This window comes from Kitasatospora cinereorecta, from assembly GCF_024172095.1.
Lineage (GTDB): Bacteria > Actinomycetota > Actinomycetes > Streptomycetales > Streptomycetaceae > Kitasatospora > Kitasatospora cinereorecta.
Genome location: NZ_JAMZDX010000003.1, coordinates 336,757 through 394,427 on the forward strand (window position 1 = coordinate 336,757; position 57,671 = coordinate 394,427).

The window sequence follows — 57,671 nt, forward strand, 5'->3', positions numbered from 1 at the left end:
AGAAGGCCCGCGGCTTCCACGCGACCTTCGAGGTGACCGGATTCGTGCTGTCCCGGTTCGGGCCGGACGAGGTCTGGCGCCCCTGGCGCGGCTACCCCTTCGGCGCCTGAGCGCTCCCTCCGGCCCAGCGGAAAGCCCCCTCGGACGATCTCCCGATCGTCCGAGGGGGCTTTTTTCCGAGCTACTCCTGCTCGCCCAGCATCGCGTCGACCACCCGGCCGGAGGCCTGGCCGTCGTCCAGGTCGCAGTACACCTCGCGGAACGCCGCGTACGTGTCGGCGTACCGCTCGGTGAAGTCCTCGACCCGGCCGAGCGCGTCGACCAGCTCGGCCGACGTGGCCAGCAGCGGGCCGGGCGCCTGCGCCTCGAAGTCGAAGGTGAACCCGCGCAGGTTGTCCCGGTAGTGCTCCAGGTCGTACGTGAAGAACAGCATCGGGCGGCCGGTGTTCGCGAAGTCGAACATCGCCGAGTTGTAGTCGGTGACCAGGACGTCGGCGACCAGCAGCAGGTCGGCCATGTCCGGGTAGCTGGTGACGTCCCAGACGTAGCCGTCGCCGGCCTCGACCACCTGGGCGCAGACCAGCTCGTGGCCGCGGATCAGCAGCACCTGGTCCTCGCCGAGGGCGGCCTTCGCGGCCTCCAGATCGATCCGCAGGTCCAGCTGGTAGCCGTCCTGCGGGCGGCGGCGGTCCTCCCGGAAGGTCGGCGCGTAGAGCACCACCTTCTTGCCCTCGGGCAGGCCGAGCCGCTCGCGCACCTGCTCGGCGGTCTTCTCCCGGTCCGCGGCGAACAGCACGTCGTTGCGCGGGTAGCCGGTCTCCAGGATCTCGCCCTCGAACTTGAAGGCGCGGCGCAGCACCGGGGTGGACACCCGGTTCGGCGAGACCAGCAGCGACCAGTGCGGGACCTCCTGGACCAGGTGCTCCAGGTACTCCGAGTCGGTGAACCAGACCTTCTCGAAGTCGTGGCCGATCTGCTTCAGCGGGGTGCCGTGCCAGGTCTGCACCACCACCTGGCCCGGACGCCGGGTGAAGAACGGCGGCAGGTGGGTGCTGGTCACCACGTACTTGGCGGTGGCCAGGGCCTCGTACCACTCCGGCGACCAGCGGCGGACCGCCTCGGCGGTCTGCGGCAGGTCGGCCTGCAGGTCGTCGCTGGCCCACAGGTGGCGCAGCGGGGCGCCGCGGCGCACCAGCTCCTCGTGGACGGCGCGCGGCGAGCCCGCGTACCGGCTGCGCTTGCCGGTGTAGTACAGCACCGCGTCGGCCAGCGGACGGCGCTGGGTCTGCGGGAAGGCCGTGCGCTGCTGGCGCTGGCGGAAACCGCTGCGCTCCTCCGGCGGCAGCACGTCGTGCGACTCCAGCGACAGCAGGTCGTACTTGCGGCGCTCCAGGGCGATCCGCTTGCCGCGGGCCACCACCTCGACCGGCAGGGTGCCGTGGCAGGACGGGCCGAGCAGGGCCTGCGGCCACAGCGACTCGGGGTCGGCGCCGACCGGGCGGAAGAACACCTCCCAGGTGCCCTTGTACAGCGGCACCTGGCCGGCGTAGCTGGCGGTCGGCACGGCCGGCAGCGCGGTCTGGAAGCGGCCGTCGGCGATCTCCACCGGGTAGCGGTGCTCCTCCTCGCGCCAGGCGTGCCGGATCACCAGCTCGTAGCGGTGCGCGCCGGACAGCGGGAAGGTGCCGCTGAGCACGAAGCCGTCGCCGTCGCGGGCGGCCGAGATCTCCTCGATGACCGGCTGCAGCACCTGGTCGGTCAGCTGCAGGTAGCCGCTCGGGGAGGGCTTGGAGTAGAGCGCCCGGGGGCCGGCGCCGGGCTCGGCGAGCGGGTCGACCAGCGGGACGTCCAGGTGGCTGGGCGCGGCGCGCTCGTCCACCACTATCGGCAGGGTGGTGCCGTCGGTGAGCTTCAGCGCGCTGTCCCAGCGGTCGCGCAGGCGCTCCTCGGCCGCCGGGTCGAGCGCGTCCCAGGCCCTGCGGACGGCGGTCAGCTCGGCGATCGGCACCTCGGCGGTGAACGGGACGTGGCGGCCCACCGGCACGCCCAGCTCCAGCGGGAAGGCCAGGTGGCGGTCGGACTCCACGTGGCTCATCCGCAGCTCGGCGCCGGCCAGGTCGGCGCCGGAGACCACCAGGCCCTCGATCCGCACCGTGCCGCGCTCGGCCGAGACCTTCACGGCCCGCGCCCGCACCTGCTCCACCCGCAGGTGGACGTAGTTGTCGTTGGACAGCCAGGAGACGATCCGGACGTCCTCGTCGACCCAGTGCACCGGCGGGTACTCGGCGGTGTCGCTCCAGCCGCCGGAGACCCGGCCCTTGTAGACGCCGCCCTTGCCCATGCCGGCCACCAGCATGCGCCAGGAGCCGTCCTTCCACTGGCCGCGGTGCTTGAGCCGCTCCGGGTCGATCACCGCGGAGAAGCCGGCCCAGTCGCAGCTGTACAGGTCGTGCGGCGAGCTGGCGGTGGCCTCCGGGCTGTACATGGTCTTCGTCTGCACCATGACCACGCGGCGGCCCCGGGCCTCGCGCAGCACCAGCACCTTGACCATGTCGTTCTTGTTCTCGGCGCCCAGGTGCTCCGGGAAGGCGTGCCCGGTCAGGTGCAGCTTCCCGTCCTCCCAGCCGGCCTGGTACAGCCGGCTGCGCATCACCAGCGCGTTGTTCAGCCGCAGCAGCTCGGCCGGCACGCTCCTGCGGCCGCCGCGCAGGAACGGGTAGTCCGCGTACGGGCGCAGCAGGCCGCGGGCCGGGGCGGCGCCGTTGCTGTCCTTCTCGAAGCGCAGCTGCTCGATCAGCTCGTCCATCCGGCCCTGCAGGGTCAGGTGGTACTTCAGCCGCAGCGGGGCGCGCAGCTTGCGCACCTGCTCCGGACCGATCGCGCGCAGCAGCCGGGTGACCGACTCCTGGTACCCGGCGTTGTAGGCGGGGTCGCCCTCCAGCACCGAGTTGAAGAACATCGGGATCTCCTCGACGAGGTTGTTCTCGTCGTAGGAGCGCAGGTACTTGCGGAACTTCGGGTCGGTCTGCTCCAGCATCCAGGCGCGGACCAGCTCCATCGACTTCACCCGGTCGATGACGCCCTTGGGGTTGGTCTTCATCTGGGTGATCGACATCTCGCCGACCTCGCGCTCGCGCCAGTGGTAGATCGGCTCGGAGAGCACGTCCACCCGACGGGCGAGGTAGTGGTGCGGGACGCTCACCGGGGCGTCCTCGTACAGGATGCCCTCGGGGTACAGGACGCCGGCGCGGTCGAAGAACTCGCGGCGGTAGACCTTGTTCCAGGCGGTGCGGTCGGTCACCAGCGCGGGGATCTCGGTGATGTGCGTCCGCAGTCGGGTCTCCTTGAACGGCTTCTTGTGGCCGCCCGAGGGGTAGTAGCCGACCGCGCGGAACCGCAGCACGTTGCCGGTGCAGAAGTCGGAGCCGGTCTTGTCGAGGGTGCCGATCATCAGCTCGTACGCGCTGGGCGGCAGGGTGTCGTCGGAGTCGACGAACGCCAGGAACTCGGTGCCCTCGGCGATGTGCCGCCACCCGGTGTTGCGGGCGGCGCCGAGGCCCTGGTTCTCCTGCTTCACCAGGCGGAAGCGGGAGTCCTTGGCGGCGTACGCCTCCGCGATGGCGGCGCTGGAGTCCTTCGAGCCGTCGTCGACCATGACGCACTCGAAGTCGTCGAAGGTCTGCGCGGCGAGGGAGTCCAGGCATTCCTCGAGGTAGCGCTCGACGTTGTAGATCGGGACGACGATGGAGAGGCGGGGGGCCATCGGCTGCGCAGGACCTTTCATCAGCGGGCGCGAGCGGCTTGCCCGGTTTGCGAGGAACCGGCCGGATACCAGCCGCGATCCTACCTCCCGAGTCTTGCTAGTCTGCGCGGGCCAGGCCAGGTCAGGAGAGTGACGAATGCCCCGCTTCAGCGTGATCGTGCCGGTGTACCAGGTGGAGGAGTACCTCCAGCAGTGCCTCGACTCGGTACTGTCCGAGCCGTACACCGACTACGAACTGATCGCGGTGGACGACCGCTCGCCCGACGGGAGCGGGGTGATCCTGGACAAGGCCGCCGCCGCCGACCCGCGGGTCACCGTGCTCCACCTGGAGAACAACGTCGGCCTCGGCCGGGCCCGCAACGCCGGCCTCGAGGTCGCCACCGGCGAGTACGTGCTCTTCCTGGACAGCGACGACACCCTCACCCCGGGCCTGCTCGCCGACCTCGACGCCCGGCTGCGCGCCACCGGCGACCCGGACATCGCGATCTACGACTACGCCCGCACCTACTGGGACGGCCGGGTCGTCCGCTCCGCCTCCGCCGGCATCTTCGGCCGGCCCGGACCGGACGCCTTCGCCCTGGACGAGCGCCCCGAGGTGCTCGACATCCTCATGGTGGTGTGGAACAAGGCCTACAAGCGCGAGTTCGTCGACGCCCAGGGACTGGTCTTCCCGGCCGGCTACTACGAGGACACCCCCTGGACCTTCCCGGCGCTGCTCGCCGCCGACCGGATCACCCTGCTCGACCAGGTCGGACTCCACTACCGCCAGCGCCGCGAGGGCGGCAACATCCTCGCCACCCCCAGCCGCAAGCACTTCGACATCTTCGACCAGTACGACCTGGTCTTCGCCTTCCTCGACCGGCGCCCCGACCTCGACCGCTGGCGCCCCGAGATCTACGGCCGGATGCTGCGCCACCTGCTCACCATCGTCACCAAGCCCGACCGGGTGCCGCCCGCCGACCGCCGCGAGTTCTTCCGCCGCGCCGCCGCGCACTGCGCCCGGCTGCGGCCCGCCGACTACCGCGCACCCGGCGGATCCATCGGCCTGCGCACCGAACTCCTCAGCCGCGGCCACTGGTTCGCCTTCCAGGGAGCCCGCGCCGCAGCCCGCGCCCGGCGGATGATCAAGCGCTGACCCGCCCGCCCCGGCCGCGCGCCGCCCCGGCCGGGCGGGCGCGGCACGGTATACACCGACCGTGGAGTTCCTCACCAAACTGCCGGTGATCGGCCCCCTGGCCGCCCGCGTGCTGCGCAGCCGCCCGTACCGCACCTACGTCCACTTCACCGACGTCAAGGGCAACCGGCTGGCCGGCGCGGTCACCTTCTTCGGCTTCCTCGCCCTCTTCCCGCTGCTCACCGTCGCCCTGGCGATCGCGGTGGCGGTGCTCAGCGACTCCCGGGTCGCCGAGCTGCAGAAGAAGATCTCCGAGCAGGTGCCGGGCCTGTCCGACCGGCTCGACCTGCCCGGCCTGGTCGCCAACGCCGGCACCGTCGGCCTGGTCAGCGGCGTGCTGCTGCTGCTCTCCGGCCTCGGCTGGGTGGACACCCTGCGCGGCTCGGTGCGCGACGTGTGGCGCCTGCCCGACGAGGGCGGCAACCCGGTCCTGGTGAAGGGCAAGGACTGCCTGGTCCTGCTCGGCCTCGGCGTGGTCTGCCTGTTCTCGCTCGCCCTGTCCGCCACCGCCACCACCCTGGCCCACCGGGTCGCCGACGCGATCGGCCTGCACGGCGGCGCCGGCCGCTGGCTGCTGTCCGCGATCGGCTTCCTCATCGCCGTCGGCGCCGACCTGCTGCTCTTCGCCTACCTGCTGGCCCCCTTCCCGCGGATCACCGACCAGCGCCGCCGCGACCTGGCCCAGGGGGCGCTGATCGGCGCCGTCGGCTTCGAGCTGCTCAAGGTGCTGCTCTCCTCGTACCTCGGCTCGGTTGCCGGCCGGAGCCTGTACGGCGCCTTCGGCGTCCCGGTCGCACTGCTCCTCTGGATGAACTTCGTCACCCGTTTGCTGCTCTTCTGCGCCTCCTGGACAGCCCTCGCCGATCCGGCCGCCGCCCGTCTGCGCGCCGCCGAGCAGGCCGACCGGGCCCGCGCCGCGGCCACCGAGGACATCGGCTGATCCACTGTCGGTCGCCGGAACCAGTGGCTATGATCCCCGTCACAGTGACCCTGGAGGCCGTACCGTGTCCGACTCCGCACCTTCTGCACCGGTAACGCCCGACGACGTGCCCGGGTGGTTCTTCCCGGTCGACCAGGCGGCCTTCGCCTGGTTCCTCAGTCGGCAGACCGACGCCGGTACCACCGGCGATCTGCTCGAACTGGGCGCCTACCTCGGGCGCAGCGCCATCCTGCTCGGCGACCACCTTCAGCCGGGCGAGAGCTTCACCGTCTGCGACCTCTTCGACTCCGAGGCGCCGGACTCCGAGAACTCCGCCGAGATGGCGATGTCCTACCGGGACTCCCTGACCCGCCGGGCGTTCGAGGCCAACTACCTGGCCTTCCACCCGCAGCTGCCCACCGTGATCCAGGCCCCCACCTCGGTCCTGGCCGACGGCCGGATCCGCACCGGCAGCTGCCGCTTCGTCCACGTGGACGCGTCGCACCTGTACGAGCACGTGGCGGGCGACATCCAGGTCGCCCGGGACGCGCTCGCCAAGGAGGGCCTGGTGGCCCTCGACGACTACCGCTCCCCGCACACCCCCGGCGTCTCCGCCGCGGTCTGGGAGGCCGTCTTCGACCACGGCCTCAAGCCGGTGCTGCTGACCCCGGAGAAGTTCTACGGCACCTGGGGCGACGCGGACGCGCTCACCCGGGTGCTGCTGGAGCGGGACTGGCGCGGCGAGGGCTTCCGGATGGACGAGGAGCTGATCGCCGGGCAGGTCTGCCACCGGCTGGCCAAGGACCCGGCGCCGGCCCCCGGCCCGGCGCCGCGGTCCGCCGCCCCGCAGCGCTCGGCCGCCCGCCGGCTCGCCCTGGACGTCCTGCCCCCGTTCGCCACCCGGGCCACCCGCCGCGCGCTGCGGGCCGCCCGCGCCCGCCGCAGCCACTGAGCGCCCCCCGGCGTCCGCCGCCGCGCTCAGCGGCGGCGGATCGCCGTGGCGCCCGGCAGGTGCGGTCCCATCACGGCCGCACCGGCCAGCAGGGCGCGGGCCCTGCGCCGGCGTCGGCGGATCGCCCGCAGCCGCAGCGCCACCACCGCGGCGAACAGCGAGCCGAGGGCGGCCAGCGTCCAGGTGAGCACCCCCACCCAGGCCGTGGCGGCGGTGGCGCCGGTCGGTACGGCCTGCGGCACTCCGGGCAGCCTGGCCGCTGCGGGGGCAGCGGCCGCGGGCGGGGCGAGGTCCTCGGCCAGCGTGCCGACCGGGGCGACCTTCCCGGCGGCGGCGAAGCCCCAGTCGAGCAGCGCCGCGGTCTCGTCGTAGACCCCCGGGCTGGTCTCGGTGTGCATCACGGTCACCAGCAGGGTCCGGCCGCCGCGCTCGGCCGCGCCGGTGAAGGTCGCGCCGGCGTTGGTGGTGTAGCCGTTCTTCACCCCGATCAGCCCCGGGTACTTGCCGAGCAGCCGGTCGGTGTTGGCGATGCCGAAGCTGCCGCGCTGCCCGGTGGTCTTGTCGACCGCGCCCGGGAACTGCGCGGTGCGGGTGGCGCAGTAGGCGCGGAAGTCCGGGTTCTTCAGCCCGGCCCGGGCGAACAGTGTGAGGTCGTACGCCGAGGAGAGCTGCCCGTCCTCGTCGTAGCCGTCCGGGGTGACCACGTGGGTGTCGTCGGCCTGCAACTGCTCGGCGCGGGTCTGCATGTCGGCGACGGTGCGGTCCACGCCGCCGTTCATGTGGGCGAGCACGTGCACCGCGTCGTTCCCCGAGCTGAGGAAGACCCCGCGCCACAGGTCCTCGACCCGGTAGTCCTGGTCCTCTTTGATGCCGACTAGGCTGGAGCCCGCGCCCATGCCGGCCAGCTCGGCGGTGGTGACGTGGTGGACCGTGCTCTTGTCGAGCCGCGGCAGCACGGTGTCGGCGAACAGCATCTTGAGGGTGGAGGCGGGCGGCAGCCGGTCGTGCGCGTTGAACGCCGCCAGCACCTCGCCGGTACCGGCGTCGGCCACCAGCCAGGAGCGGCCGGTGAGATTGCCCGGCAGGGCGGGCGCGCCCGACCGCGGGGAGACCTGGACACCCGCCGCGGAGAGCCGCGCCCCGCCGATCGTGGTGCGGCCCGGTGGGGGAGCGTCCTGCGGCCGCGCGGCGGCGGGGCCCGCGGCGAGCAGGCCGACGGTGAGGGCGATCGAGCTGTACCCGATCCGACGGATTATCTGCATTTTCGGACGGTACCCGCACCATCGCGTCAGGCACGGCAGGGCCGGAGGTGTCCTTCGACCGTGTACCCGCCGCTGGTCCGTCCGGCCCAGTCGGCATACTGGGGGCCATGAAGCTCAGCCGCACCCTGTCCTGGTTCCTCACCGCGTTCGGCGTCTGGTCGCTGTTCATCTGGACGACCTTCGTGAAGAACCTCTGGAAGGACTCCGGCGGCCAGGCCTTCGTGGGCGGCGACCACTCCCAGCCCACCGCCTTCTTCTGGGTCCACCTGCTGCTGGCGATCACCTCGCTCGCGCTCGGCGTCGCCATCGGCGCCATCGGCGTCCGCGGCCTGCGGGCGCTGAAGCGCGCCTGACACCCGTCCGTGAACGGCCGTGAACGGCCGTGAGGCCGGTCTCCCGAGTGTTCGGGAGACCGGCCTCACGGTTGTGCCGCGGTGGGATCAGACCGCCGGGTTCAGGTTCCAGACCTGAGCCCCGCTGCCGTTGCAGTCCCACAGCTGGAGCCGGGTGCCGTTGGTGGTCGTGGCACCGGGCAGGTCCACGCAGCGGCCGGAGACCGGGTTGAAGATCGACCCGTCCGCCCGGGGGATGAACTGCTGGGCGCCGTTGGTCGGCGTCCCCCAGCAGGTGTTCCACTGCAGCTGCGTGCCGTTGCCGGTGCCGGCGTTGACCGCGTCGAGGCAGCCGCCGAACGGCAGCTTGACGGTGCCGTCCGCCTGGAACGTCCACTGCTGGGCGGCGCTGCTGTTGCAGTCCCAGATCTGGACCGCGGTGCCCGGGGTGGCCACGCCACCGCTCTCGTCCATGCACTTGGCGGTGTTGGCCGCCAGGGCCACGGGGCCGCCGTTGCCGCCCGGGGCGGTCGCGTACGGGTAGACCGCGACGTCCGCGATGGCGCCCTTGAACGGGTTCTTGGCGGTGCCGCCGTTCCAGTACCGGCCGATGGCCAGCTTGCCCGTCGGGGCGGTGGTGCCGGTGTGCTTGCCGGTGGCGGCGAGCGCGCCGTTCACCCACAGGGACAGCTGGCCGGTGGTCGAGTCGTAGCTCGCGACCAGCTTGGTCCAGGCGCCCTGCTGCACCCGGGCCGCGGCGTTCTGCTTGGCGTCGGCGCCGCTCACCGCGGGCGAGGTGGCGTCGTAGCTCCACCCGGAGTCGGCCTTCGAGAGGCCGAAGCTCCAGGTCGGGGCGCCCGGCGTCCAGCTGCCCGGCCACAGCATGAAGTTGCTGGACTGGGCACCGTCCTGGCCGACCACCACGCCGTCGGCGTTGAGGTCGTCGACCCGCGCCCAGGCGCTGACGGTGAACGACTTCGTGGTGTCGACCTGGAGGTCCGAGGTCACCTGGCCCATGGCGCCGTTGTTGGCGTTGAAGACCGCGGCCTTGGTGGGCGCACCGCCCAGGTTGGCGTCGGTGAAGGTGACGTCGCCCGCGATCGTGCCGGTGTTCTTACCGGTCAGGTCGGCGGTGTGGGTGGTGTCGGTGGTGCTGACCGGACCGTTCAGCGGGTACCGGGCGAGCGGGCCGCGCGGGTCGCCGATGGTGGTGGAGCCACCGAGGCCGGTCACCACGCCCGGACGGTTGGTCGGGTCGCCGATGACGCCCTTGGCCAGGACGAGCTTGCCGCCCGAGTTCTGGGCGTACAGGTCCGCCACGCCGTCGCCGTCGAAGTCGCCCACCGAGCCGACGGTCGGGTAGGTGAGCGTGTCGAAGCCGGAACCGATGAGGGTGCCCTTGGTCGGGTCGGCCAGGGCGGTGTAGTCGGTGACACCGGCGGCGTTCTTGGTGATCGGGTAGGAGAAGATCTGCCCGGTCTTGCGGTCACGCGCCCACAGGGTGGCCTGCTTGGCGGTGTAGTTGGTCGAGCCGACCGTCCAGGCGCTGGTGCCGTTGGCCGGGCCGGGGCCGATCAGGTCGTACCCGTCACCGCCGACGGCGGCGTCCCACGGCAGGTTCGAGACCTGGGTCTCGGTCTTCTTCAGCAGCACGACGTTGTTCCCGCCCGGCGGGATCATCCAGAGCGCGCCCTTGATGACCACGGCCAGCGAGGTCCGGCTGAGCGGCGCGGAGGTGGTCTCACCGTCGGGGGTGCCGATGGCGAGGACCTGGCTCACCTGCGACCAGTCCATGCCGACGCCGGACGGGCAGTTGCCCGGGTTGCCCGGGGCCACCGGCGCACCGGCGGTGTCGACGCAGTTCGCCTGGCTCGGGGTCGCGCTCCCGCTCGGGTAGAACGGGGTCCGCTGGGTGTACGTGCCGTGGCCGTCGTTGATGTAGAGCAGCATCTGGGCCGCACCCGGCTGGTGCACGATCAGGTCGTCGACCGGGGTGCCGCCGCGCAGCGAGGCGCGGTGGGTGATCTGCAGGCCGTTCCAGTTGCTGATCGGCGAGGTCGCCGACGGGTCCGCGATGGCGCCCGCGTTCACCGGGTCGCTGATGTTCTGGACCACGCGCAGGTTGCCGGCCGGGTCCGGAACGGTGATGTCGGGCTTGCCGTCACCGGTCACGTCGCCGAAGACCGGGGAGCTGGCCGGGTTCCACGGCGCGTAGAAGCTGTAGGCGTACGGCTGGCTGTAGTTGCCGGCCTGGTCCTGGGCCTGGACGTACAGGATGTTGGTGCCCCAGGTGCCCGGGGTGTACTTGTACGTGGCGTTGCCCGAGCCGTCGGGGAGCACCACGCCGGCGTCGTTGCAGTGCCAGCCGGTGACCGGGGTCGAGCTGGTGCTGACCCGGAAGCAGGCGAGGCCCGAGGCGTTCAGACCGGGGCTCGGCGCCGGGTCGGTGCCGCCGAGGGTGAAGGTGCCCTCCTGGTTGGCGTACACCACCGGGTTGGCGGCGGCGGAGCCGGACGGCGGGAACTGCGCCGAGCTGACGCTCACGGTCGGCGGCGTGCGGTCGACCCGGAAGTAGCACCAGGTCGAGTCGGGCGAGCCGAGGCCGTTCCAGTACGGGTCGGCGTCGTACGCGTTGGACGTCCAGCCGAACTGGTGGCCGTCCTTCAGCGTGGCGAAGGGCACGTCCACCGTCGAGGCGGCGTTGTACGAGCCCTGCCACCCGGTCCGACCCGACCAGCCGTTGTTGCTGTCGTTGTCGTCCCACATCCGGAAGTTGGTCCACAGGCCCAGGCCTGCCGGGGACCAGCTGCTCGACGTCAGCGAGACGCTCTGGTTCGCACCGATCCACGCCGGGTTGTCCCACGGGTGCTGACCACCGGTGTTGCAGTCGTAGCCGGCCGGCTTGCCCTTGCCGTCGGAGTTGGCGAAGCCCGAACCCGGGCTGGTCCGCGGCCACCAGATGCTCGGCTGCAGGTCGTAGTTGGTGGTGATGTGCGGGTTGTTGGTGATGTGCTTGCGGTAGTACATGTTGTTCTCGTCGTCGGGCGCGATGCCGACGGTCCAGTTGGCCCACTTCCCCGACGCGGCCTGCTGCATCTGCGAGGTCACGTCGAAGCTGATCGGGCCGGTACCGGTGATCCAGGTGGAGCCGCCCACCTTGCCGCAGCCACCGAAGGTGCCACCGCCGTTGCACGGCTGGTTGTTCCAGGTGACGCCCGGACCGATGCCGCCGGTCCAGTACAGGCCGAGCGGCGTGCTGGTGCCGGGGCTGGAGGCGCCGTCCACGTTGGCGTACAGCGTGGAGCCGTACACGGTCGGCGCGGACGGGGCGCCGCCCGGCTGGGTGTAGATCGCCGGGTTGATGTTGATCGAGAAGTACGCCCGCTCACGGCCGTGGCCGGTGCAGTCGCTGTAGCCGCAGTAGCCGACGCCCAGCGAGGTCACCGAGTCGTAGTACGAGGTGCCCGCGTGGTACTCCTGCACCTGCGCCGAGTGCGCGGTGCCGCTGTCGGCGCTGATGCTCGGGTCGAGGTACCAGGGGCCGTCGCCCTTGCCGAAGGTGGCCGCGTCGGGCGTCAGGTCGATGCCCTGGTTGTCGGCCTTGATCCCGATGGGGGCCTCGTGCGCCCCGACACCGGCGCGCTCGGTGGTGGAGGCCTCCACCTCCGGACCGGCGTCGGCGGCGCTCGGCGCGGCAGCCGCCAGCGACTTGGCCTTCGGCGCGGCCGCCTTGGCCGGCTTCGAGGAGTCCCACTGCAGCGGGGTCGGCGCGTGCAGCCGGACCTTGCCGCTCTTGTCCTTGAGGGTGACGTTGCCGTCCGCGTCGGTCGCGACGTCCAGACCCTGGGTCTTCACCGGGAAGTGAAGGCTCTTCAGCTTCGGGTCGGCGGCCGCCGCGGCGGTCTTCACCACGATGACGTCCCGCCAGCCGCCGGTGGACAGCGCGGTGACCTGGAGGTCGACGTCGGGCAGGACGTTCGGGTAGGTCGCGGTGGCGCCGTTCATGGTCGGCGCGGGAAGCGCGAACGGGGCGGAGACGGCGAGCTTCTTGCCGTCCTCCGTGGTCAGCGTCGCCATCGGACCGGTGCCGCCGCCGGAGAGCGACAGACCCATCGAACCGACCGCCGGGCTGAGCGTGCCGTCCGCGTTCTTGCGCAGCGTGGCGTCGAGGTCGGCCCAGCCCTTGTCGCGCTTGGTGCGCACCGGGTGGGCGTTGTCGGTGGTGCTGGCCGTCCCGTCCGGGTTGATCAGGGTCAGCGAGGTCTCGGTGGTCATCGCGTCGACCACCACCGGCTTGCCGGTGGACTTGGCCTTGGCGCGCGCGTCCACAATACCCTGCTGAACGGCGGTCAGAGCCGGCTTGGCGCCGGCGGGAGAGCCGGCCGGAGTGCCCGAGGGGCCCGGTGCGGCGTAGGCAAAGGGAACGCTCAGCATTCCCAGGCCGAGAGCGCCGGTGACGGCGACGGCGACCAGACGGGCGTTACGCCCTCCCCCTCTGGCCGTTCGCCGACTATCGGCTGATACGGGTCTGAAGTTGGACATAGAAGTGCTTTCGATCCTCCCCGAAGTGTCCGCCAGATCGCGCGGACGTTCGAGGGAACGATGTAGGTCATTGACCTGGTAGTCAAGCCGGATTCGAACTGGCGAGGTTTGTCCCGACTTGCACACTGACGGATGGTCAAGACTTGGCAATAAAGGGCCGGTCGCCGTTCTCGTGATCATTCACTGCTCGGCCTGTCGCTAGGGTCTCTCCGGCGGCGACCCGATTCGTTCGCTGCACATCGACAAATCTCTGGGGAGACTTTGATGGGGGATTGGCGCATACGGCCGCCGGTCGGCCGGTTGCTTTGGGCCAGAAGGAGGCGATGGATGGGGCTCATTGGCCTTCTGTCGCTGGTGATGACGCTGCCTTCGGCCCCCTCGGCCGAGGCGCTCGCGGCCCGAAGGCCGCACGGAAAGGTTTGGACGCCGTCAAATTCTCCGACGGGCAGTCAGAAATCCGTCAAGGGAAAGAACTTGACGTCGGCCAAGCCGGTTTCTCCGGTCTATCCGGTACCGGCCGATTGGAAGCCGGCACCGGTATCGGAGCTCCCGACCGGTGAGGCGACCGTCGCGCTGGCGGACGGGAAGCCGGTGCAGGCCGGCAAGCTTCCCGTGAAGGTCGCCAAGGGCGAGCGCAGTCAGCTGAGTTCGGTCAAGGTCGAGGTGGCGGGCGGCGATCGGGGAAAGGCCGCGGGTGTGGCGGGTCCCGTGATCGCGCTGAGTGACGCGGATGCTGCGGCCGAAGGCCGTAGCGTCAGGGTCGCGCTCGATCTGAAGGCCCTTCAGGGGATCGGCTGGACCGACCGGACCCGGCTGGTGGAGCTGCCCTCGTGTGCCCTGACCACCCCCGAGCGTGGCGAGTGCCAGAAGCAGACCCCGGTTGCGTCGAGCGTCGACCCCAGGACCGGGGTACTGACGGCTGAGGTCGGTCTCGCGGGTAGCGACCGCACTGGTGCGGTCAAGGCGTCGGCATCGGACCGCGCCGGCGTCGTCCGTGCGTCGTTCGTGGAGACGGCGGTCCAGCCGGCCGCGACGGTGCTGGCCGCGACCACCTCTGCAGGTGGCGCCATGGGCGGTTACGCCGCTTCGCCGTTGTCGCCGTCCATGGCGTGGGGTGCCGGCTCGAACATCGGCAACTTCACGTACTCGTACCCGATCGAGACCCCGGCGTCGATCGCCGGAGCCGGCCCGGTCGTGTCCCTCCTCTATGATTCGTCGCTGGTGGACGGCAAGACGTCGGCGCAGAACGCGCAGGCGTCGTCGGTGGGTGAGGGCTGGGGCTACCAGCCGGGCTTCATCGAGCGGTCGTACCGTTCCTGCGACAAGGACGGCATCGCGGGCTCGGGCGACCAGTGCTGGGCCGGGCAGAACGCCAGCCTGAACCTGGGAGGCCACTCGGGCTCGCTGGTGCGGGACGACGGTACGGGCGTATGGCATCTCCAGAACGACGACGGTTCGAAGGTCGAGCAGCTCACGGGGGCCGCCAACGAGGCCAGGAACGGCGAGTACTGGCGGGTCACGACCTCGGACGGCGTGCAGTACTACTTCGGCCTGAACCACCTGCCGGGCGGCAGCCACGGCGACCCGGCGGCCAACTCGGTCGAGTACACGCCGGTCTACTCCCCCAACAGCGGAGACGACTGCTACGACTCGGCCAAGGGGAAGGCGTCGTTCTGCCAGGAGGGCTGGCGCTGGAACCTCGACTACGTCGTGGACCCGCACCAGAACCTGGTCACCTACAGCTACCAGCAGGAGACCAACTACTACAGCCGCGGCGGTGGCCAGAACGGCGGCAGCGGCACGCTGACCGCCTACGTCCGCGCGGCTGACGTCACGCAGATCGCCTACGGCCAGCGTCTCCCCGAGCAGGTCGCCGCGAACGGTGGCGTGAAGCCGGCGGCCAAGGTCGTGTTCACCACCGGTGAGCGCTGCGTCGCGTCCGGTCCGGTCACGTGCACCACCGCCCAGCGGACCACCGCCAACCAGGCGAACTGGCCGGACAGCCCGCTGGACCAGAACTGCGCCCAGTCCGGGACGTGCGCCAACTACGGGCCTTCGTTCTGGTCGCCGCTGATGCTGTCGAAGATCGAGACCCAGGTCCTGGTCGACGGCGCTTACCGCGGCGTGGACTCCTGGGAGTTCAAGCACACCTTCCCGGACCCGGGTGACGGCACCAAGCCCTCGTTGTGGCTGTCGTCGATCCTCCGGACCTCCACCAACGGCCAGTCGGCGGTCACGCTGCCCGCAGTGTCGTTCACCGCACGCGAGCTGGCGAACCGCGTGGACGGTCTGACCCCGGCGCAACCGGCGTTCTACCGCCCCCGGATCCAGCAGATCACCACCGAGACCGGCGGCCGGATCAATGTGGCCTACGCCGACCCCGAGTGCTCCCGCGTCAGTGGTCACATGCCGTCCTCCGAGGACAACAACTCGATGGCCTGCATGCCGGTCCACTGGTACCTGCCTGGGCAGTCCTCGCCCGACCCGGTCAACGACTGGTTCAACAAGTACCTGGTCAAGGCCGTGACCGAGCAGGACGCCGTCACCGGCACCACGCTGACCAAGTCCAGCGACTACTCCTACGGCGGCGGCGCGGCCTGGCACCGCAACGACAACGAGTTCACCGACCCCAAGGTCCGCACCTGGGACGACTTCCGCGGTTATCAGACCGTCACCACGACCACCGGAACGGGCAACTCCGGCGAGGCGCCGAAGACCCAGCAGACGACGACCTACCTCCGCGGAATGAACGGCGACCTCAAGTCCGACGGTTCCGCCCGTGCTGCCTCCGTGGCCTTCACTCCCTATCCGGGGGCGACCGCACAGACGCACGTCGACGACGGGTGGCTCGACGGCAAGGTCATGGGCAGCCAGCAGTTCGACCGGGCCGGTGGTGCGGTCGTCACAGCCACGTCGACCGTCACCGACGGCGCGGTGGTGACCGCCACCCACAAGCAGACGAACGGCATGCCCGACCTCGTCGCCCGATACGGCAGCACCAGCGCCACCAGCTCCGGTTGGGGCCACCTTGCCGACGGTTCCTGGCGGACCAGCTCCAGCGTTGCCACCTCGGACCCGAGCCACGCGAACCGGCCGCTGCGAGTCGACGACAAGGGCGACGGCACTGTGCCGGAGGTCTGCACGACCACGAGTTACGCGGCGGGCAGCAATCCGATGATGCTGCTGAAGATATCGGCCCAGCAGGCTGTGGCAGGCCCGTGCGGAACCTCGCCCGATGCCTCCAACACGGTCGAGGATGCCCGGACCTACTACGACGGCTCGGCGTTCGGTGTCGCCGGCGCGACCGGTGACCCGACCAGCACGCAGGTCCTCAACTCGTACGACGGGTCGGGCCATGCGCAGTACGCGACGATGACCACCTCGTCCTACGACACCTACGGTCGGGTCACCTCGGCAACGGGGCCCGATGGCGCCGCGACCTCGACGGCGTACAGCCCGTCCTCCGGTGCCATTCCGACGAAGATCACGCTCACCGGTCCGATGGGCGCGTCCTGGGCCACCAGCCAGACCTACGACCCGGGTCGCGGCCTGCCGCTCGTGGCCACGGACGCGAACGGACGGTCCAGCAGCCGGCAGTACGACGGGCTCGGCCGTCTGACCGCGGTGTGGCCCGCGGACCGCACGGGAACCCAGTCGCCGGCCTACAAGTTCTCCTACGCGATGAGTGGCACGTCGGCGGCGCCGACGGTCACCAGCCAGTGGCTCAACGAGGACGGCACCTACTCGACCAAGGTAGAGCTGTACGACGGCCTCGGCCGGCTGCGGCAGGTGCAGAGCACCCCGGCAACGGGAGGCTCCGGCCGGCTGGTGTCCGACACGGTGTACGACTCGCACGGCTGGGTTGTCAGGACGTCCTCGCCGTACTACGACGGTGCGAACCAGCCGGGCGGGACGGTCTTCGCCCCGCAGGACTCCCAGGTCCCCGGGCAGAGCTGGACCACCTACGACGGCATGGGACACGGGGTCGCGAGCACCTTCGTGTCCTACGGACAGCAGCAGTGGACGGCTACGGCCGCCTACCCCGGCGTGGACCGCGTGGATGCGGTTCCGGCCCAGGGCGGTACCCCGACCAGTACGTTCACGGACGCCCGTGGCCGCACTGTCCAGCTGTGGCAGTACCACACCGCCACGGCCACGGGGAATGCCGCTGATGCCGACGTCACCACATACGGGTACAACCTTGACGGCCTGCCGTCGAGCCGAACCGATTCCGCGGGCAACCGCTGGTCGTACGGCTATGACGTGAGGGGGCGCCAGGTGTCGGTCACCGATCCCGACACCGGCACCACCTCGACGTCCTACGACGTGAACTCCCGGGTCGCCGCGACCACCGATGCCAAGGGCGACACCCTCGCGTACGCCTACGACGTCCTCGGTCGCAAGACCGGCCTGTACAAGGGCAGCGTGGCGCCGGGCAATCAGCTGGCGGGCTGGGCCTACGACACCCTGCCGAACGGGAAGGGGCAGCCGACCTCTTCGACGCGCTACATCGGCGGTGCCTCGGGTGCGGCCTACACGCAGGCGGTCACCGGATACGACGACGCCTATCGGCCGCTCGGCATGACCGTGACGATTCCCGCCACGGAGGGCGCGCTCGCCGGAACCTACACGACGAGCAGCTCCTACACGCCGGTCCTCGGGTCCCTCGACCACGTCAACCTGCCTGCGATGGGCGGTCTGCCGGCCGAGGAGGTCGACTACCTCTATTCCAACACCGGTCTGTTGATCGCCTCCGGCGGCAACTCCACGCTCGTCACCGATGCCCAGTACGACGCGCTCGGTCGGCCGACGCGGACGACGGTGGGTGACTGGGGCACGCAGGTCGTCTCGACCCAGCAGTACGACTGGGCGACGGGACGACTGACCGGGTCGTTCCTGGACCGTCAGACAGGCTCCACCTCGCTCGACCAGATGAGCTACACCTACAACCCGGCCGGTCAGATCACCTCGGTGAAGGACGTGCAGAACGCCTCGTCGACCGATCAGCAGTGCTTCGGCTACGACTACCTGGGCCGGCTGACCCAGGCCTGGAGCGACACCGGAACCACGACTGCCAAGCCCGCGCCCTCCGTCCCGGGCGTCGGCACGTGTGCCAACGCGAACGGCCCCGCCACCGTCAACGGCAGGCCGAGCGTGGGAGGGCCGGCACCCTACTGGCAGAGCTACACGTACGACCTCACCGGTAACCGGACCTCCCTGGTGCAGCACGACACCACCGGTGACACCTCGAAGGACATCACCACGACCCAGGTCTTCGGCACGCCGAAGACGGCGAACACGGGCGACGGCAAGGGAGGCCCGCACGCCCTCCAGTCGACGTCGACGAAGTCCGCGAGCGGGACTGTCCTGACGACGTACCAGTACGACGCGATGGGCAACACCACGCGGGTCACCGACCCGAGTGGCAGCACCGGTCTGGCGTGGAACGGTGAGGACAAGCTCGACTCGCTGACCAAGCCGGGCCAGAACCCAGGCACGACGTACCTGTACGACGCGGACGGCAACCAGCTGATCCGCCGAGACCAGGGCAGGACGACGCTCAACCTGGGCATCGACGAGCTGACCCTCGACACGGCGTCCGGATCGTTGACCGATGTGCGCACCTACGGGGCGCCGGGTGGCATCAGCATCTCCCGTGTCACCACCGCCACGGGTGGGGGGAAGCTGGTCTACCAGGCGTCCGACCCGCACGCGACGAACAGCGTTCAGATCGACACCGACGCGGCCCAGACCGTCACCCGGCGCCCCACCGATCCGTTCGGCAACCCGCGCGGCACTCAGCCGGCTGGGGGGAGCTGGGCCGGTGACAAGGGCTTCGTCGGCGGCACCCTGGACGACTCAACCGGTCTCACCAATCTCGGAGCGCGGGAGTACGACCCGGTGCACGGGCGGTTCCTCAACCCGGACCCGATTCTCAACGCCGATCTGCCTCAGCAGTGGAACGGATATTCCTACAGCAACAACAACCCCGTGAATCTCAGCGATGCGAACGGCCTGCACCCGCTGGGGAAGTGCGACGGAACGTGTCAGGACGGAAGTCAGGACTTCTGGGAGGGAGGCCCCGACCACTGGCAGTACACCAATGTCGGAAAGGCCGACAGTGACGGAGTGAGCACGGTCCAGCACGTGGACTTCACGGAGCCCGACAATTCCTACGTTGTCCGCGTGAAGCGCATCAAGCCGGCTCCGCAGCACAAGCCGTCGACCCTGGAGAAGGCGAAGGAGAAGACGAAGTGGGGACTTCGCTTCACCGGTGCGCTCCTCAGTGACCCCAAGGCCTGGCTGTCGGGTGCCGAGACCGTCCTGGGCGCGGCCCTCACGCAGGCCGGTGGTGACGCCATTGCCGGTGGCGGCCTCATCTGCCTCTCGGGTGTGGGTTGCGTCGCCGGTGGCCCGGCGATGGCCGTGGGCGGTGTGGCCGTCGTGGGCGGCGCAGTCGTCACCGGCAAGGGTCTGAACGATTTCAACGACGCGGTCGGCACTGCCCTTCGGAAGGCCGACTCGGACTCGGGCGGCAGCGCTCCCAAGCTCGGCAACCGCGTCCGTCCGCCCCAGGAGGGCGACGTCGACTACATCGTTGATAACCCCGCGGACTGGTCCGACACCATCACCGACATCGACCGGATCAATGGCGGACGGCTCTGGGAGGAGAAGACCGCCACCGGCGAGAACCCGAACATGAAAATCCAGAAGTGGGTGGACAAGCACGTCACCACGAAGCTGGACTCCTACGTCCGGGCCCGCCAGTACATGAAGGGCTACGAACAGGCCCCGATCGGACTGGACTTCCAGGCTTCCGGTTCGACACCGGAATTCCGGGCTGCGGTCGAGAAGACCGTCGAGGGATGGCGCGGCAGCAACCCGAACGTCGACGTGGTGGTACGGTGGGCCGAGTGAGTTGTTACTTCCAGACAGGCGATCTGGATCTCTGGAATCCGTCGAACTCGGTTGCCCGGCTCTTTCTGGCCCAGGCGGGTGTGCTGGCGGAATTCGTCGGACTTCCGTCGGGACTCGCCGGGATCGTCGACGACGAGTGCGAGGTCGATCCGGAGGTCTTCGAACCTTTCGTTCGTGAACTGATCGACCGGCATGACGGATCGGTCCATCCGGTCCTTCGGGGCATGCTGGAGGGATTCATCATCCCGGCAGCGGTCATGGTCGAACGTGGAGGCGGGCGGATCCCCGTCTCCTGGTCCGACCGGACGGAGCGAGCCTCGGGGTCGATGACCCGGGGCTGACCAGGTGTCACGAGCAACGAGGAGCCCGCAGCACTCATGTGCTGCGGGCTTCTCCGCGTTCCGGAGCGGGAGGTGTGGACAGGTGTCCGAGCGCTGCTGCTAGCCTGCGCGCACACCCGGGCGACGGGTCACGGACAACCCCTCGCCGGGTCGGGGGAGCCAGGGAGACCTCGCGATGAGTACCGACACCAGGCCCAGACGTATCCCGGAGGCCGTCGAGACCGGCCGGGCCGCCCTGCGCCGGCACCGGGCGCCCTCCCGGCTGCGGGTGCCGCTGATCGTGGCCGCGATCTGCCAGCTGGTCTGGACGCTCTGGTGGCTGGCCGCGTACCCGGCGTTCCTCGGCCCCGACTCGGTGGCCGCGGTGGAGCGGGTGACCGGCGCCGGGACGTGGACGGCCGACCACGCCGCGGGCTACGACGCGCTCGTCCTGGTCGCGCTCCGGCTCACCGGCGGCGTGGCCGCGGTGACGCTGCTGCAGACGGTCGCCATGTCGGTGGCCCTGGCGTACGCGGTCTCCGCGCTCGCCCGGCTCGGCGCCCGGGCCCGCTGGACGGTGCCCGCGGCGGTCGCCCTGGCCGTGCTGCCGCCGACCGGGACGTTCGTGGTGTTCCTGTGGCGCGAAGTCCCGTTCGCCGTCTGCGCGGTGCTGCTGTTCGCCGCCTCGGCGCGGCTGCTGGCCCGCCGGGCCGAGGGCACCCTGGCGTCCGAGGGGCGGGGCCGGCGGATCGACCTGGTGGTGCTGTTCGTGGCGCTGGTCGGCCTGGGCGTGTTCCGGGTCGGCGGCTACGGCGTGGCGGCGGTGACCGCGCTGCTGCTGCTGTTCCTGCTGCCCGGGGTGCGGGGCCGGATCGTCCTGCTCACGGCCGCCGCGCTGGCCGTGCCGCTGCTGCTCAACCCGTGGGGCTACCAGGCGCTGCTGGGCCTTCCCCGGCCCGGCGCCGGCACCTCGGCCCACACCCTGGAGTACGCGGACGTGGCGGTCGCCTACCACCGCGACCCTGGCCTGTTCTCCGAGCGGGACCGCGCCGTCCTGGCCGAGGTCGCCCCGCTGAGCACCTGGGACACCGCGGGCGACCACTGCTTCTCCGCCGCCGCGCTGACCGGCGCGGGCACCGGCTGGGACGCGGACCGGGCCGGCGACCGCGGCGACGACCTGCTGGCGCTGTGGAAGCGGGTCGCGCTCCGGCAGCCGGACTCCCTGGTCGGTGCCCGGATCTGCCGCGGCCACCTCGCCTGGTCGGCGTTCTCCGGACCGGCCGCCCGCGACGGCGCCACCGTGGTGCCCGGTCCCGAGGCCTCCGCCGACCTGTTCGGCGCCACCGCGCCCGGCGGCGACCTGGAGGGCAGCCGCTGGGCCGCCGCGCTGCGGTCGCATCCGGTGGTGCACCAGCTGCGGACCGCGGCGGTCTGGCTCCACACCGCCTTCCGCGCCCCGCAGCTGGACTGGTTGTTCTGGCGCGGCGCCACCTGGTGCTACCTCGGCTACGGCGCTCTGCTGGTGTACGCCCGGCGGCGCCGGCTGCCGGCCGCCGTCCCGGTGCTCGGCGCGGTGCCGCTCGGCCTGCAGCTCACCGTGCTGGCGGCCGGCTCCGGCCCGGACTTCCGCGCCATGGCCGCCGCGCTGCTCATCGGGCCGCTGCTGCTCACGCTGGTCGGCGCGGGCCGCGCCCGTACCTGAACCCGCAGAACGCCCGAGGGCCCGTCCGGATCACTCCGGACGGGCCCTCGGGGAAACCGCAGGAACCGCAGGACTAGAAGCGACGCGTGACGAGCGCGCGCTTCACCTCCTGGATCGCCTTGGTGACCTCGATGCCGCGCGGGCAGGCCTCCGAGCAGTTGAAGGTGGTGCGGCAGCGCCACACGCCCTCACGGTCGTTGAGGATCTCCAGGCGCTGCTCGGCACCCTCGTCGCGCGAGTCGAAGATGAAGCGGTGCGCGTTGACGATCGCGGCCGGGCCGAAGTACTGGCCGTCGTTCCAGAACACCGGGCAGGACGACGTGCACGCGGCGCACAGGATGCACTTGGTGGTGTCGTCGAACCGCTCGCGGTCCTCCTGGGACTGCAGGCGCTCACGGGTCGGCTCGTTCCCCTTGGTGATGAGGAACGGCATGACGTCCTTGTACGCCTGGAAGAACGGGTCCATGTCCACGATCAGGTCCTTGAGGACCGCGAGACCCTTGATGGCCTCGATCGTGATCGGCTTCTCCGGGTTGACGTCCTTGACCAGGGTCTTGCACGCCAGCCGGTTGCGGCCGTTGATCCGCATGGCGTCCGAGCCGCAGATGCCGTGGGCGCACGAGCGGCGGTACGTCAGGGTGCCGTCCTGCTCCCACTTGATCTTGTTGAGCGCGTCCAGGACGCGCTCCTTCGGGTCCATCAGCAGCTGGTAGTCCACCCACACCGGCTCCGGGTGCTCCTCCGGGTTGAACCGGCGGATCCGGAAGGTGACGTTGATCAGCTCGGTGGAGCCCGACTCGGCAGCGTCCAGGGCGGCCGAGTGCTCGACAGTCGGGGTGCTCATCAGTACTTACGCTCCATCGGCTGGTAGCGGGTCTGCACGACCGGCTTGTAGTCGAGGCGGATGGAGGTGGAGCCGTCGGCCGCGACCTCCTGGTACGCCATGGTGTGCTGCATGAACTTCACGTCGTCGCGGGTCGGGAAGTCCTCGCGGTAGTGACCGCCGCGGGACTCCTCACGGGCCAGCGCGGAGACGACCAGCACCTCGGCCAGGTCGAGCAGGTTGCCCAGCTCGATGGCCTCCAGCAGGTCCGTGTTGTAGCGCATGCCCTTGTCCTGGATCGCCACGTTCTGGTAGCGCTCCTTGAGGGCCTGCACGTCGGCGACGGCCTGCTCCAGGGTCTTGCCGGTACGGTACACGGACGCGTTGGTGTCCATGGACTCCTGCAGCTCCTTGCGGATCTGCGCGACCGACTCGGTGCCGGTCGACTCGCGGAGCAGGTCCACCATCGCCTGCACCTTGGCGCCCGGGTCGGCCGGGAGCTCGACGAACTCGGCCGTGTCGGCGTACGCGGCGGCGGCGATGCCCGCGCGGCGGCCGAACACGTTGATGTCCAGCAGCGAGTTGGTGCCCAGGCGGTTGGCGCCGTGCACCGACACGCACGCGACCTCGCCGGCGGCGTACAGGCCGGGGACGATGTCGGTGTTGTTCTTCAGGACCTCACCCTCGACGTTGGTCGGGATGCCGCCCATCGCGTAGTGCGCGGTGGGCTGGATCGGGATCGGGTCCGTGTAGGGCTCGATGCCGAGGTAGGTCCGGGCGAACTCGGTGATGTCCGGGAGCTTGGCGTCCAGCTGCTCCGGCGGCAGGTGGGTCAGGTCCAGGTAGACGTGGTCGCCCTCGGGGCCGCAGCCGCGGCCGGCCCGGATCTCCGAGTAGATCGCGCGCGAGCAGACGTCACGGGACGCGAGGTCCTTCATGACGGGGGCGTAGCGCTCCATGAAGCGCTCGCCGTCCTTGTTGCGCAGGATGCCGCCCTCACCGCGGGCGCCCTCGGTGAGCAGGATGCCCATGCGCCAGATGCCCGTCGGGTGGAACTGGAAGAACTCCATGTCCTCCAGCGGCAGGCCGCGGCGCAGCGCCACCGCCTGGCCGTCACCGGTCAGGGTGTGGGCGTTCGAGGTGACCTTGAACATCTTGCCGGTGCCGCCGGAGGCGAACACGACGGCCTTGGCCTGGAAGACGTGGATCTCGCCGGTGGCCAGCTCGTACGCGACCACACCGGCGGTCTTGCCGTCGTTGATCAGCAGGTCGAGGACGTAGAACTCGTTGAAGAACTCGACGCCGTGCTTGACGCAGTTCTGGAACAGCGTCTGGAGGATCATGTGGCCGGTGCGGTCCGCCGCGTAGCAGGACCGGCGGACCGGCGCCTCACCGTGGTTGCGGGAGTGGCCGCCGAAGCGGCGCTGGTCGATCCGGCCCTGGTCGGTCCGGGAGAAGGGGAGACCCATCTTCTCCAGGTCGAGGACGGCGTCGATGGCCTCCTTGCACATGATCTCGGCGGCGTCCTGGTCGACCAGGTAGTCACCACCCTTGACCGTGTCGAAGGTGTGCCACTCCCAGTTGTCCTCCTCGACGTTGGCGAGGGCGGCGCACATGCCGCCCTGGGCCGCGCCGGTGTGGGACCGGGTGGGGTAGAGCTTGGTCAGCACCGCGGTGCGGCTGCGCTGCGTCGACTCGATGGCCGCGCGCATGCCGGCGCCGCCGGCGCCGACGATGACGGTGTCGTACTGGTGAATCTGCATGGTGGTCAGTCGCCTCTGGCTCGTCAGATGTTCGGGTCGAAGGTGAAGATCACCAGGGTGCCGAGCAGGACCGTGAAGACGGTCGCGACAGCCAGGAGGCCCTTCAGCCACAGACGAGTGGAGTCCTTCTCCGCGTAGTCGGTGATGACCGTACGCATGCCGTTGGCGCCGTGCAGCATCGCCAGCCACAGCATCAGCAGGTCCCAGACCTGCCAGAACGGGGACGCCCAGCGGCCGGCGACGAAGGCGAAGCTCACCTTGGACACGCCGCCGTCGAGCATCAGGTTGATCAGCAGGTGGCCGAGGACGAGCACCACCAGGACGACACCCGACAGGCGCATGAACAGCCAGGCGAGCATCTCGAAGTTGGTACGGGTGCGGCGCGGGGTCTTCACGGACCGCGAGCGGGCCGGCTCGACCACGAAGGCGTCGGCCGGGTTGCCGGTGCCGAGGCCCTGGCCGGTGTGCGCCTGGAGGGAGGGGACCACCAGGTCCTTGATCTCACTGGACATGCGGATCAGCCCCCGAACCAGGTGCGAAGGGTGTGCTGCAGAACCGGGTAGAAGGCGCCGGCCATCAGGACGACCCAGACGCCGACGACGCTCCAGAGCATCTGCTTCTGGTACTTCGGGCCCTTGGACCAGAAGTCGACGGCCACGACCCGCAGGCCGTTCAGCGCGTGGAACAGGATGGCGGCGGTGAGGCCGTACTCCATCACGTTCACGAGCGGCGTCTTGTACGTCGCAATGACGGAGTCGTACGCCTCGGGCGACACCCGCACCAGCGCGGTGTCGAGGACATGTGCGAACAGGAAGAAGAAGATGAGGACGCCGGTGACTCGGTGAGCCACCCAGCTCCACATGCCTTCCCGGCCGCGGTACAGCGTTCCAGCCGGCACGGAAAACCCTCCGGAAGCGGATTGGGGGCTCGGCCGGCTTCGGTGTCGGTCAGCCCGGCCGGGTACGGTCCACCGGCCGCGAGCATCCTATCGACGCCGCGTCGGCAACCGCCTCCGGGGGCCCCAGGTGTGATCAATCAGGCACGCACGGCCTAACGGATCCGGGAACCGTCACGCTTCGTGACGAGACGATTGCGTTAGGGTGCGCGCACCCCCTGGTGATTGGACGGTGTGCCGTGACCTTCTCCCGTGCCCTGCTCGGCTGCGCCCTGCTCGCGCTGCTCACCGGCTGCGCCGGCGCCGGACCCGCGGGCGGCAGCTCGGGCGACACCGCCGCTCCGGGCCGTGAGCTGGACGCCGACGGGCTGCGCGCGGCCGCTCTCACCGACGCGGACCTCGGCCCCGGCTGGGCCGTCACCCTGATGAACCCGGGCCGCAACGACACCACCCCGGTGCGCGAGCTCGCCGACACCCCGGCCTGCCAGCCGGTGCTGGACGCGGTCGCGCCGGGGGCCAGCAGCGCCGGTCCGCTCGCCGAGGCGGACCTGGACGTGGCCCGGGCCGACGACGGCCGGCGCAGCGTCTACGCGGGGCTGCTGGCCTTCCGGCCGGGGCGGGCCGAGCAGATCCAGGGGGAGCTGGAGAAGCTGATCGCCACCTGCGCCACCTTCACCTCGGGCCCGCCGAAAGGGGTGAGGACCACGCACCGGCTGGCCCGGGTCGACACGCCCACTCCCGGGGGAGCGGATGCGGCCACCGCGTTCACCCTGACGAATGAATCGGGCGGGACGGTGCTGGTCCAGCGGGCGCTGATGGCCCGCGCCGGCACGGTGCTCGCCGTGTTCACCACGGTGGGTTCGGACCGGGATCCGGCACCCGAGCCGGACGCCCAGGTGGTGAGGGCCCAGCTCGGCAAGCTCGCCGGGAAGTGAGCCGGAAGTCGAGAAGGGAACGCGGCCGGGAAGTCGGCCGGGCCGCGGCCGTCCGGGCGGATCAGCGCCCGGCGGCCGCGGCGTGGGTCGCCACCAGGTGCTCCAGCCGGGTCAGCGCGATCCGGCGGAGCTCCTCGGCGGCGATCAGCCGCTCCTCGTCCCGGTCGTTGGCCAGCCGGGTGCGGATCGAGCTGAGCACCGTGTCGAGCATCTCCTCCGGGTCCACGCCCTCCAGGCACACCACGAAGACGTGGCCGAACCGGGCCTCGTACGCGGCGTGGGCGGCGCGCAGCGCGGTGTGCGCCGCCTGGCTGCCGGGTGCGCGCATGCCGAGCAGCGGCTGAGGCATCCAGCTCTCGTCCGCCAGCGCCTCGGCGAGGTCGGCCGGGCGCAGGTCGTAGGAGGCCTCGCTGGCCGCGGCGAGCAGGGACTCTATGTCGGGGTAGGGGCGGTGGGCGGTGAGCCGCAGGGCCCACCGGTGGCTACCGCAGCAGGCGAGCAGGGCCTCCTCGGCGGCGCCGGAGTCGGCCTCGTTGAAGCGGTGAAGCCCGAGCAGGGACGGATCCGTCCGCGCGTCCGGACGCTGCGGCGGGATGTCGCTGGCCAGCGGGTCCTCCTCGTGAGGGCGGGAAGGGGGGATGCTCCAGAGACGAAAGTAGGTGCTGAGCGGTTGCGCGACGTACCGAGGCGCGGGCACCCGTCCAGGGCTGCCCGGGCAGCGGCACCACGGTAGTTGAGGGCTCATCAGTTGGGGAGGAGGCAGGCGGAATTCACCCGTACGAGCTATCAAGTTGTGACCCGCCGCCTCCCGCCGTTCACACGGAGCGGCTCACTGCTCGCGGTGCACCTTGTGGTTGGCGGCCTGCGCGCGCGGGCGGACCACCAGCAGGTCGATGTTGACGTGGGACGGCCGGGTGACCGCCCAGGAGACGGTGTCGGCGATGTCCTCGGAGGTCAGCGGCTCGGCCACGCCCGCGTACACCGCCGCCGCCTTGTCCTCGTCGCCGCGGAACCGGGTCACCGCGAAGCCCTCCGACTTCACCATGCCCGGGGCGATCTCGATCACCCGGATCGGATCCCCGCACAGCTCCAGGCGCAGCGTCGCCGCGATGGTGTGCGCCGCGTGCTTGGCCGCCACGTAGCCGCCGCCGCCCTCGTACGCCGCCAGCGCCGCGGTGGAGGACATCACCAGCACCGTGCCGTCCCCGGTGGCCCGCAGCGCCGGCAGCAGCGCCTGGGTCACGTGCAGCACGCCGAGCACGTTCACCTCGTACATGGTGCGCCAGTCCGCCGGGTCGCCGGCCTCCACGCTCTCCGCGCCGATCGCGCCGCCGGCGTTGTTGACCAGCACGTCGACCCGGCCGACCTGCGCGGCGAAGGCGTCCACCGCGGCCCGGTCGGTCACGTCCAGGGTGTACGCCCGGCCGCCGATCTCCTTGGCCAGCGCCTCGATCCGCTCGGTCCGGCGGGCGGTCACCACCACCTCGAAGCCGTCCGCCGCCAGCCGCCGCGCGGTCGCCGCGCCGATGCCGCTGCTGGCGCCGGTGACCACCGCCACCTTCTGCTCGCTCATGTGCACATCCCTCGATATCCGGTCGATGGCACCGATCATCTCAATCGTGCCCATCCGCCAAGAGCCAGGGAGGACCCCGATGGAAGCCGAGCGCCGCCGCAGCGAGTCGGGCCTGTCGATCGAGCCGGTCTACGGACCCGACACCCTCGCCGACTGGGACCCCGCGACCAGGCTGGGCGAGCCCGGCCGCTACCCCTACACCCGCGGCGTCCACCCGACCATGTACACCGGCCGCCCGTGGACCATGCGCCAGTACGCCGGCTTCGGCACCGCCACCGAGTCCAACCGGCGCTACCGGCAGCTGATCGCCAACGGCACCACCGGCCTCTCGGTCGCCTTCGACCTGCCCACCCAGATGGGCTACGACTCGGACGCCCCGCTCGCCCACGGCGAGGTCGGCAAGGTCGGTGTGGCGATCGACAGCGTCGAGGACATGCGGGTGCTCTTCGACGGGATCCCGCTCGGCGAGGTCTCCACCTCGATGACCATCAACGCGCCCGGCGCCCTGCTGCTCCTGCTCTACCGGCTGGTCGGCGAGGCCCAGGGGGTGGCGGCCGACCGGCTCACCGGCACCATCCAGAACGACGTGCTCAAGGAGTACATCGCCCGCGGCACCTACATCTTCCCGCCGCGGCCCAGCCTGCGGCTGACCGCCGACGTGTTCCGCTACTGCCGGGCCGAGATCCCCCGCTGGAACACCATCTCGATCTCCGGCTACCACATGGCCGAGGCCGGGGCCGACCCCGCGCAGGAGGTCGCCTTCACCCTCGCCAACGGCATCGCCTACGTGCGCGCCGCCCTCGCCGCCGGCATGGACGTGGACGACTTCGCCCCCCGGCTCTCCTTCTTCTTCGTCGCCCGCACCACCCTGCTGGAGGAGGTGGCCAAGTTCCGGGCCGCGCGGCGGATCTGGGCCCGGGTGATGAAGGAGGAGTTCGGCGCGGCGAACCCGCGCTCGCAGATGCTCCGCTTCCACACCCAGACCGCGGGCGTGCAGCTCACCGCCCAGCAGCCCGAGGTCAACCTGGTGCGGGTCTCCGTCCAGGCGCTGGCCGCGGTCCTCGGCGGCACCCAGTCGCTGCACACCAACAGCTTCGACGAGGCGATCGCCCTGCCCACCGAGAAGGCCGCCCGCCTCGCGCTGCGCACCCAGCAGGTGCTGGCGTACGAGAGCGACGTGACCGCCACCGTCGACCCGTTCGCCGGCTCGTACGTGGTCGAGGCGATGACCGACGGCCTGGAGGCGACCGTGCTGGAGCTGATGGCCCGGATCGAGGACCTGGGCGGCGCCGTCGCCGCCATCGAGCAGGGCTGGCAGAAGTCCGAGATCGAGCGCACCGCCTACCGCGTCCAGCGCGAGCAGGACGCCGGCGAGCGGGTGGTGGTCGGGGTCAACCGGTTCCAGCTGGCCGAGGAGGAGCCGTACGAGCCGCTGCGGGTGGACCCGGCGATCGAGGCGCGGCAGACCGAGCGGCTGGCCGCGCTGCGGGCGGACCGGGACGGCTCGGCGGTCCGGCGGGCGCTCGGCGCGCTGCGCCGGGCGGCGGAGGGCACCGACAACGTGCTGCCGCCGATGAAGGAGGCGCTGGCGGCGCGGGCCACCGTCGGCGAGGTCTGCGACGCGCTGCGCGAGGTCTGGGGGACGTACACCCCGACCGAGCGGTTCTGAGCCCGGACGCACCGAGGGGGTGCGCCCGGCCCGACGGCCGGACGCACCCCCTCGGGGTGGATCAGTGGTGCCGGCGGAAGGAGTTGAAGAAGCCCTTGCCGGGGGTGCCGACACCGGTGGCGGTGTCGTAGCCCTTGGCGGCCGACAGACCGTAGTCGGACGCGATCTTGTAGAGGCGGACCTTCAGCACGCCGTTGACCATGCCGAGGTCGACCACGTTGCCGAACTTGTTGTGCACGGCCGAGTCGTTCACGTCGTGGAACGCGTTGCTGTTCGCCCGGTCGTAGATGGCCGGGTTGGCGAAGCCGATGGCACGGCCGCCACGGGCGTCGATCGCGTTGGCCAGCATGGCCGCGTACTCCGGCGCCGACACCGAGGTGCCGCCGTAGCCGCCCTCGCTGTAGGTGCCGTTGTCGGTGAAGCCGACCAGGGTGGCGGCGACCAGGTCACCGCTCATCGCGACGTCCGGGGTGGCGCGCAGCGGGGTCGCGGACTTGGTGCCGTCGGCCGCGGTCTTGGAGATCGCGTCCGGGACCACGCCCTGCTGGTACCACGGCTGGGCGAAGTCCTTGGAGACACCGCCGCCGCCGCCGAAGTAGAAGAAGCCGGGCATCGGCGTCCAGGACTTCTGGTCGGGGGAGAGCACCGAGCGCTGGTCGCCCATCGACACCTCGTGGCCGTAGCGGCCGCTCTTGTCGCCGAGCTCCAGGGCGGTGCCGCCGACCGAGGTGACCCACGGCGAGGCGGACGGCCAGTCGGCCTGCGCCTGGTTGGTGTCGGCCTGGCAGTTGACGCCGGTGGCCGCGGCACCCGGGGAGCTGTCGCCGCAGTCGCCCGAGGAGAAGGTGAAGCCGATGCCGGTCACCGCGCCGAGCTGGAAGAGCTGGTTGTCGGCGGAGACCACGGCGGGGTCGATGTCGCCGCTCTTGCCGTGCATGATCTCGCCCCAGGAGTTGGAGACCACGTCGGCCAGGTGCCCGTCGACGACGGTCGCCATCGCGTCGTAGAGGTCCTGGTCGTAGCAGGAGTTGCCGCCGACGTAGACCACCTGGGCGTCCGGCGCGAGGCCGTGCGCCATCTCGACGTCCAGCGCCTCCTCGCCGGCCCAGCCGGCCGGGCCGCCGCAGTCGTCCTGGTGGGTCCACTTGTCCGGAGTGACGACCTCCTTGTACTGCCCCGCCGCGAACGGCTGGTCGCCGTGCAGGGAGGAGAAGTGGTTGGCGTCCTGCTCCATGGTGGACAGACCGTAGGCGTCGATGATGGCGATCCGGGCCCCCTTGCCGGACACCTTGGCATCGGTCACGCCGTAGGCCTTGCGCAGCTGGCTCGGGATGTACGAGCAGGGCGCGAAGGGCTCGTTCTTCTCGTAGCCGTCGGGCGCGCCCTTGGCGGTCTTCGAGCCGTAGCCGTCCTCGGAGCAGGTCGGCACGGTCGGCAGGGTCGCCGGGGCCTTCTTGTCCGGGTTCGCCAGGCGGGCCTGCGCCTGGGCGCGGGCCTCGGCCTCGCGCACCGAGACGGCGTGCGAGGTGTTCTGGTGGATGGCGTCGCTCAGACCGCCGACCGCCAGCACCGCGCCGGCCACCGAGGCCGGGACGACGGCGTTCGCGGACGGCGCCTTGTGCAGGCCCTCCGCGGTGCGGTAGTTGCGGAAGTCCGTGCCGAAGGCCTTGGCGAGCGCGCCGGTGGCGCCGGAGACCTGCACGTAGTGCGCGGAGGTCGAGTCGACCTTGAGGCCGGCGCCGGTCACCCAGTCGGTGACGGCCTTGACCTGCTCGGCGGTGGCGCCGAAGCGGGCCTTGGCCTGGGCGTCGGAGAGGAAGGTGCCGTACGACGGCGAGTTCGGGTCGGAGACCGCCTTGGCGAGGGCGGCGAGCCCGGCCTGGTCCTGACCGGCCAGGTAGATCCGGGCGCTGCCCGGGGTGGAGTCGGGAACGGCGCCCGCGTCGGCCTGGGCGGTGGCCCATTCCGGGTGGGAACCGGGGAGCGCCTTGGCGGCCTGCTCACCGGTCGGGGCCGCGGCGCCGGCCGGGGCGGCCACCGCGATGGTTCCGAGGATCAGCGCGGCGGTTATCGGCGCGGCGACCCTGGAGAGCCGGTTGCGTGCTATCGGCACGTATGGTCCCCCACTTCGTGTGTTGACGGAGCATCAGGCACGTCTGTTCGACTGTGCGAGAGCTGTCTATTGGGCCTGATGTGCCCGGCTCAAGAGCGCGGACGAAAGCTTTGCCAGGCCATGACCACCGGGAGAGGGAACGTTTGGTCGCGGCGGGGTACGCGCGCCGTGACCAGGCGCCTCCGGGTTCGTTGCACAGGGCAGTGATCGTCCGGGAAGGCGCGGGAAGGCGGCCGAATCGAGATGTCATACCCATCCCCGCGGCCGGTATGCACCCATCCGGTGACCTCTTCTGCGGAAGTCGGGCCAAAATCCCGCCACCGGCCTACGATGGTTGAGGTGAACGCTCCTCAGCCCGCCGCTCCGGCCGCCCCAGCCTCCGCCGTTCGCCCCGCCGCCGACCTGCGCGCACGGGTACGGGCCTACGAGACGGAGCTGATCGCCTTCCGCCGTGACCTGCACCGGCACCCGGAGCTCGGCCGGCAGGAGTACCGCACCACCCGACTGCTGCGCGAGCGCCTGCTCGCCGCCGGACTGAACCCGCGGGTGCTGCCCGGCGGCACCGGCCTGCTGGTGGACATCGTCCCGGCCGGCACCCGGCCCGGCACCCCGCTGCTCGCCTTCCGCGCCGACATCGACGCCCTGCCGATCGACGACGCCAAGACCGACAGCCCGTACCGCTCCACCCTGCCCGGCCGGGCCCACGCCTGCGGGCACGACGTGCACACCGCGGTGGTGCTCGGCACCGCCCTGGTGCTGGCCCAGGCGGCGGCCACCGGGGAGCTGCGGCAGCCGGTCCGGATGATCTTCCAGCCCGCCGAGGAGGTCATGCCCGGCGGCGCGCTCGACGTGATCAAGGCCGGCGGCATGGAGGGCGTCGGCCGGATCTTCGCCGTCCACTGCGACCCGAAGGTGCAGGTCGGCCGGATCGGTCTCCGGGTCGGCGCGATCACCTCCGCCTGCGACCGGGTCGTCCTGGAACTGGACGGTCCCGGCGGCCACACCGCCCGCCCGCACCTCACCACCGACCTGGTCACCGCCGTCTCCCGGCTCGCCGCCGACCTGCCCGCCGCCTTCTCCCGCCGGATGGACCCGCGCTGGGGCGTCTCCCTGGTCTGGGGCCGGATCGCCGCCGGCTCGGCCGCCAACGTCATCCCGCAGCACGCCGAGCTCGAGGGCACCGTCCGCTGCCTGGAACTGGCCGGCTGGCGCGAGGCCCCCGAGGTGATGGACGAACTGGTCGCCCGGCTCGCCGAGACGTACCGCGCCAAGTGGTCCATCGACTACCACCGCGGCGTCCCGCCGGTGGTCAACGAGCAGACCTCGATCGCCCAGCTGGAAGCCGCGATGACCGCCCGCTTCGGCGACGGCCGCGGCCCGGTGGTCGAGGACACCGAGCAGAGCCTCGGCGGCGAGGACTTCAGCTGGTACCTGGAGCACGCCCCCGGCGCGCTGGCCCGGCTCGGCGTCCGCGGCCCGCACGAGAAGGGCGTCCGCGACCTGCACCAGGGCAACTTCGACGTGGACGAGCGCGCCATCGCCGTCGGCGTCGAACTGTTCGCCGCCCTCGCCCTGGAGCACGGCCGGGTCTGACCCCGGCTGCGACGTTCGCCGTGATGTGCTGCGGTTGGCCGGGTACGTCCCGCGCCGCGGCAACGGCCGCGTGACCATCTGCCTGCGCAGTTCATCACGTCGCGGGTGCGGCTGCGCCTTCCCGAACTGGTCCACGGTCACGGCGGGGGCTGGATCGACTCGCTCGACGTCATCGAGGTCTGCCTGCTGCGCCGCGGCCTGGCGCTACCTCGCCATGGCATGGCTGTACGAGAACCGGGACAGACGCGGGTGATCGTTACCGCCGGCGCGACGCTCAGCCGTAGCCGCGTGTGGGCCCCGCCGGACGGCGTCCGGCGGGGCTCCGTCGTTCACGGAGCGATAACGACTCGGTGAAAGCTGGGGTGAGGGATTGTCAGAGGTGGCGTACGCGAACTGACGCCCCGTAGGGTCGCCATGATCGCGACAGGAGTGTGCGCGGGTCGGGTTTTTCGCGCGGGGCGGGGCTCCGCGCGCGTCACGGGGGGTGGGGCTTTGTCTTCTCTGCTGCGCGGAAACGGTCGGGGCGGGGGGAGGTGGTCCGCCCTCGTCGCGATGTCCGGGTTGGTGCTCGGGTTGGTCGCGGCGCCCTCCACCGAGGCGTGGGCGGCGGCGCGGCCGCACGGGAAGGTGTGGACTCCGCCGAAGACTCCCGGGGTTTCGCCCGGGAAGCCGGTCAAGGGGAAGAACCAGTCGCCGGGGAAGCTGCCGGCGCCGAAGTACCCGGTGCCGGCGGACTGGAAGGCCGAGGCCGTGCCGGTGGTGACCGGTTCGGCGACGGTGACGCTGGGCGACGACAAGGTCCAGCAGGCCGGGAAGCTGCCGGTGAAGGTGGCCCGCGGCGGAGGCAGCTCCGCGCACGCGGTGAAGGTGGAGGTCGCCGGCGGCGACAAGGGCAAGGCAGCCGGTACGGCGGGCCCGGTGGTCGCGCTGACCGGCACGGACGCCGGGGACGCGGGCAAGAGCGTGAAGGTGGCGCTCGACCTGAAGGCGCTGCAGGGCTCCGGCTGGTCGGACCGCTCGCAGCTGGTCGCCCTGCCCGCCTGCGCGCTGACCGACCCGCAGGCCGCCGAGTGCCGGACGCAGACCTCGGTGGCGTCGGCGGTCGACGCAGGCGGCGTACTGACCGCCGAGGTGACCCTGCCGTCGGCGGAGCCGGCCAGGAGCGCACCCGGCGCGGTGAAGGCGTCGCTGGTGCAGGGCACTTCGGCCGCGGCCGCGCCGATGGTGCTGGCCGCGACCACCGGTGCCTCCGGCGCGGGCGGCAGCTACACCGCGACCTCGCTCAACCCGTCGGCCAACTGGGGCGCGGGCACCAACACCGGCGGCTTCGGCTACGGGTACGCGATCCAGGTGCCGGCGGCGCTCGGCGGCGGCGCGCCGACCGTGTCCCTCTCGTACGACAGCTCCTCGGTGGACGGGAAGAACTCGGCGCAGAACGCCCAGTCGTCGTGGATCGGTGAGGGCTGGGACTACCAGCCGGGGTTCATCGAGCGCAGCTACAAGAACTGCGACAAGGACGGCATCACCGGCTCCGGCGACCTCTGCTGGGGCGGCCAGAACGCGACGCTGAGCCTGGGCGCCCACTCGGGCACCCTGGTGCGCGACGACTCCACCGGTGTGTGGCACCTCCAGGGCGACGACGGCTCGAAGATCGAGCAGCTGACCGGCGCTCCCAACGGCCTGAACAACGGCGAGTACTGGAAGGTCACCACCACCGACGGCACGCAGTACTGGTTCGGCCAGAACCACCTGCCCGGCGGCGACGGCACCGACCCGGCGGCGGGCTCCGCCTGGGGTGAACCGGTGTACGCGCCGAACAGCGGCGACCCGTGCTACAACTCCGGTACCGGCAAGGCGTCCTGGTGCACCATGGGCTGGCGGTGGAACCTCGACTACGTGGTCGACACCCACCAGAACCTGACCACCTACGCCTACGCCACCGAGTCCAACTCCTACAGCCGGGGCGGCGGCCAGAACAACGGCAGCGGCACGCTGACCTCGTACGTCCGCGCCGGCTACCCGACGGGCATCGCGTACGGCCAGCGCCTCCCGGAGCAGATCGCCGCGAAGGGCGCCGCGAAGCCCGCCGCCAAGGTGCAGTTCTCGGTCTCCGAGCGCTGCCTGCCGAACGGGACGATCACCTGCTCGGACGCCCAGCGGACCACCGCCAACCAGGCGTCCTGGCCCGATGTGCCGCTCGACCTGGTGTGCGCCGCGAGCGGCACCTGCACCAACTACAGCCCGTCCTTCTTCTCCACCAAGCGGCTCACCGGCGTCTCCACCCAGGTGCTGGTCGACGGCGCCTACCGGACCGTCGACAGCTGGGAGTTGAAGCACTCCTTCCCGACGCCGGGCGACGGCACCAAGCCGGCGCTGTGGCTGGCCTCCGTCCAGCACACCGGCAGCAACGGGCAGAGCGGCGTGGCGCTGCCGGCGGTGTCGTTCACCGCGCGGGAGCTGCCGAACCGGGTGGACGGCCTGACCCCGGCGCAGCCGGCGTTCAACCGCCCGCGGATCCAGCAGATCACCACCGAGACCGGCGGCCAGATCAACGTGGTCTACGCCGACCCGGAGTGCTCCCGGGTGGCCGGCCGCATGCCGTCCGCCGAGGACGCCAACACCATGGCCTGCATGCCGGTCCACTGGTACCTGCCCGGACAGTCGGCCACCGACCCGGTGAAGGACTGGTTCAACAAGTACCTGGTCACCTCGGTCACCGAGCAGGACGCCGTGACCGGCACCGCGCTCACCAAGAGCACCGACTACAGCTACGGCGGCGGCGCGGCCTGGCACCGCAACGACAACGAGTTCACCGACCCCAAGCTGCGCACCTGGGACGGCTTCCGCGGCTACCGGACGGTCACCACGACCACCGGCAGCGGCAACAGCGGCGAGGCGCCCAGGACCCAGCAGGTCGTCACCTACCTGCGCGGCATGGACGGCGACTACAAGGCCGACGGCTCCCGCCGCGCGGTCACCGACACGACCCCGCTCGGGGCGACGGTGACCGACTCCGACTGGCTGGCGGGCGCGCTCACCGGCACCGAGTCGTACGACCGGGCCGGCGGCAAGGTCGTCGCCGTCCAGGGCGCCTCCTCGGGGAACCAGCAGGTCACCGCCACGCACAAGCAGTCCGGCGGGATGCCCGACCTGGTCGCCCGCTACGCCGCGGCGACCGGCACCAACACCGGCAAGCAGCTGCTGGCCGACGGCTCGTGGCGGACGGTCACCTCCTCCGGGACCAGCGACCCGGCCAACGGCAACCGGCAGACGCAGGTCGCCGACCAGGGCGACGGCACCGCCGCGACCCCGCCGGTCTGCACCACCACCAGCTACGCGAGCGCCACCAACCCGATGCTGCTCGCGCTGGTCAGTGAGAAGAAGGTGGTCGCCGGTCCGTGCGGTACCGCCGCGACCGCGGCCACCACGCTCTCCGACGTCCGCACCCTCTACGACGGCAAGCCCTTCGGCCAGGCCGGCGACGTCGGGGAGCCGACCGGCTGGCAGACCCTGGACCACTTCGACGCGGCGGGTGCGCCGGTCTACGTGAGCACCGGCCGGGTGACCTCCTCGGACGTGTACGGCCGCACGCTGGCGACCGCCGACTCCGACGGCTCCACCTACGACGCGGCCGGCAACCAGCTGTCCGGGGCCACCCTGACCGCCACCACCGCGACCACCGCGTACACTCCGGCGACCGGGGCGCTGGCGACCAAGGTCACCCAGTACGGCGCGATGGGCCCGTCCTGGTCGACCACGGTCACCCAGGACCCGGGCCGCGGCCTGCCGCTGACCACCTCGGACATCAACGGCCACACCACCACCCAGCAGTACGACGCGCTGGGCCGGCTCACCGCCGTCTGGCGCTCCAGCCGCGCCACCTCGCTCAGCCCCTCGCTGAAGTTCGGCTACGCGATCAACGGCGTCAGCGCGCCGTCGGTGGTCACCACCGAGTCGCTGCTGGAGGACAACACCTACGCGAGGAAGACCGAGCTGTACGACGGTCTGGGCCGGCTGCGGCAGACCCAGACCTCGCCGGCCACCGGCGGCGCCGGACGGCTGATCACCGACGCGGTGGTGGACTCGCACGGCTGGACGGTCAAGTCCTCCGCCGCGTACTACGAGGCCACCACCCAGCCGAACGGGACGGTCTTCGCCCCGCAGGACTCGCAGGTCCCGGCGCAGACCTGGACCACCTACGACGGCCTGGGCCGGCCGGTGACCAGCGCGTTCGTCTCGTACGGGCAGCAGCAGTGGGCCACCACCACCGCGTACCCGGGCGCCGACCGGACCGACGTCACCCCGCCGCAGGGCGCCACGCCCACCAGCACCGTGACCGACGCCCGCGGCCGGACCGTCCAGCTGTGGCAGTACCACGGTGCGACCGCCACCGGCCGGCCGGCCGACGCGGACGTCACCTCGTACGCGTTCACCGCAGCCGGACAGCCCGCCTCGCGGACCGACGCCGCGGGCAACACCTGGTCGTCGGCCTACGACGTCCGCGGCCGGCTCACCAGCAGCCAGGACCCGGACAGCGGGCTCACCTCGTACACCTACGACGCGGAGTCCCGTCCGGCGAGCATCACCGGGGCGAAGGGCGACACGCTGCTCTTCACCTACGACCTGCTCGGCCGCCGGACCGGCAGCTACAGCGGGAGCATCGCCCCGGCGAACCAGCTGGCCGCCTGGAGCTACGACACGGTGGCCAAGGGCCAGCCGGCCTCCTCGACCCGTTACACGGGCGGCGCCGCCGGCTCCGCGTACACCCAGACGGTGACGGGCTACGACGCGGAGTACCGGCCGCTCGGGGTGAGCGTGACGATCCCGGCCGCCGAGGGCGCGCTGGCTGGCACGTACACCACCGCCAACCAGTACTCGCCGATCCTCGGCTCGCTGACCCACACCGACCTGCCCGCAGTGGGCGGCCTGCCCGCCGAGGGCGTCGACTACCTGTACTCCAACACCGGTCTGATGATCGCCTCCGGCGGCAACTCGACCCTGGTCACCGACGTGCAGTACGACGCGCTCGGCCGGCCGACCCGCACCACCGTGGGCGACTGGGGCAACCAGGTGGTCTCGACCCAGCAATACGACTGGGCGACCGCGCGGGTGGTGAACTCCTTCCTCGACCGGCAGACCGGCACCACCTCGCTGGACCAGGTCGGCTACACCTACAACCCGGCCGGCCGGATCACCTCGATCAGCGACCGGCAGGACGGCGGCGCCACCGACACCCAGTGCTTCACCGCCGACCACCTCGGGCGGCTGACCAACGCCTGGACCGACACCGCGGGCACCGGCACCGCCGCGGCCCCGTCCGTCCCCGGCATCGGCGGCTGCCGTAACGCCGGCGGCCCGGCGGCCGGCTCGGTCGGCGGCCCGTCCCCGTACTGGCAGAGCTACGGCTACGACCTCACCGGCAACCGGACCTCCCTGGTCCAGCACGACCTCGGCGGCAACAGCGCCAAGGACGTGACCACCACCCAGACCTTCGGTGCGCCGAAGTCGGTCAACACGCCGACCACCGCCCCGAACACCGGCGGTGGCACGGGCGGTCCGCACGCCCTGCTCGGCACCTCCACCACCGGGCCCGCCGGCACCACCGCCACGGCCTACCAGTACGACGCCGCGGGCAACACCACGGCGATCACCGACACCACCGGCACCACCAACCTGACCTGGGGCGTCGACGGCCAGCTGGCCTCGCTCGCCCGGACCGGCCAGGCCGGCGGCACCTCGTACCTGTACGACGCCGACGGCGCGCAGCTGATCCGCCGCGACCCGGGCACCACCACGCTCGACCTGGGCGTCGACGAGCTGACGCTGGACACCGCCTCCGGGTCGCTCTCCGACCTGCGGACCTACCCGGCGCCGGGGGGTCTGAGCGTCAGCCGGGTCACCGCGGCCACCGGCGGCGGCAAGCTGGTCTACCAGGCGGCGGACCAGCACGGCACCAACGGCGTGCAGATCGACACCGACGCCGCGCAGACGGTCACCCGTCGGCCGACCGACCCGTTCGGCAACCCGCGCGGCACCCAGCCCGCGGCCGGCAGCTGGTCCGGTGACAAGGGCTTCGTCGGCGGCACCAAGGACGACGCCACCGGGCTGACCAACCTCGGCGCGCGCGAGTACGACCCGGTGCACGGGCGGTTCCTCAACCCGGATCCGATCGTCAACCCGTCCGAGCCGCAGCAGTGGAACGCCTACGCGTACAGCAACAACAACCCGATCGACTACAGCGACCCGTCCGGCCTCAGCTGGAAGAGCTGGCTGCACAAGGCCGGCAACGCCATCGGCGCCACCGCGAGCGGCTACTACCACGCCGCCGTCGACGAGGTCTCCCAGATGGCCGAGGGCTGGGACCGGCTGACCGGCGACACCGAGGGGGCGGACCGGCTGAAGTACGAGCGGGAGAACCCGCACAGCTTCATGAACGGCACCACCATGCTGAAGAACCTCGGTGGTGACATCGACGGCCCGCAGACCAAGAGCCGCTGGTACAAGCTCGGCGGCTGGCTGGAGTCGGTCTTCGGGCCGGTCCCGATGCCGAGCCCCGCGAGCGTGGAGACCGGCGCGGTCCGCACCGCCGAGAAGGTGCTGATCAAGGGCGCCACGAAGGGGGCCACCAAGAAGCTGACCGGCGCGCTGACCCGGCTGGCCGAGAAGGTCACCGGCAAGTGCCTGCACAGCTTCCCGGCCGACACCCGGGTGCTGATGGCCGACGGCAGCGCCAAGCCGATCGGCGCGGTTCGCATCGGCGACGAGGTCGCCACCGCAGGACCGGTGACCGGCGAGCACACCGCCCGCCCGGTGACCGACACCATCACCACGCCGGACGACCGTCAGTTCACCCGACTCACCGTCAGCACCGGTACGGGCGAGCGGTCCACGCTGACCGTGACCGCGCACCACCCGTTCTGGGACGCCACCACCGGGCGCTGGACCGACGCCGCCGACCTGCGGGCCGGCGACCACCTCGCCACCCCCGACGGCTCGGACGTCACGGTGACCGCGGTCGACAACTACACCACCGCGCCGACCGAGGCCCACGACCTCACCGTCGCCGACCTGCACACCTACTACGTGCTGGCCGGCGGGACGCCGGTGCTCGTGCACAACTGCGAGATCACCAACCTGGCGGCCCACGGCGAGCAGCCGAAGTGCACCATCAGCTCGGTCTGCGAGCACATCGTCCTGGGCATCAAGGACCGCGACAACAACATCGGGGACTTCGCCACGGGCAAGGGTGCCCACACCTTCAACGGCGACCCCTGGGGCGGCCACGACGTCTCGTACAACGGGCCGATGTGGATGGCGGGCGTGGAACAGACGGTCAGCAACCCCGGGACCAGGATCTCCATCGTGCTGGACGGGATGGAGGGGAGCACCGCCATCGAGAAGTTCGTCAACGCCTACAAGCGCGGAATGATCGGCGGCAAGGCGGCCGCGCCACAGAGCGGCAGCGGCACCAACTGGGAGATGTCGGTGGTCGGCCGCGCGGTCCGGATGGGTGACCGCGACTGGTTGCAGAACATGGACTTCTACCTCAACGGAGCGAAGGTGAACGGCGAGATGAAGGAACCGGACTGGGCGACCATCACCCCCGGACTGAAGGGCTACAAGGGATGACCGCGAGCTGGCCGGACCGCGATTTCCAGCTGTGGTGGGTGGGGTCGCACAGCACCCTGCGGCTGCAGAGCAACCCCGTACCCGACTCCGATCCGCCGGTGACCACCCGGATCGAGATCGAGTTCGGGCACGTCCGGGCGCTGTTCATCCGGCCGGTGGCGGCGGGGCTGACCGTCTCGCACGCCACCGCCGCCGAGGGCGCCGAGCTGTGCGGGCGGTACGGGCTGGATCCGGACTGGGCGGGCTCGGTGTACCTGCTGCGCTCGGCGGACTGGGAGGGCTTCGTGGTGTCCTCGACGCCGACCTGGCGCGAGGCGGAGCGGAAGTACTACGAGCCCTCGCTGTTCACTCCGGGTGAGGAGGGGCCGCCGCCGGCGGACCTCGTGACCGGGTCGGTCTGACCGGTCGGCAAAGGACGGGAGCCGCGTTCGGACACAGGTCCGGCGCGGCTCCTCGTCGTTGCGGAAAGGGTCGGCGTAGGGTGGTGATCCGATACCACTGGGTAGTGACATCGGGTTGAACAAGTGTGACGCTATGTCCGGGTTTGACCCGGTGCCCGACCACATTTTGGTAACAACCCGGATGGCTCCGCAGGCCGTAATACAACCGTGTTCTACGCGCGTTACGGTGGCGCTCGACCACGCCAAACGGGTGTGTGAGAAGGAGAAACTCCCTTGCGCCGTTCAATGAAGCTCGCCGCGGTGGTGCTCTCGAGCTCCCTGGGCATCGCCTCGCTCGCCGCTTGCGGCGCGAAGAGCACTGACAACACCTCCAGCTCCGCGTCCGCCGGCGCCTCGGGCTCCAGCCTGAAGGTCGGCATGGCGTACGACATCGGTGGCCGTGGCGACCAGTCGTTCAACGACTCCGCCGCCCGCGGTCTCGACAAGGCCAAGTCCGAGCTCGGTGCCTCCGTGTTCGAGGCCGAGGCCAAGACCGGTGAGGCCGAGACCGACAAGGAGCAGCGTCTGAAGGACCTGGTCTCCTCCGGTTACAACCCGGTCGTCGCCGTCGGCTTCGTCTACCAGGACGCGGTCAACAAGGTCGCCAAGGACAACCCGAACGTCAAGTTCGCGATCATCGACTCGGCCTCGCCCGACCAGCCGAACAACGTCACCTCGCTGACCTTCTCGGAGCAGGAGGGCTCGTACCTGGCCGGCGTCGCCGCCGCCAACAAGAGCACCGCCAAGCACGTCGGCTTCATCGGCGGTGTGCAGTCCGAGCTGATCAAGAAGTTCGAGGCCGGTTACACCGCGGGTGTCCACTCGGTCGACCCGAACATCAAGGTCGAGGTCACCTACCTCACCACCCCGCCGGACTTCAGCGGCTTCACCGACCCGGGCAAGGGCAAGCAGGCCGCCCAGGGCCAGCTCGACAAGGGCGCGGACGTCATCTACTCCGCCGCCGGCTCCTCCGGCAACGGCTCCATCGAGGCCGTCGCCACCGCCGGCAAGTGGGCCATCGGTGTCGACTCCGACCAGGCCGCCCAGCCGGCCCTGGCGAAGTACAAGGACCACATCCTCACCTCGATGGTGAAGAACGTCGACGTCGCGGTGTTCAAGTACATCGAGGCGTACAAGAACGGCAACCCGATCACCGGTGTGAAGAACTTCGACCTGAAGGAGGGCGGCGTCTCGCTGGCCACCACGGGCGGTCACATCGACGACATCAAGGCGCAGCTGGACAAGGCCACCCAGGCGATCACCTCGGGTGCCACCAAGATCCCGACCGCGCCGCAGGGCTGATCCAGCCCCGTGACCGCCGCCTCCTGCCGGGCGGCGGGAACGACTGACGAGAGTCGGGGAGGGGCCCGGACGGGTGCGCACCACGCGCACCCCCCGGGCCCCATCCCGTTCCCGTCCACCTGACCCCGAGCTTGGTCCCTCCCGCGCTGACCTCCCCCCGCAGCGCATCCTCCAGCGCAACGATGCGCCCGACGACCACGAGGAGATCGCCATCACCGGCTCCGACCCCGCCCACAGCCCGGGCGGACTCCCCAGCGCGGGGACGGCGACAGCGGCCGTCGAACTGCGCGGCATCACCAAGCGCTTCCCCGGCGTGGTGGCCAACCACGACATCGACATCACCGTCGAGCGCGGTACCGTGCACGCCCTGATGGGCGAGAACGGCGCCGGCAAGTCGACGCTGATGAAGATCCTCTACGGCATGCAGAAGCCGGACGAGGGCACCATCGCGATCAACGGCGAGCTGGTCGAGTTCTCCACCCCGGCCGACGCGATCGCCCGCGGCATCGGCATGGTGCACCAGCACTTCATGCTGGCCGACAACCTCACCGTGACCGAGAACGTGGTGCTCGGCGGCGAGCAGCTCTACGGCATCGGCGCCAAGGCCAAGGCGAAGATCAAGGAGATCTCCGACCAGTACGGCCTCGGGGTGCGCCCCGACGTCCTGGTCGAGGACCTCGGTGTCGCCGACCGCCAGCGCGTGGAGATCCTCAAGGTCCTCTACCGCGGCGCCAAGATCCTGATCCTGGACGAGCCGACCGCCGTCCTGGTCCCGCAGGAGGTCGACGCGCTCTTCGACAACCTCCGCGACCTCAAGGCCGAGGGCGTCACCGTCATCTTCATCTCGCACAAGCTGCACGAGGTGCTGTCGGTCGCCGACGCGATCAGCGTGATCCGCCGCGGCACCACGGTCGGCGACGCCGACCCGCACACGGTCACCGCCCGCCAGCTGGCCGAGATGATGGTCGGCGCCGAGCTGCCCTCGCCGGAGACCCGCGAGTCCACCGTGACCGCCGACGAGATGCTGCGCGTCGAGGGCCTGCGGATCGCCAAGCCGGACGCCGAGGGCATCGAGCGCGTCGTCCTCGACGACATCTCGCTGACCATCCACAAGGGCGAGATCCTCGGCATCGCCGGTGTCGAGGGCAACGGCCAGGCCGAGCTGGTCGAGGCCATCATGGGCATGCTGCCGCTGGACGCCGGCGCGGTCACCCTGGACGGCGAGGACCTCACCCCGAAGCTGACCCGCGCCCGCCGCGAGGCCGGCATCGGCTACATCCCCGAGGACCGCCACCGGCACGGCCTGCTGCTGGAGGCCCCGCTCTGGGAGAACCGGATCCTCGGCCACGTCTCCGAGTCCCCGAACTCCAAGGGCTTCCTGCTCGACCCGGCCGGTGCGCGCCGGGACACCCAGCGGATCGTCGAGGAGTACGACGTCCGCACCCCCGGCATCGAGGTCACCGCGGCCTCCCTCTCCGGCGGCAACCAGCAGAAGCTGATCATCGGCCGCGAGATGAGCCACGACCCCAAGCTGCTGATCGCCGCCCACCCGACCCGCGGTGTGGACGTCGGCGCGCAGGCGCAGATCTGGGAGCAGATCCGCTCCGCGCAGCGCGAGGGCCTCGCGGTGCTGCTGATCTCGGCCGACCTGGACGAGCTGATCGGCCTGTCCGACACCATCCGGGTGATCTACCGCGGCCGCCTGGTCGCCGACGCCGACCCGGCCACCGTCACCGCCGAGGACCTGGGCACCGCGATGACCGGTGCGGCCCGCGGCCACATCGAGTCCGACGCCGACGCCCTCGCCGAGGCGCAGGCCATCGCGGCGGAGGGCACCGAGGCCGCGGGCGACGCGGGCGACGGGCCCACCGCGGCCGCGAGCGACGAGCCCACCGACACCGCCGACGACCCGCAGGCGGGGGAGTAACCAGATGACCAGTCCCAACCCCGCCGCCAAGCGTTCGCTGCGCGAGCGCTTCGACGGCGAGCGCATCCTGCTCGGCCTCGCCGCCCCGGTGCTGGCCGTGCTGCTGTCCGCGGTGATCTGCGGCGTCCTGCTGGCGATCTCGGGCAAGAACCCGTTCGACGCCTTCCAGGTGATGTGGGATTACGGCACCGCCTCCGACGGCCAGGTGCTGACCCTCAACCGCACCACCACGTACTACATCGCCGGTTGCGCCGCCGCGTTCGGCTTCCGGATGAACCTGTTCAACATCGGCGTCGACGGCCAGTACAAGCTGGGTGCGCTGTTCGCCGCGTACGTCGGCAGCCAGGTCGACCTGCCGGCCGTGCTGCAGATCCCGCTGCTGCTGGTCACCGCGATGCTGATCGGCGGCATGTGGGCCTCGATCGCCGGTCTGCTGAAGGTCTACCGCGGCGTCAGCGAGGTCATCTCGACCATCATGCTGAACGCCATCGCCACCGCGGTGGTCGGCCTGCTGCTGGTCCCGGGCATCTTCGCCCCGGGCAACGGCGGCGGCAGCAGCAACGCGATCCAGACCGCGCCGATCTCGCAGTCGAGCCACTTCTTCGCGATCCCGACCGCGGGCGGCGACCTCTACGGGTTCCTCTTCATCGCGATCGTCATCGGCGTGGCGTTCCAGTTCACCCTGAGCCGCACCAAGTTCGGCTTCGACCTGCGCGCCACCGGCCGCTCGGAGACCGCCGCCAAGGCGTCCGGCGTCAACGTCAAGCGCATGGTGATCACCAGCATGGTGGTCTCCGGCGCGATCGCCGGTCTGATCGGCCTGCCCGAACTGATGCAGCACTCGTACTACTTCGGCCAGAGCATCCAGCCCGGCCTCGGCTTCATCGGCATCTCGGTCGCCCTGCTCGGCCGCAACACGCCGATCGGCATTGCCTTCTCCGCCCTGCTGTTCGCCTTCCTCGACGTCGCCGGCACCCGCCTGCCGCTGAGGGGTGACTTCCCGCAGGAGATCGTCGCCGTCATGCAGGGAACCATCGTCATCTGCGTCGTCGTCGCCTACGAGCTGGTGCGCCGCTACGGCCTGAAGCGCCAGCAGCAGAAGGTCGGCGCCGAACTCGCCGCCCAGGCCGCCGCGGCCGCCAAGAAGGAGGTCTCGGCGTGAGTACCGCCACTGCTGTGAAGTCCAAGACGGGTGGCGCCCCCGCCAAGCGGCGCAAGCTCACCTGGCCGGTCGTCCTGCTGCTGATCGCGGGCGCGCTGGTGCTGTTCTCCGCCGTCGGCGCGATCACCGGCAACCACGGTCTGACCGCCTCCGGCCAGATCGCGGCCGCGCTCAGCTCCGCCGTGCCGATCGCCATGGCCGGTCTCGGCGGTCTGTGGTCCGAGCGGGCCGGCGTGGTCAACATCGGCCTCGAAGGCATGATGGTCGCCGGCACCTTCTTCGGCGCCTGGGGCGGCTACCTGGTCAGCCCCTGGTTCGGCCTGGTGGCCGGCATGATCGGTGGCGCGCTCGGCGGCCTGCTGCACGCGCTGATCACCGTCACCTTCGGCGTCGACCACATCGTCTCCGGCGTCGGCATCAACCTGCTGATCCCCGGCATCTGCGCCTACCTGAACCGGATCTACTACAAGGACTACGTGTCGGCCGGTGCCGGCGCCAACCAGTCCCCGCCGGCCGACCCGCTGCCGGAGATCACCATCCCGGGCCTGTCGTCCGGGCTGCTGAACATCGAGAAGCACCACTGGTTCCTGGTCTCGGACGTCTCCGGCATCCTGGCCGGCCTGGTCACCCACCTGTCGGTGGTCATCGTGATCGCCGCGGTGCTGCTGGTCGGCAGCTACTTCCTGCTCTGGCGCACGGTGTTCGGCCTGCGGCTGCGCTCCTGCGGCGAGAACCCCACCGCCGCCGAGTCGCTGGGCGTCAACGTCTACAAGTACAAGTACTACGCGGTCATCGCCTCGGGCGCGTTCGCCGGCCTCGGCGGCGCGTACCTCTCGCTGGTCGCGGCGCACTTCTACAAGGACGGCCAGACCCAGGGCCGCGGCTTCATCGGCCTCGCGGCGATGATCTTCGGCAACTGGATGCCCGGCGGTCTCGCCATGGGCGCCGGCCTGTTCGGCTTCACCGACAGCCTCCAGCTGCGCGACGCGGACAACGTCCACGTGCTGCTGCTGGTGATCTCGATCGCCATGGCGCTGCTGGCCATCTGGCAGTTCTACCGCCGGGTGTTCGTCGCCACGCTGGTGGCGATCATCGTGGCCGTCGGCATGGGCCTGTGGTACGCGCTGACCGACACCGTCCAGCGTCCGCTGATCGTGGCCACCCCGTACGTGATCACCCTGGTGGTGCTCGCACTGGCCTCGCAGCGACTGCGAATGCCGGCCGCGGACGGACAGATCTACCGCAAGGGCGAAGGCAAGTGACGAGCTACGACTGGGAGGAGCTGCGGGCGGCCGCGCGGTCGGCGATGTCGCGCGCGTACGCCCCCTACAGCAAGTTCCCGGTCGGCGCGGCCGCCCTGGTCGACGACGGACGCACCGTCACCGGCTGCAACGTCGAGAACGCCTCGTACGGGCTCGGGCTGTGCGCCGAGTGCGGACTGGTCTCGGCGCTGCACGCCAGTGGCGGCGGCCGCCTGGTGGCGTTCACCTGCGTGGACGGCGCCGGCGACCTGCTGATGCCGTGCGGTCGCTGCCGCCAGCTGCTCTTCGAGCACGGCGGGCCCGAGCTGCTGGTCGACCTGCCCTCCGGGGTGCGGCCGATGAGCGAGGTGCTGCCGGACGCCTTCGGGCCGGAGCGGCTCTAGTCTCCACCGTTGTTACGCGCGTAGAGTGTCGCGGGAGAGCAGGACATCCCGCGGCACTCTTCGCATTTCCGCAGCCTTCGCATTTCCGCTGCTTTTGAACCGTCTTTCTGATCCACCCTCCTGGAGCACACATGGACGCCCCCTCCGTCATCCGGACCAAGCGCGACCGCGGCGAGCTGACCGACGGCCAGATCGACTGGGTGATCGACGCGTACACCCGCGGCGAGGTCGCCGACGAGCAGATGTCCGCGCTGGCCATGGCGATCCTGCTGAACGGCATGAACCTGCGCGAGATCGGCCGCTGGACCGACGCCATGATCCGCTCCGGCGAGCGGATGGACTTCTCCGCCCTCGGCGTGCCCACCGCCGACAAGCACTCCACCGGCGGCGTCGGCGACAAGATCACCCTGCCGCTCGCCCCGCTGGTCGCCGCCTGCGGCGCCGCCGTCCCGCAGCTCTCCGGCCGCGGCCTCGGCCACACCGGCGGCACCCTGGACAAGCTGGAGTCCATCCCCGGCTGGCGCGCCCTGCTCTCCAACGACGAGATGATGACCGTGCTGCGCGACACCGGCGCCGTCATCTGCGCCGCCGGCGACGGCCTCGCCCCCGCCGACAAGAAGCTGTACGCGCTGCGCGACGTCACCGGCACCGTCGAGGCCATCCCGCTGATCGCCTCCTCGATCATGTCCAAGAAGATCGCCGAGGGCACCGGCGCCCTGGTGCTCGACGTCAAGGTCGGCTCCGGCGCCTTCATGAAGAACATCGCCGACGCCCGCGAGCTGGCCCGCACCATGGTCGGCCTCGGCACCAACGCCGGCGTCAACACCGTCGCCCTGCTCACCGACATGTCGGTGCCGCTCGGCCTCACCGCCGGCAACGCGCTCGAGGTCCGCGAGTCCGTCGAGGTGCTCGCCGGCGGCGGCCCCGCCGACGTGGTCGAGCTGACCCTGGCCCTGGCCCGCGAGATGCTCGACGCCGCCGGCGTCCACGGCAAGGACCCGGCCGACGCGCTGCGCGACGGCTCCGCCATGGACCACTGGCGCCGCATGATCGCCGCCCAGGGCGGCAACCCGGACGCCGCCCTCCCGGTCGCCAAGGAGCAGCACCAGGTCGTCGCCGCCTCCTCCGGCGTGCTCACCGAACTGGACGCCTACGCCGTCGGCGTCTGCGCCTGGCGCCTCGGCGCCGGCCGCGCCCGCAAGGAGGACCCGGTGCAGGCCGGGGCCGGCGTCGAGATCCACGCCAAGCCGGGTGCCACCGTGACGGCCGGTCAGCCGCTGCTCACCCTGCACACCGACACCCCCGAGCGCTTCGACTACGCCATGGAGGCGCTGGCCGGCGGCATCCGCATCGCCGAGCCGGGCACCGCCTTCACCCCGAAGCCGATCGTCCTCGACCGCATCGCCTGACGGCCCGCCCCTGCTGACGTACGCCGGGTCAGGCGTACGTCAGCAGCACGCCGGTGTCGATGGTCCACGGACCGACGGTGACGGTGTCGCCGAACGTGAACGGCGTCCGGACGGCGTAGCCGGGCTGATCGTGGACGATGCCCGTGCCCTTGCGCGGGTCGACCAGCAGGTAGAGGGGGATACCCATCGCGGCGTAGTCGCGGACCTTGTGGTCGTAGTCGTTCTCCGGGTTGGACTTGGAGACGACCTCCACGACCAGCAGCACCTCGTGAGGGAGCAGCGCGGGCTTCTCCGCCTCCAGCGCGGCCTCGGGGAAGACCATGAGGTCCGGATTGCGGAGCCGCCCGAGCCCGGCGTCCTCCAGGTCGGCGCCGCCGTGGGCGAGACAGCCGGGGTGGGTCCGCTCGATCTGCGCGTTGAGCTGCCGGGCGATTCGGACGACCGCGAGTTCGTGCCGGCCGACCGGGGACATCGTCATGACGATCCGGCCCTCGGCGATCTCGATCTTCCCCACCCCGGGCACCTCCGGCAGCTGATCGGCGATCTTCCGTAGCCGGGCGTATACGGCAGGATCGGTCCCCATGTCCGGAGTGTAACGACGAGTTGGGGCGGCCCGGGTCCGTCGCTCAGGCCGCCCGGGTCCGGGTCCGGGTGCGGGCCGGGGCGGTGGCGCGGCGGGCGGTGGCGGCCTGCCGGGTGGCGTAGAGGGTGACGCCGGCGGCCAGGGTCATCGCGGTGAGGCCGACCGCGGCCGCGCCGTCCCAGCCGGTGGCGTGGTACGCGTCGGCGCCGATCGTGCCGCCGAGGCTGTTGCCCAGGTAGTAGGCGATCAGGTACAGCGCCGAGGCCTGGGCGCGGCCGTGGGTGGCGGTGCGGCCGACCGAGGACGAGGCGGTGGCGTGGCCGGCGAAGAAGCCGGCGGTGATCAGCACCAGGCCGAGGAGCGCGGCGGCCAGCGTGCCGGCCAGCGAGAGCAGCAGCCCCGCGGCGGTGACGCCGATCGCCACGTACAGCGCGCCGCGGCGGCCGAGCCGGCCGACCAGCTTCCCGGCGCCGGCCGACGTCGCGGTGCCGACCAGGTAGACCACGAAGATCGAGGCGGCCATCGACTCGGGCAGGTTGAACGGCGCCGAGGTGAGCCGGTAGCCGACGGTGTTGTAGACCGCGCCGAACACCGCCATGAACAGCATGCCCAGCGCGTACAGCCGCAGCAGTAGCGGATTGCGCAGGTGCCCGGCGACGGTGCGGGCCAGCGCCCGGGCGTCCACCGGGGCGGGCCGGAAGTGCCGGGCCCGGGGGATCAGCAGCCGGAACGCCAGCGCGGCGAGCAGCGCCATCACGGCCGAGACGGCCAGCCCCCAGCGCCAGCCCCAGGCGGCGCCGGCCCAGCCGGAGACCAGCCGTCCGCCCATCCCGCCGATCGAGTTGCCGGCCACGTACAGGCCCATCGCCGAGGCCAGCGCGCTCGGGTGGACCTCCTCGGCGAGGTACGCCATGGCGGTGGCCGGCAGTCCGGCCAGCGCCGCGCCCTGGACGGCGCGCAGCACCACCAGGGTGGTCAGGTCCGGGGCGAAGGGCAGGGTCAGGGCGAGCACCGAGGCGGCCAGGGTGGAGGCGGTCATCACCGCGGTCCGCCCGTACCGGTCGGAGAGCGCGCTGGCCGGGAGCAGCGCCAGGGCGAGGCCGAGGGTGGCCGCCGAGGCGGTCCAGCTGGCCTGTCCGGGCGTCAGGTCGAGGTCCGCCGAGAGGAGCGGCAGCAGTCCCTGGGTGGAGTAGAGGAGGACGAAGGTGGCGATGCCGGCGGCGAACAACGCGAGGTTGGCGTGCCGGAACGCGCGGTCGCCCGGGCGGTGGCGGAGTTCGGGGACGGGGGACACGGCGCGGGCGTCCGCGAGGGACGCCTCGGTACTGGCGGGCTGCATGGCTCGACGTTAGGATCGCCGCCGCTGATGCGTCCAATACATGAATGCGGGATGATCGATACCGTGACGTATGACAGCAGCTCGCAGCCGGTCCGTCCCGTCGAGCTCGACCCGGAGGCGGATGTGCTGCGCCTCGCACCGCAGTTGGCGCAGTTCGCGGCGGTCGCCCGGCTGGAGCACGTGACCCGGGCGGCGCAGCTGCTCGGCATGGAGCAGCCCACGCTGTCCCGGGCGGTCGCGCGGTTGGAGGCCGAGCTGGGGGTGGACCTGCTGGCCCGGCAGGGCCGTACCGTCCGGCTGACCCGCGCCGGGCGGCTGCTGCTGGGCTCGGTGGAGCGGGCGCTGGCCGAACTGGAGCGCGGCGCCGACGCGGCCCGGGCCGAGGCCGACCCGGCGGCCGGCCGGGTGGCGTTCGGCTTCCTGCACACCATGGGGACGGACGCGGTGCCCGCCCTGCTCCGGGGCTTTCGCGCCGGGCACCCGCGGGTGCGCTTCCAGCTGGTGCAGGACTACGTCGCCGCGATGCTGGAGCGGCTGCGCGCCGGCGAACTGGACCTGTGCCTGGTCTCGCCGCTGCCCGACGCGCCGGACCTGACCGCCCGAGCCCTCGACGAGCAGCGGCTGCACCTGGTCGTCCCGGCCGACCACCGGCTGGCCGGCCGCCGCCGGATCCGGCTCGCCGAGGTCGCGGACGAGCCGTGGGTGGCCGTCGAGGAGGGGTACGGGCTGCGCGTGATCACCGACGGGTTCTGCGCCGAGGCGGGGTTCGTGCCCCGGATCGCCTTCGAGGGCGAGGAGGCCGAGACCCTGCGCGGCCTGGTCGCCGCCGGGCTCGGGGTGGCGCTGCTGCCGCCCGCGCTGGTACCCCGGCCCGGGGTGGTGGAGCTGGAGGTCACTGCCCCGCGGACCCGCCGGGCGATCGGGCTGGCCTGGGTGGCCGGGCGGCCGCTGACCCCGCCGGTCGAGGCGTTCCGGGACTTCGTGCTCTCCCGCCGCGGGCGGCTGCTGGAGCACGACTGAGCGGGGACGCGACCGAGCCGGGACACGACCGAGCCGGGGCGCGGCGTGCGTCCTCGGGCTGCTCCGGATGCGGTACGGCTGCGGCGCGGCCGGCCGGTCGGCGCCCCGGCCGCGCGTAGCATCCAGGCGTGATCAACGGTGCGCATGTGATCGTCTACAGCCGTGACGCCGAGGCCGACCGGGCGTTCCTGCGGGACGTGCTGGAGTGGCCGCACGTGGACGCGGGCGGGGGCTGGCTGATCTTCCGGCTGCCGCCCGCCGAGGTGGCGGTCCACCCGGCGGACGGGCCGTCCCACGAGCTCTACCTGATGTGCTCGGACCTGGCCGCCACTATGGAGCAACTGGCCGCCAGGGGAGTGGAGTTCACTGCCCCGGTGAGCGAGGCCCGGTGGGGCCGGACGACCGCCCTTCGGCTGCCGGGCGGCGGTGAGGTCGGGCTGTACGAGCCGCGCCACCCCACCGCGCACGGCGGCTGAGCGTACGCGCCGCCGGGTGTCAGCCGGCCAGCACCCGGCCGAGTCGGTCGAGCACGTCCGGCCAGCCCCGGCCCATGCCCTCCAGCGCGGTCCGGCCGAGCGGGGAGGCCAGGTCGAAGCCGGCGTGCTCCAGGAACAGCCGGGTGCCCTCGCCCTCCGGCGCCAGCCGCCAGGTCAGCGTGGTGTCGAGGGAGCCCTCGGCGAAGGAGTAGCGCAGCATCCGCTCCGGCTCCACGGCGAGGACCATGCAGGGCTGCTGCCCCCAGGGGCCCATGTCCAGGGTGAAGCGGTGGCCGACCTCGGCGCGGACGTCCCCGGCGGCCCACCAGCGGGCGTGCTGCTCGGGGTCGGTGAGGGCGTGCCAGACCCGGGCGGGCGGGTGCGGGAGGAAGACGTCGAGGTGGATGGCGGGGGAGTCGGGGGAGTCGGGGGAGTCGGTCATCGGGATCCGTCCGGGTCGGGGGAGTCGGCGGGGCGGGGGACGTCGTCCGCCTCGGCGTCGAGGAGGGCGCCGAGGGCGTCCAGGCGGCCGCGCCAGTAGTTCTCGAAGGGGTGCAGCCACCGGCCGACCTCGGCCAGCGGCCGCGGGTCGAGGTGGTAGTAGCGCTTCCGACCGCGCGGCTCCTCGCGGACCAGGCCGACCTGGCGCAGCACCTGCAGGTGCTCGGAGACGGCGGGACGGCTCAGGTCGAACCGTCCGGCCAGATCGCCCGCGGCGCGGGGACCGTCGAGCAGGGCGTCGAGCAGTCGGCGGCGGACGGGGTTGGCGAGTGCGCTGAAGACGTCGGGGGCCACGCCGGGACGATACGTCGGAGATTTCCGACAGGTCAAGCGTCGGAGAATTCCGACATGAGATGACTGGTGTGGCGAGTGGGAATCTACGCGCGTAGGAGCTACACTCCCGCAATGGAGAAGCAGATCCCTGCCACTGCGGGCACGACGGCCCCGCGCATTCCCACCCCCGAGCAGATCGCCCGCGCCCCCAAGGTGCTCCTGCACGACCACCTGGACGGCGGGCTCCGGCCCGAGACCATCGTCGAACTGGCCGCCGCCTGCGGCTACCAGGGCCTCCCCACCACCGACCCCAAGGAACTCGGCGTCTGGTTCCGCGAGGCCGCCGACTCCGGCTCGCTGGTCCGCTACCTGGAGACCTTCGCGCACACCTGCGCCGTCATGCAGACCCGTGACGCGCTGATCAAGGTCGCCGCCGACTGCGCCGAGGACCTGGCGGCCGACGGCGTCGTCTACGCCGAGGTCCGCTATGCCCCCGAGCAGCACCTGGAGGGCGGCCTGACCCTCGACGAGGTGGTCGACGCCGTCAACGAAGGCTTCCGCCTCGGCGAGGCCAACGCCCGCGCCAAGGGCCACCGGATCCGGGTCGGCACGCTGCTGACCGCGATGCGCCACGCGGCCCGCTCCCAGGAGATCGCCGAGCTGGCCAACCGCCACCGCGACCACGGCGTGGTCGGCTTCGACATCGCCGGAGCCGAGGCGGGCTACCCCCCCACCCGCCACCAGGCCGCCTTCGACTACCTCAAGGGCGAGAACAACCACTTCACGATCCACGCCGGCGAGGCCTTCGGCCTGCCCTCGATCTGGGAGGCCCTGCAGTGCTGCGGCGCCGACCGGCTCGGCCACGGCGTGCGGATCGTCGACGACATCACCGTGCACGAGGACGGCTCGGTCGAGCTCGGCCGGCTGGCCGCGTACGTCCGCGACAAGCGCATCCCGCTGGAGATGTGCCCGACCTCCAACCTGCAGACCGCCGCCGCGACCTCGTACGCCGAGCACCCGATCGGGCTGCTCAGCCGACTGAAGTTCCGGGTGACCGTCAACACCGACAACCGGCTGATGAGCGGCACCAGCATGAGCCAGGAGTTCCAGCACCTGGTGGACGCCTTCGGCTACACCCTGGGCGACATGGAGTGGTTCACCGTGAACGCCATGAAGTCCGCCTTCCTGCCCTTCGACGAGCGGCTCGCGATGATCAACGACGTGATCAAGCCGGGCTACGCCGAGCTCAAGGCGGAGTGGCTGTTCAGCCCGCGCGGCTGACACCTGCCCGGATGGGCGCCGGGCTGTCGCCGAGAGCCCGGCGCTCATCCGACTAATCAGTCGAGTGGGTGACGCTCCTTTGATCCTCACGAGTCCGTGTCACTACGGTGGGCCAGTCATTGATGACTCGGCGTAGTGGTGGGCGTCCCTCGGACGCGCGCCGGTGCGTCGTCCCGACCAGGACTCGAGGACGAACACATGAAGCAGGCCACTCTGAAGGCTGCCGGTACGGCCGCGCTGGGCGTCGCGATCGCCGCCGTCGCCGCGGGTTCCGCCTCTGCCGCCGCCCCTGGCGGTCTCGGACTGCCCACCAGCGCGCTCACCAACCCCGGTCTGGCGGGTGCCGCCACCGGCGCGGTGTCCAAGGTGCCCGGTGCCGACTCGGTGACGCAGGTGGCCGGCACCCTCAACCCGGGCGTGGCCAACTCGCTGGCCCCGGCGCCGGCCGCCGCTCCGGCCCAGGCCGCCCCCGCCCCGGCCGCCCCGGCGCCCGCCGCCGCTCCGGCCCAGGCCGCCCCCGTTGCCGCGCCCGCGCCGGCAGCCCCGGCCGCGCCGGAGATCGCCGCCCCCGCCACCGACGTCCCGGCGATGGACGCCCCGGGTGCCGAGCGGGTGCCGGCCGCGGCCCACGCGCCCGCGGCCGCCAACCGGATCGGCGGGCTGGACTCCGTCCCCGGCGGCCAGGGCCTGGCCAAGACCCCGGTCGGCGGCGTGGTCGGCACCCTCAGCAGCCTGAGCCCGACCGGCGGCGGCGCCCCGGGCCTGCCGGGCCTGGGCGGCTGACCACCGGCCCCACGCGTACGGCCGAGGGCCGCTTCCCGCACACTGCGGGAAGCGGCCCTCAGCCGTCGGCACACCGGCACCCGCCGGTCGCGGATCACGGCTCCTGGGGGAGCACCAGCCAGAGCGCCAGGTAGATCAGGAACTGCGGGCCGGGCAGCAGGCAGGACAGCAGGAACAGGATCCGGACGGTCCACGGGCTCAGGCCGAAGCGCTTGGCCAGCCCGGCGCAGACGCCGGCGATGACGCGGTTGTGGCGGGGGCGGGCGAGCGAACTCATGACGACTCCGAGGTCTGGTACCCGGCCGGTCCCTCCGGCGGGTGTGATTCCATCCTCCCCGCGCCGACCTGCGGATTCGTCAGCCCGGAAGCCGATCCCGACCCCCGAAGTCCGCCCGGGGTCGCCCGCCGCCGGTCTCAGGGTCGTCTCAGGGCAGGACCCCGACCTCGGGCCGCGGGGCTCCGGTCATCACGCCGTCCAGGCATCCGTCTTCACACCGTCCACGCATCCGCTGCGAGCCCGTGGAAGCGGTCGGCGCCCGGGTGCCGACCAGGAGCGCTGGAACCGGGCCGATGGTCCGTCACCGCTCCCGGTGCCGGACGGTAGTTGCCGGACGGCGGGGCGACTGCCCGGGCGAAGGGTGTGCGCCGGTGTCCGGATCGCGCTTTTGGTGGCATGTAAAGGCCGGGTAATCGGCTCCGGGGTGCTGTCCGGGAACCTGGGAGCCGGATGAGAAAGTGTGCCCGCCGCCCGTGCGTTCGGGGCCGGGCCGTGCGTGACGGGGTGCCGCGCGGTGGCGCCGTGGGCGAGCGACACCACAGTTCTCTCGCAAAGGATCGTCATGCGTCTTTCCCGGCTGCTCGCCGCCGCCCTGGTCACCTCGGTCGCCTCGGTGGGCGTCGCCGCCTGCGGGCCCACGGAGGAGAAGAAGAGCGCGGACGCCGCCCCGGCCGCGGCCTCGCCGTCGCCGAGCGGTGCCGCCGCGCTGTCGGCGGCCGACCTGATCAAGAAGGCCGAGGAGGCGAACGCCAAGGTCACCTCCGTGAAGCTGACCTTCGACGTGACCTCGGAGGGCACCCACGTGTCCGGCACGGTCGCCGAGGACAAGTCCGGCAACTGCGTGGGTCAGGTGAGCCAGGGCGACCAGGGCGGCTTCGACCTGATGCGCTCCGGCACCACGGTGTGGCTGAAGCCGGACCAGGTCTTCTGGGAGAAGTCGATCGGCGCCGGGACGTCGAAGACCATGGCCGGCAAGTGGCTGAAGGGCGGCGGGGACAACGCCGCGGTCAAGGGCATGGCCACCTTCTGCGACATGGGCCTGGAGGCGCTGAAGCAGCTGGGCAAGAAGGAGGACGGCAGCGACGACACCGCCGGCGCGGTCAAGGGCGGGACCAAGCAGGTCGGTTCGGCGAACGCGGTGGTGATCACCGACAAGGACGGCGACACCTCCGCCGAGATCGCGATCGCCGCCGAGGGCGAGCCCTACCTGCTGGAGATGACCGTCACCGGCAAGGAGCCCGCGACGATGACGTTCACCGACTTCGAGAAGCCGGTGACGGTCACCCCGCCGCCGGCTGCCCAGGTGGTCGATGCATCGAAGTACCTGAAGGGCTGAGCACGGCGCTGATCAGCGGGCCCGTCGTCGTACCGGAGTTCGGTGCGGCGGCGGGCCCGTCGGTCTTTGCGGCCCGGTCGGCCCGGTCGGCCCGGTCTGCGCGGGCGGGACGGTGCGCGGACAGCGCCCGCAGCGGCGGGAGCACCAGCAGGTGGCAGAGTGCGGCGCCGACCGTGCCGAGCAGGATGTCGTCCACGTCGAGGACGTGGCCCGGGGCCCAGCCCTCGATGATCTCCAGGCCGGTGGCGAGCAGCGCGACCGCGCCGGTGGTGCGCAGGAAGGACGGCAGCCAGCGGGTGTGCAGGCGTCCGCCGGCGAGCGGGATCAGCACGCCGACCGGCGCCAGCGGCAGCAGTCCGGCGGCGAGGCGGCGGACCGCGGCGAACCCGCCGAGGTCCAGCGCGTGGTGGACGGAGGCCAGCGGGGTGAGGTTGGCGGGCTCGGTCCAGCTCACCGGGACGGGGCGGAGCGAGAGCCAGGTCAGGACGGCCAGGTGGACGGCCAGCAGCACCCGGGCCACCGTGCGGAGCGGACGGGACGCTCCCGGCCCGGTCGCCTGCTCGGCAGGCCGGTCCTCGACGGGAATTCCGGTTCGCGCGGTGGTGCCATGTCGGTGCACGTCCCCCAGGACGCGCGCCCGGGCCGGGGCGGTTCCATCCGCTTCGGTCAGGGGCAGTGGCTGGGCGAGGCCGAGGCGCTGAACAGCGCCGACGGGCTCTTGGCGGCCGGAGCGGTCACCGAGGGGGCGGCCGAGGCGCCACCGGTCGCGCGCGCCGAGCCGGGCGCCGAGCCGGGCGCCGACGCGCCCGGGGTCGTCGACGGGGCGGGCGCGGGGGAGGCCCCGGACGGGCTGCTGGGCGCGTTCGGCACCTGCACCGGGGACGGGCAGGCGGTCCGGCTGGCCGGGGCGCCCGCGTCCACCGGGACGGCGGTGGGGCGGATGCCGCAGCCGGCCAGGGCGAGTTGGGCGACCAGCGCGAGGGCGGTCAGCGGGAGGGCGCGACGGGGGTTCACTTCGGTTCTTCCTTGCTCGCCGCACC

42 protein-coding genes (2 of these 42 only partly in view) are annotated in these 57,671 nt (G+C 71.6%); 24 read left to right on the forward strand and 18 right to left on the reverse strand.

All coding sequences use genetic code 11. The features are described 5' to 3' along the window. Nucleotides 1-110: the final stretch of a 2'-5' RNA ligase family protein gene (locus FHR36_RS15165; protein ID WP_253797537.1), read on the forward strand. The gene continues 445 nt to the left of window position 1, outside the view; 110 of the gene's 555 nt are visible here — the last part of the coding sequence; its start codon lies off the left edge, out of view; its stop codon occupies nucleotides 108-110. A gap of 71 nt (nucleotides 111-181) precedes the next feature. Here the strand turns inward: FHR36_RS15165 and FHR36_RS15170 are convergent, their stop codons facing one another. Next, on the reverse strand, nucleotides 182-3,763 hold the full coding sequence (locus tag FHR36_RS15170) for a bifunctional glycosyltransferase/CDP-glycerol:glycerophosphate glycerophosphotransferase (RefSeq protein ID WP_253797538.1): 3,582 nt from the start codon (nucleotides 3,761-3,763) through the stop codon (nucleotides 182-184). A gap of 136 nt (nucleotides 3,764-3,899) precedes the next feature. Between FHR36_RS15170 and FHR36_RS15175 the strand changes: the two genes are divergently transcribed. From FHR36_RS15175 to FHR36_RS15185, 3 genes are all read left to right on the forward strand, one after another. Then, nucleotides 3,900-4,898 carry a glycosyltransferase family 2 protein gene (locus tag FHR36_RS15175; protein WP_253797548.1) on the forward strand — a complete coding sequence of 333 codons (999 nt, stop codon included), beginning with the start codon at nucleotides 3,900-3,902 and terminating at the stop codon, nucleotides 4,896-4,898. Between the two features lie 61 nt (nucleotides 4,899-4,959). After that, complete coding sequence (locus FHR36_RS15180; protein ID WP_253797551.1) at nucleotides 4,960-5,877, forward strand: YihY/virulence factor BrkB family protein; 918 nt, start codon at nucleotides 4,960-4,962, stop codon at nucleotides 5,875-5,877. A gap of 64 nt (nucleotides 5,878-5,941) precedes the next feature. Continuing rightward, nucleotides 5,942-6,808 (forward strand): class I SAM-dependent methyltransferase, encoded by an 867-nt coding sequence (locus tag FHR36_RS15185; RefSeq protein WP_253797553.1) that lies wholly within the window; start codon nucleotides 5,942-5,944, stop codon nucleotides 6,806-6,808. 26 nt (nucleotides 6,809-6,834) lie between these two features. Here FHR36_RS15185 and FHR36_RS15190 read toward each other — a convergent pair whose 3' ends face one another. Further along, nucleotides 6,835-8,070: a D-alanyl-D-alanine carboxypeptidase family protein gene (locus tag FHR36_RS15190; RefSeq protein WP_253797555.1), complete on the reverse strand. Its 1,236-nt coding sequence runs from the start codon at nucleotides 8,068-8,070 to the stop codon at nucleotides 6,835-6,837. Between the two features lie 107 nt (nucleotides 8,071-8,177). Here FHR36_RS15190 and FHR36_RS15195 point away from each other — a divergent pair, with 107 nt between their 5' ends. Beyond that, complete coding sequence (locus FHR36_RS15195) at nucleotides 8,178-8,423, forward strand: SCO4848 family membrane protein (protein WP_253797557.1); 246 nt, start codon at nucleotides 8,178-8,180, stop codon at nucleotides 8,421-8,423. A gap of 87 nt (nucleotides 8,424-8,510) precedes the next feature. On the opposite strand, the gene FHR36_RS39915 is transcribed toward FHR36_RS15195, so the two are convergent. Next, nucleotides 8,511-12,731, reverse strand: coding sequence for a ricin-type beta-trefoil lectin domain protein (locus FHR36_RS39915; protein WP_308199351.1), 4,221 nt, complete (start codon nucleotides 12,729-12,731; stop codon nucleotides 8,511-8,513). A 477-nt stretch (nucleotides 12,732-13,208) separates the two neighbouring features. On the opposite strand from FHR36_RS39915, the gene FHR36_RS15210 reads away from it, so the two are divergent. From FHR36_RS15210 to FHR36_RS15220, 3 genes are all read left to right on the forward strand, one after another. Continuing rightward, nucleotides 13,209-19,862 (forward strand): RHS repeat domain-containing protein, encoded by a 6,654-nt coding sequence (locus FHR36_RS15210; RefSeq protein ID WP_253797559.1) that lies wholly within the window; start codon nucleotides 13,209-13,211, stop codon nucleotides 19,860-19,862. Continuing rightward, entirely contained in the window at nucleotides 19,859-20,203 is a 345-nt protein-coding gene (locus tag FHR36_RS15215; protein WP_253797561.1) for a DUF6086 family protein, read from the forward strand. Before FHR36_RS15210 ends, FHR36_RS15215 begins: the two co-directional genes overlap by 4 nt. A gap of 175 nt (nucleotides 20,204-20,378) precedes the next feature. Further along, the gene (locus FHR36_RS15220) at nucleotides 20,379-21,884 is read left to right on the forward strand and encodes a DUF6020 family protein (RefSeq protein WP_253797563.1); all 1,506 of its coding nucleotides are present in this window, start codon (nucleotides 20,379-20,381) and stop codon (nucleotides 21,882-21,884) included. Nucleotides 21,885-21,957: 73 nt separating this feature from the next. Here FHR36_RS15220 and FHR36_RS15225 read toward each other — a convergent pair whose 3' ends face one another. Genes FHR36_RS15225 through sdhC form a run of 4 tightly spaced genes read right to left on the reverse strand, consistent with a single transcriptional unit; the run spans nucleotide 21,958 to nucleotide 25,368 of the window. Continuing rightward, complete coding sequence (locus tag FHR36_RS15225; RefSeq protein ID WP_253797571.1) at nucleotides 21,958-22,728, reverse strand: succinate dehydrogenase iron-sulfur subunit; 771 nt, start codon at nucleotides 22,726-22,728, stop codon at nucleotides 21,958-21,960. Further along, entirely contained in the window at nucleotides 22,728-24,470 is a 1,743-nt protein-coding gene (gene sdhA, locus FHR36_RS15230; protein ID WP_253797586.1) for a succinate dehydrogenase flavoprotein subunit, read from the reverse strand. Before sdhA ends, FHR36_RS15225 begins: the two co-directional genes overlap by 1 nt. Before the next feature lie 23 nt (nucleotides 24,471-24,493). Then, on the reverse strand, nucleotides 24,494-24,982 hold the full coding sequence (gene sdhD / locus FHR36_RS15235; RefSeq protein WP_253797594.1) for a succinate dehydrogenase, hydrophobic membrane anchor protein: 489 nt from the start codon (nucleotides 24,980-24,982) through the stop codon (nucleotides 24,494-24,496). 5 nt (nucleotides 24,983-24,987) lie between these two features. After that, nucleotides 24,988-25,368 carry a succinate dehydrogenase, cytochrome b556 subunit gene (sdhC, locus tag FHR36_RS15240; protein WP_253797596.1) on the reverse strand — a complete coding sequence of 127 codons (381 nt, stop codon included), beginning with the start codon at nucleotides 25,366-25,368 and terminating at the stop codon, nucleotides 24,988-24,990. Between the two features lie 236 nt (nucleotides 25,369-25,604). Between sdhC and FHR36_RS15245 the strand changes: the two genes are divergently transcribed. Then, nucleotides 25,605-26,300 carry a hypothetical protein gene (locus tag FHR36_RS15245; RefSeq protein WP_253797606.1) on the forward strand — a complete coding sequence of 232 codons (696 nt, stop codon included), beginning with the start codon at nucleotides 25,605-25,607 and terminating at the stop codon, nucleotides 26,298-26,300. A 61-nt stretch (nucleotides 26,301-26,361) separates the two neighbouring features. On the opposite strand, the gene FHR36_RS15250 is transcribed toward FHR36_RS15245, so the two are convergent. Together FHR36_RS15250 and FHR36_RS15255 are read right to left on the reverse strand one after the other, a co-directional pair. After that, complete coding sequence (locus tag FHR36_RS15250) at nucleotides 26,362-26,895, reverse strand: 2-oxo-4-hydroxy-4-carboxy-5-ureidoimidazoline decarboxylase (protein ID WP_380232130.1); 534 nt, start codon at nucleotides 26,893-26,895, stop codon at nucleotides 26,362-26,364. A 234-nt stretch (nucleotides 26,896-27,129) separates the two neighbouring features. Next, complete coding sequence (locus tag FHR36_RS15255) at nucleotides 27,130-27,873, reverse strand: SDR family oxidoreductase (RefSeq protein ID WP_253797615.1); 744 nt, start codon at nucleotides 27,871-27,873, stop codon at nucleotides 27,130-27,132. 79 nt (nucleotides 27,874-27,952) lie between these two features. Here FHR36_RS15255 and FHR36_RS15260 point away from each other — a divergent pair, with 79 nt between their 5' ends. Next, entirely contained in the window at nucleotides 27,953-29,542 is a 1,590-nt protein-coding gene (locus tag FHR36_RS15260) for an acyl-CoA mutase large subunit family protein (RefSeq protein WP_253797617.1), read from the forward strand. Nucleotides 29,543-29,603: 61 nt separating this feature from the next. Here FHR36_RS15260 and FHR36_RS15265 read toward each other — a convergent pair whose 3' ends face one another. Next, a complete protein-coding gene (locus FHR36_RS15265) occupies nucleotides 29,604-31,655 on the reverse strand; it encodes a S53 family peptidase (RefSeq protein WP_253797619.1) in 2,052 nt (683 codons plus the stop codon). Between the two features lie 330 nt (nucleotides 31,656-31,985). Between FHR36_RS15265 and FHR36_RS15270 the strand changes: the two genes are divergently transcribed. The 9 genes from FHR36_RS15270 to FHR36_RS15310 all read left to right on the forward strand — a co-directional run bounded on the left by FHR36_RS15270 (nucleotide 31,986) and on the right by FHR36_RS15310 (nucleotide 48,762). Further along, on the forward strand, nucleotides 31,986-33,248 hold the full coding sequence (locus FHR36_RS15270) for an amidohydrolase (RefSeq protein WP_253797621.1): 1,263 nt from the start codon (nucleotides 31,986-31,988) through the stop codon (nucleotides 33,246-33,248). Between the two features lie 552 nt (nucleotides 33,249-33,800). Further along, nucleotides 33,801-40,877, forward strand: coding sequence for a polymorphic toxin-type HINT domain-containing protein (locus FHR36_RS15275; protein ID WP_253797629.1), 7,077 nt, complete (start codon nucleotides 33,801-33,803; stop codon nucleotides 40,875-40,877). Then, nucleotides 40,874-41,278, forward strand: a complete 405-nt coding sequence (locus FHR36_RS15280; RefSeq protein WP_253797631.1) for a hypothetical protein — start codon at nucleotides 40,874-40,876, stop codon at nucleotides 41,276-41,278. Before FHR36_RS15275 ends, FHR36_RS15280 begins: the two co-directional genes overlap by 4 nt. A gap of 273 nt (nucleotides 41,279-41,551) precedes the next feature. Next, a complete protein-coding gene (locus tag FHR36_RS15285) occupies nucleotides 41,552-42,619 on the forward strand; it encodes a BMP family lipoprotein (RefSeq protein WP_253797633.1) in 1,068 nt (355 codons plus the stop codon). Nucleotides 42,620-42,989: 370 nt separating this feature from the next. Further along, complete coding sequence (locus FHR36_RS15290) at nucleotides 42,990-44,546, forward strand: ABC transporter ATP-binding protein (protein WP_253799286.1); 1,557 nt, start codon at nucleotides 42,990-42,992, stop codon at nucleotides 44,544-44,546. 4 nt (nucleotides 44,547-44,550) lie between these two features. Further along, nucleotides 44,551-45,708 carry an ABC transporter permease gene (locus FHR36_RS15295; protein WP_253797635.1) on the forward strand — a complete coding sequence of 386 codons (1,158 nt, stop codon included), beginning with the start codon at nucleotides 44,551-44,553 and terminating at the stop codon, nucleotides 45,706-45,708. Beyond that, on the forward strand, nucleotides 45,705-46,970 hold the full coding sequence (locus tag FHR36_RS15300; protein WP_253797637.1) for an ABC transporter permease: 1,266 nt from the start codon (nucleotides 45,705-45,707) through the stop codon (nucleotides 46,968-46,970). Before FHR36_RS15295 ends, FHR36_RS15300 begins: the two co-directional genes overlap by 4 nt. Further along, nucleotides 46,967-47,353 carry a cytidine deaminase gene (locus FHR36_RS15305; protein WP_308199353.1) on the forward strand — a complete coding sequence of 129 codons (387 nt, stop codon included), beginning with the start codon at nucleotides 46,967-46,969 and terminating at the stop codon, nucleotides 47,351-47,353. The genes FHR36_RS15300 and FHR36_RS15305 overlap by 4 nt, the downstream gene beginning before the upstream one ends. A 131-nt stretch (nucleotides 47,354-47,484) precedes the next feature. Next, a complete protein-coding gene (locus FHR36_RS15310; RefSeq protein ID WP_253797643.1) occupies nucleotides 47,485-48,762 on the forward strand; it encodes a thymidine phosphorylase in 1,278 nt (425 codons plus the stop codon). 28 nt (nucleotides 48,763-48,790) lie between these two features. On the opposite strand, the gene FHR36_RS15315 is transcribed toward FHR36_RS15310, so the two are convergent. Both FHR36_RS15315 and FHR36_RS15320 read right to left on the reverse strand, forming a co-directional pair. Continuing rightward, complete coding sequence (locus FHR36_RS15315; RefSeq protein WP_253797644.1) at nucleotides 48,791-49,345, reverse strand: Uma2 family endonuclease; 555 nt, start codon at nucleotides 49,343-49,345, stop codon at nucleotides 48,791-48,793. A 43-nt stretch (nucleotides 49,346-49,388) separates the two neighbouring features. Further along, on the reverse strand, nucleotides 49,389-50,684 hold the full coding sequence (locus FHR36_RS15320; RefSeq protein ID WP_253797645.1) for an MFS transporter: 1,296 nt from the start codon (nucleotides 50,682-50,684) through the stop codon (nucleotides 49,389-49,391). Nucleotides 50,685-50,747: 63 nt separating this feature from the next. Here FHR36_RS15320 and FHR36_RS15325 point away from each other — a divergent pair, with 63 nt between their 5' ends. Continuing rightward, on the forward strand, nucleotides 50,748-51,704 hold the full coding sequence (locus FHR36_RS15325; RefSeq protein ID WP_253797646.1) for a LysR family transcriptional regulator: 957 nt from the start codon (nucleotides 50,748-50,750) through the stop codon (nucleotides 51,702-51,704). Nucleotides 51,705-51,832: 128 nt separating this feature from the next. Then, nucleotides 51,833-52,180 carry a VOC family protein gene (locus FHR36_RS15330; protein WP_253797647.1) on the forward strand — a complete coding sequence of 116 codons (348 nt, stop codon included), beginning with the start codon at nucleotides 51,833-51,835 and terminating at the stop codon, nucleotides 52,178-52,180. A 19-nt stretch (nucleotides 52,181-52,199) separates the two neighbouring features. Here FHR36_RS15330 and FHR36_RS15335 read toward each other — a convergent pair whose 3' ends face one another. Both FHR36_RS15335 and FHR36_RS15340 read right to left on the reverse strand, forming a co-directional pair. Next, on the reverse strand, nucleotides 52,200-52,622 hold the full coding sequence (locus tag FHR36_RS15335) for an SRPBCC family protein (protein ID WP_253797648.1): 423 nt from the start codon (nucleotides 52,620-52,622) through the stop codon (nucleotides 52,200-52,202). Beyond that, nucleotides 52,619-52,975, reverse strand: coding sequence for an ArsR/SmtB family transcription factor (locus FHR36_RS15340; protein ID WP_253797649.1), 357 nt, complete (start codon nucleotides 52,973-52,975; stop codon nucleotides 52,619-52,621). Before FHR36_RS15340 ends, FHR36_RS15335 begins: the two co-directional genes overlap by 4 nt. 111 nt (nucleotides 52,976-53,086) lie before the next feature. Between FHR36_RS15340 and FHR36_RS15345 the strand changes: the two genes are divergently transcribed. Next, nucleotides 53,087-54,235 (forward strand): adenosine deaminase, encoded by a 1,149-nt coding sequence (locus FHR36_RS15345; protein ID WP_253797650.1) that lies wholly within the window; start codon nucleotides 53,087-53,089, stop codon nucleotides 54,233-54,235. A 198-nt stretch (nucleotides 54,236-54,433) separates the two neighbouring features. Beyond that, complete coding sequence (locus tag FHR36_RS39335) at nucleotides 54,434-55,018, forward strand: hypothetical protein (protein ID WP_301330252.1); 585 nt, start codon at nucleotides 54,434-54,436, stop codon at nucleotides 55,016-55,018. Between the two features lie 94 nt (nucleotides 55,019-55,112). Here FHR36_RS39335 and FHR36_RS15355 read toward each other — a convergent pair whose 3' ends face one another. Further along, nucleotides 55,113-55,295, reverse strand: coding sequence for a PspC domain-containing protein (locus FHR36_RS15355; RefSeq protein WP_253797651.1), 183 nt, complete (start codon nucleotides 55,293-55,295; stop codon nucleotides 55,113-55,115). A gap of 562 nt (nucleotides 55,296-55,857) precedes the next feature. Here FHR36_RS15355 and FHR36_RS15360 point away from each other — a divergent pair. Beyond that, the gene (locus FHR36_RS15360; protein ID WP_253797653.1) at nucleotides 55,858-56,631 is read left to right on the forward strand and encodes a hypothetical protein; all 774 of its coding nucleotides are present in this window, start codon (nucleotides 55,858-55,860) and stop codon (nucleotides 56,629-56,631) included. Here FHR36_RS15360 and FHR36_RS15365 read toward each other — a convergent pair. The 3 genes from FHR36_RS15365 to FHR36_RS15375 form a co-directional block, all read right to left on the reverse strand. After that, the gene (locus FHR36_RS15365; protein WP_253797655.1) at nucleotides 56,576-57,151 is read right to left on the reverse strand and encodes a VanZ family protein; all 576 of its coding nucleotides are present in this window, start codon (nucleotides 57,149-57,151) and stop codon (nucleotides 56,576-56,578) included. The genes FHR36_RS15360 and FHR36_RS15365 overlap by 56 nt on opposite strands. Before the next feature lie 146 nt (nucleotides 57,152-57,297). Beyond that, the gene (locus FHR36_RS15370; protein ID WP_253797657.1) at nucleotides 57,298-57,645 is read right to left on the reverse strand and encodes a hypothetical protein; all 348 of its coding nucleotides are present in this window, start codon (nucleotides 57,643-57,645) and stop codon (nucleotides 57,298-57,300) included. Further along, nucleotides 57,642-57,671, reverse strand: the 3' end of a protein-coding gene (locus FHR36_RS15375) for an ATP-binding protein (RefSeq protein WP_253797659.1). It continues 1,533 nt past the right edge of the window; 30 of the gene's 1,563 nt are visible here — the last part of the coding sequence; the start codon falls outside the window, past its right edge; it ends in the stop codon at nucleotides 57,642-57,644. Before FHR36_RS15375 ends, FHR36_RS15370 begins: the two co-directional genes overlap by 4 nt.

What these genes read in the sequence shown, in the direction of transcription:
- FHR36_RS15170 (WP_253797538.1), bottom strand. Translation starts at nt 3,763, where the DNA reads ATGGCCCCCCGCCTCTCCATCGTCGTCCCGATCTACAACGTCGAGCGC.
- FHR36_RS15175 (WP_253797548.1), top strand. Translation starts at nt 3,900, where the DNA reads ATGCCCCGCTTCAGCGTGATCGTGCCGGTGTACCAGGTGGAGGAGTAC.
- FHR36_RS15190 (WP_253797555.1), bottom strand. Translation starts at nt 8,070, where the DNA reads ATGCAGATAATCCGTCGGATCGGGTACAGCTCGATCGCCCTCACCGTC.
- FHR36_RS15195 (WP_253797557.1), top strand. Translation starts at nt 8,178, where the DNA reads ATGAAGCTCAGCCGCACCCTGTCCTGGTTCCTCACCGCGTTCGGCGTC.
- FHR36_RS15210 (WP_253797559.1), top strand. Translation starts at nt 13,209, where the DNA reads ATGGGGGATTGGCGCATACGGCCGCCGGTCGGCCGGTTGCTTTGGGCC.
- FHR36_RS15220 (WP_253797563.1), top strand. Translation starts at nt 20,379, where the DNA reads ATGAGTACCGACACCAGGCCCAGACGTATCCCGGAGGCCGTCGAGACC.
- FHR36_RS15225 (WP_253797571.1), bottom strand. Translation starts at nt 22,728, where the DNA reads ATGAGCACCCCGACTGTCGAGCACTCGGCCGCCCTGGACGCTGCCGAG.
- sdhA (WP_253797586.1), bottom strand. Translation starts at nt 24,470, where the DNA reads ATGCAGATTCACCAGTACGACACCGTCATCGTCGGCGCCGGCGGCGCC.
- sdhD (WP_253797594.1), bottom strand. Translation starts at nt 24,982, where the DNA reads ATGTCCAGTGAGATCAAGGACCTGGTGGTCCCCTCCCTCCAGGCGCAC.
- FHR36_RS15255 (WP_253797615.1), bottom strand. Translation starts at nt 27,873, where the DNA reads ATGAGCGAGCAGAAGGTGGCGGTGGTCACCGGCGCCAGCAGCGGCATC.
- FHR36_RS15260 (WP_253797617.1), top strand. Translation starts at nt 27,953, where the DNA reads ATGGAAGCCGAGCGCCGCCGCAGCGAGTCGGGCCTGTCGATCGAGCCG.
- FHR36_RS15270 (WP_253797621.1), top strand. Translation starts at nt 31,986, where the DNA reads ATGGTTGAGGTGAACGCTCCTCAGCCCGCCGCTCCGGCCGCCCCAGCC.
- FHR36_RS15275 (WP_253797629.1), top strand. Translation starts at nt 33,801, where the DNA reads ATGTCCGGGTTGGTGCTCGGGTTGGTCGCGGCGCCCTCCACCGAGGCG.
- FHR36_RS15280 (WP_253797631.1), top strand. Translation starts at nt 40,874, where the DNA reads ATGACCGCGAGCTGGCCGGACCGCGATTTCCAGCTGTGGTGGGTGGGG.
- FHR36_RS15290 (WP_253799286.1), top strand. Translation starts at nt 42,990, where the DNA reads ATGGGCGAGAACGGCGCCGGCAAGTCGACGCTGATGAAGATCCTCTAC.
- FHR36_RS15295 (WP_253797635.1), top strand. Translation starts at nt 44,551, where the DNA reads ATGACCAGTCCCAACCCCGCCGCCAAGCGTTCGCTGCGCGAGCGCTTC.
- FHR36_RS15310 (WP_253797643.1), top strand. Translation starts at nt 47,485, where the DNA reads ATGGACGCCCCCTCCGTCATCCGGACCAAGCGCGACCGCGGCGAGCTG.
- FHR36_RS15315 (WP_253797644.1), bottom strand. Translation starts at nt 49,345, where the DNA reads ATGGGGACCGATCCTGCCGTATACGCCCGGCTACGGAAGATCGCCGAT.
- FHR36_RS15320 (WP_253797645.1), bottom strand. Translation starts at nt 50,684, where the DNA reads ATGCAGCCCGCCAGTACCGAGGCGTCCCTCGCGGACGCCCGCGCCGTG.
- FHR36_RS15335 (WP_253797648.1), bottom strand. Translation starts at nt 52,622, where the DNA reads ATGACCGACTCCCCCGACTCCCCCGACTCCCCCGCCATCCACCTCGAC.
- FHR36_RS15345 (WP_253797650.1), top strand. Translation starts at nt 53,087, where the DNA reads ATGGAGAAGCAGATCCCTGCCACTGCGGGCACGACGGCCCCGCGCATT.
- FHR36_RS39335 (WP_301330252.1), top strand. Translation starts at nt 54,434, where the DNA reads ATGAAGCAGGCCACTCTGAAGGCTGCCGGTACGGCCGCGCTGGGCGTC.
- FHR36_RS15355 (WP_253797651.1), bottom strand. Translation starts at nt 55,295, where the DNA reads ATGAGTTCGCTCGCCCGCCCCCGCCACAACCGCGTCATCGCCGGCGTC.
- FHR36_RS15360 (WP_253797653.1), top strand. Translation starts at nt 55,858, where the DNA reads ATGCGTCTTTCCCGGCTGCTCGCCGCCGCCCTGGTCACCTCGGTCGCC.